The organism is Vibrio sp. bablab_jr001 (assembly GCF_016464285.1).
GTDB lineage: Bacteria > Pseudomonadota > Gammaproteobacteria > Enterobacterales > Vibrionaceae > Vibrio > Vibrio fluvialis.
Genome location: NZ_JACDWZ010000032.1, coordinates 57,158 through 114,828, shown reverse-complemented (window position 1 = coordinate 114,828; position 57,671 = coordinate 57,158). Strand labels below are relative to the sequence as shown.

General features: G+C 50.0%; 54 protein-coding genes (2 of these 54 running past the window's edge). 44 read left to right on the top strand and 10 right to left on the bottom strand.

The genetic code is table 11. From position 1 onward, the window contains the following. The 11 genes from JIG40_RS02530 to JIG40_RS02480 form a co-directional block, all read left to right on the top strand. Window positions 1-271, top strand: partial view of a Na(+)-translocating NADH-quinone reductase subunit C gene (locus tag JIG40_RS02530; RefSeq protein ID WP_020331619.1) — the 3' portion only. Its footprint begins 497 nt before the window's first position; 271 of the gene's 768 nt are visible here — the last part of the coding sequence; the start codon falls outside the window, past its left edge; its stop codon occupies window positions 269-271. Continuing rightward, window positions 271-903 (top strand): NADH:ubiquinone reductase (Na(+)-transporting) subunit D, encoded by a 633-nt coding sequence (locus JIG40_RS02525; RefSeq protein WP_020331620.1) that lies wholly within the window; start codon window positions 271-273, stop codon window positions 901-903. Before JIG40_RS02530 ends, JIG40_RS02525 begins: the two co-directional genes overlap by 1 nt. A gap of 7 nt (window positions 904-910) precedes the next feature. Beyond that, window positions 911-1,507, top strand: coding sequence for an NADH:ubiquinone reductase (Na(+)-transporting) subunit E (gene nqrE / locus JIG40_RS02520; protein WP_020331621.1), 597 nt, complete (start codon window positions 911-913; stop codon window positions 1,505-1,507). A gap of 33 nt (window positions 1,508-1,540) precedes the next feature. Continuing rightward, a complete protein-coding gene (nqrF, locus tag JIG40_RS02515; RefSeq protein WP_020331622.1) occupies window positions 1,541-2,764 on the top strand; it encodes an NADH:ubiquinone reductase (Na(+)-transporting) subunit F in 1,224 nt (407 codons plus the stop codon). Between the two features lie 158 nt (window positions 2,765-2,922). Next, complete coding sequence (locus JIG40_RS02510; protein ID WP_020331623.1) at window positions 2,923-3,927, top strand: FAD:protein FMN transferase; 1,005 nt, start codon at window positions 2,923-2,925, stop codon at window positions 3,925-3,927. A 22-nt stretch (window positions 3,928-3,949) separates the two neighbouring features. Then, on the top strand, window positions 3,950-4,183 hold the full coding sequence (gene nqrM, locus JIG40_RS02505; RefSeq protein ID WP_020331624.1) for a (Na+)-NQR maturation NqrM: 234 nt from the start codon (window positions 3,950-3,952) through the stop codon (window positions 4,181-4,183). A 120-nt stretch (window positions 4,184-4,303) separates the two neighbouring features. Beyond that, window positions 4,304-4,537 (top strand): DUF2789 domain-containing protein, encoded by a 234-nt coding sequence (locus JIG40_RS02500; protein ID WP_032080580.1) that lies wholly within the window; start codon window positions 4,304-4,306, stop codon window positions 4,535-4,537. A gap of 77 nt (window positions 4,538-4,614) precedes the next feature. Further along, on the top strand, window positions 4,615-5,679 hold the full coding sequence (gene dinB, locus JIG40_RS02495) for a DNA polymerase IV (protein ID WP_080650565.1): 1,065 nt from the start codon (window positions 4,615-4,617) through the stop codon (window positions 5,677-5,679). Between the two features lie 256 nt (window positions 5,680-5,935). Then, window positions 5,936-6,682: a YggN family protein gene (locus JIG40_RS02490; protein WP_038129493.1), complete on the top strand. Its 747-nt coding sequence runs from the start codon at window positions 5,936-5,938 to the stop codon at window positions 6,680-6,682. A gap of 58 nt (window positions 6,683-6,740) precedes the next feature. Next, window positions 6,741-8,288, top strand: a complete 1,548-nt coding sequence (locus JIG40_RS02485) for a diguanylate cyclase (RefSeq protein WP_199464707.1) — start codon at window positions 6,741-6,743, stop codon at window positions 8,286-8,288. Window positions 8,289-8,413: 125 nt separating this feature from the next. Further along, window positions 8,414-9,769, top strand: a complete 1,356-nt coding sequence (locus tag JIG40_RS02480) for a sodium-dependent transporter (RefSeq protein WP_047460089.1) — start codon at window positions 8,414-8,416, stop codon at window positions 9,767-9,769. A gap of 62 nt (window positions 9,770-9,831) precedes the next feature. Here the strand turns inward: JIG40_RS02480 and JIG40_RS02475 are convergent, their stop codons facing one another. From JIG40_RS02475 to JIG40_RS02445, 7 genes are all read right to left on the bottom strand, one after another. Beyond that, window positions 9,832-10,932, bottom strand: a complete 1,101-nt coding sequence (locus JIG40_RS02475; protein WP_080650564.1) for a succinylglutamate desuccinylase/aspartoacylase family protein — start codon at window positions 10,930-10,932, stop codon at window positions 9,832-9,834. Continuing rightward, entirely contained in the window at window positions 10,892-11,797 is a 906-nt protein-coding gene (gene rimK, locus JIG40_RS02470) for a 30S ribosomal protein S6--L-glutamate ligase (RefSeq protein WP_020331632.1), read from the bottom strand. Before rimK ends, JIG40_RS02475 begins: the two co-directional genes overlap by 41 nt. Then, window positions 11,797-12,237, bottom strand: a complete 441-nt coding sequence (locus tag JIG40_RS02465; RefSeq protein ID WP_020331633.1) for an ATP-dependent zinc protease — start codon at window positions 12,235-12,237, stop codon at window positions 11,797-11,799. The genes rimK and JIG40_RS02465 overlap by 1 nt, the downstream gene beginning before the upstream one ends. 258 nt (window positions 12,238-12,495) lie before the next feature. Next, window positions 12,496-13,968, bottom strand: a complete 1,473-nt coding sequence (locus JIG40_RS02460) for an aminoacyl-histidine dipeptidase (protein ID WP_199464706.1) — start codon at window positions 13,966-13,968, stop codon at window positions 12,496-12,498. Window positions 13,969-14,663: 695 nt separating this feature from the next. Beyond that, on the bottom strand, window positions 14,664-16,448 hold the full coding sequence (locus tag JIG40_RS02455) for a PLP-dependent aminotransferase family protein (protein ID WP_020331636.1): 1,785 nt from the start codon (window positions 16,446-16,448) through the stop codon (window positions 14,664-14,666). Between the two features lie 102 nt (window positions 16,449-16,550). Continuing rightward, on the bottom strand, window positions 16,551-17,822 hold the full coding sequence (gene gabT / locus JIG40_RS02450; RefSeq protein ID WP_199464705.1) for a 4-aminobutyrate--2-oxoglutarate transaminase: 1,272 nt from the start codon (window positions 17,820-17,822) through the stop codon (window positions 16,551-16,553). A gap of 32 nt (window positions 17,823-17,854) precedes the next feature. Beyond that, window positions 17,855-19,282, bottom strand: coding sequence for an NAD-dependent succinate-semialdehyde dehydrogenase (locus JIG40_RS02445; protein WP_044363763.1), 1,428 nt, complete (start codon window positions 19,280-19,282; stop codon window positions 17,855-17,857). Window positions 19,283-19,501: 219 nt separating this feature from the next. Here JIG40_RS02445 and JIG40_RS02440 point away from each other — a divergent pair, with 219 nt between their 5' ends. The 17 genes from JIG40_RS02440 (at window position 19,502) to pgpA (ending at window position 35,100) form a co-directional block, all read left to right on the top strand. After that, entirely contained in the window at window positions 19,502-20,518 is a 1,017-nt protein-coding gene (locus tag JIG40_RS02440) for a TRAP transporter substrate-binding protein (protein WP_020331640.1), read from the top strand. 54 nt (window positions 20,519-20,572) lie between these two features. Further along, window positions 20,573-21,190: a TRAP transporter small permease gene (locus JIG40_RS02435; protein ID WP_199464704.1), complete on the top strand. Its 618-nt coding sequence runs from the start codon at window positions 20,573-20,575 to the stop codon at window positions 21,188-21,190. Continuing rightward, complete coding sequence (locus tag JIG40_RS02430; RefSeq protein ID WP_020431940.1) at window positions 21,180-22,502, top strand: TRAP transporter large permease subunit; 1,323 nt, start codon at window positions 21,180-21,182, stop codon at window positions 22,500-22,502. Before JIG40_RS02435 ends, JIG40_RS02430 begins: the two co-directional genes overlap by 11 nt. Window positions 22,503-22,773: 271 nt before the next feature. Further along, the gene (locus JIG40_RS02425; protein ID WP_020331643.1) at window positions 22,774-24,066 is read left to right on the top strand and encodes an NCS2 family permease; all 1,293 of its coding nucleotides are present in this window, start codon (window positions 22,774-22,776) and stop codon (window positions 24,064-24,066) included. Between the two features lie 39 nt (window positions 24,067-24,105). Further along, the gene (gpt, locus tag JIG40_RS02420) at window positions 24,106-24,570 is read left to right on the top strand and encodes a xanthine phosphoribosyltransferase (RefSeq protein WP_020331644.1); all 465 of its coding nucleotides are present in this window, start codon (window positions 24,106-24,108) and stop codon (window positions 24,568-24,570) included. Between the two features lie 90 nt (window positions 24,571-24,660). Continuing rightward, entirely contained in the window at window positions 24,661-25,908 is a 1,248-nt protein-coding gene (gene frsA / locus JIG40_RS02415; protein ID WP_020331645.1) for an esterase FrsA, read from the top strand. A 99-nt stretch (window positions 25,909-26,007) separates the two neighbouring features. Next, the gene (gene crl / locus JIG40_RS02410; protein WP_020431937.1) at window positions 26,008-26,397 is read left to right on the top strand and encodes a sigma factor-binding protein Crl; all 390 of its coding nucleotides are present in this window, start codon (window positions 26,008-26,010) and stop codon (window positions 26,395-26,397) included. Window positions 26,398-26,520: 123 nt separating this feature from the next. Next, window positions 26,521-27,654: a glutamate 5-kinase gene (proB, locus tag JIG40_RS02405; protein WP_038157346.1), complete on the top strand. Its 1,134-nt coding sequence runs from the start codon at window positions 26,521-26,523 to the stop codon at window positions 27,652-27,654. An 11-nt stretch (window positions 27,655-27,665) separates the two neighbouring features. Beyond that, window positions 27,666-28,916 carry a glutamate-5-semialdehyde dehydrogenase gene (locus JIG40_RS02400; protein WP_199464703.1) on the top strand — a complete coding sequence of 417 codons (1,251 nt, stop codon included), beginning with the start codon at window positions 27,666-27,668 and terminating at the stop codon, window positions 28,914-28,916. 102 nt (window positions 28,917-29,018) lie between these two features. Further along, a complete protein-coding gene (gene nrdR, locus JIG40_RS02395; RefSeq protein WP_020331649.1) occupies window positions 29,019-29,468 on the top strand; it encodes a transcriptional regulator NrdR in 450 nt (149 codons plus the stop codon). Between the two features lie 13 nt (window positions 29,469-29,481). Further along, the gene (gene ribD, locus JIG40_RS02390) at window positions 29,482-30,591 is read left to right on the top strand and encodes a bifunctional diaminohydroxyphosphoribosylaminopyrimidine deaminase/5-amino-6-(5-phosphoribosylamino)uracil reductase RibD (protein WP_199464702.1); all 1,110 of its coding nucleotides are present in this window, start codon (window positions 29,482-29,484) and stop codon (window positions 30,589-30,591) included. A gap of 3 nt (window positions 30,592-30,594) precedes the next feature. After that, window positions 30,595-31,248: a riboflavin synthase gene (locus JIG40_RS02385; RefSeq protein ID WP_020331651.1), complete on the top strand. Its 654-nt coding sequence runs from the start codon at window positions 30,595-30,597 to the stop codon at window positions 31,246-31,248. A gap of 41 nt (window positions 31,249-31,289) precedes the next feature. After that, window positions 31,290-32,399 (top strand): bifunctional 3,4-dihydroxy-2-butanone-4-phosphate synthase/GTP cyclohydrolase II, encoded by a 1,110-nt coding sequence (gene ribBA / locus JIG40_RS02380; protein WP_020431928.1) that lies wholly within the window; start codon window positions 31,290-31,292, stop codon window positions 32,397-32,399. Between the two features lie 193 nt (window positions 32,400-32,592). Further along, entirely contained in the window at window positions 32,593-33,063 is a 471-nt protein-coding gene (ribE, locus tag JIG40_RS02375) for a 6,7-dimethyl-8-ribityllumazine synthase (RefSeq protein WP_004724909.1), read from the top strand. After that, window positions 33,063-33,533 carry a transcription antitermination factor NusB gene (gene nusB / locus JIG40_RS02370; RefSeq protein WP_004724908.1) on the top strand — a complete coding sequence of 157 codons (471 nt, stop codon included), beginning with the start codon at window positions 33,063-33,065 and terminating at the stop codon, window positions 33,531-33,533. The genes ribE and nusB overlap by 1 nt, the downstream gene beginning before the upstream one ends. 89 nt (window positions 33,534-33,622) lie before the next feature. After that, entirely contained in the window at window positions 33,623-34,597 is a 975-nt protein-coding gene (gene thiL, locus JIG40_RS02365; protein ID WP_199464701.1) for a thiamine-phosphate kinase, read from the top strand. Further along, window positions 34,594-35,100 carry a phosphatidylglycerophosphatase A gene (gene pgpA / locus JIG40_RS02360; protein ID WP_199464700.1) on the top strand — a complete coding sequence of 169 codons (507 nt, stop codon included), beginning with the start codon at window positions 34,594-34,596 and terminating at the stop codon, window positions 35,098-35,100. The genes thiL and pgpA overlap by 4 nt, the downstream gene beginning before the upstream one ends. Window positions 35,101-35,152: 52 nt before the next feature. Here the strand turns inward: pgpA and JIG40_RS02355 are convergent, their stop codons facing one another. From JIG40_RS02355 to map, 3 genes are all read right to left on the bottom strand, one after another. After that, window positions 35,153-35,533, bottom strand: coding sequence for a DUF3461 family protein (locus tag JIG40_RS02355; protein ID WP_020331659.1), 381 nt, complete (start codon window positions 35,531-35,533; stop codon window positions 35,153-35,155). Between the two features lie 131 nt (window positions 35,534-35,664). After that, entirely contained in the window at window positions 35,665-38,289 is a 2,625-nt protein-coding gene (glnD, locus tag JIG40_RS02350) for a bifunctional uridylyltransferase/uridylyl-removing protein GlnD (RefSeq protein ID WP_032082553.1), read from the bottom strand. Window positions 38,290-38,438: 149 nt separating this feature from the next. After that, on the bottom strand, window positions 38,439-39,281 hold the full coding sequence (map, locus tag JIG40_RS02345) for a type I methionyl aminopeptidase (RefSeq protein WP_020331661.1): 843 nt from the start codon (window positions 39,279-39,281) through the stop codon (window positions 38,439-38,441). Window positions 39,282-39,687: 406 nt separating this feature from the next. On the opposite strand from map, the gene rpsB reads away from it, so the two are divergent. The 16 genes from rpsB to dnaE all read left to right on the top strand — a co-directional run. Then, window positions 39,688-40,416: a 30S ribosomal protein S2 gene (rpsB, locus tag JIG40_RS02340; protein WP_020331662.1), complete on the top strand. Its 729-nt coding sequence runs from the start codon at window positions 39,688-39,690 to the stop codon at window positions 40,414-40,416. A 133-nt stretch (window positions 40,417-40,549) separates the two neighbouring features. Then, a complete protein-coding gene (gene tsf, locus JIG40_RS02335; RefSeq protein ID WP_199464699.1) occupies window positions 40,550-41,392 on the top strand; it encodes a translation elongation factor Ts in 843 nt (280 codons plus the stop codon). 146 nt (window positions 41,393-41,538) lie between these two features. Then, the gene (gene pyrH, locus JIG40_RS02330; protein WP_004724892.1) at window positions 41,539-42,270 is read left to right on the top strand and encodes a UMP kinase; all 732 of its coding nucleotides are present in this window, start codon (window positions 41,539-41,541) and stop codon (window positions 42,268-42,270) included. A gap of 36 nt (window positions 42,271-42,306) precedes the next feature. After that, complete coding sequence (gene frr, locus JIG40_RS02325) at window positions 42,307-42,864, top strand: ribosome recycling factor (protein ID WP_020331664.1); 558 nt, start codon at window positions 42,307-42,309, stop codon at window positions 42,862-42,864. A gap of 94 nt (window positions 42,865-42,958) precedes the next feature. Further along, complete coding sequence (uppS, locus tag JIG40_RS02320; protein WP_024373548.1) at window positions 42,959-43,711, top strand: polyprenyl diphosphate synthase; 753 nt, start codon at window positions 42,959-42,961, stop codon at window positions 43,709-43,711. A gap of 16 nt (window positions 43,712-43,727) precedes the next feature. Beyond that, a complete protein-coding gene (locus JIG40_RS02315; protein ID WP_020331666.1) occupies window positions 43,728-44,570 on the top strand; it encodes a phosphatidate cytidylyltransferase in 843 nt (280 codons plus the stop codon). 50 nt (window positions 44,571-44,620) lie between these two features. Further along, window positions 44,621-45,829 (top strand): 1-deoxy-D-xylulose-5-phosphate reductoisomerase, encoded by a 1,209-nt coding sequence (gene ispC / locus JIG40_RS02310; RefSeq protein WP_061056203.1) that lies wholly within the window; start codon window positions 44,621-44,623, stop codon window positions 45,827-45,829. Beyond that, a complete protein-coding gene (gene rseP / locus JIG40_RS02305; protein WP_020331668.1) occupies window positions 45,826-47,184 on the top strand; it encodes a sigma E protease regulator RseP in 1,359 nt (452 codons plus the stop codon). The genes ispC and rseP overlap by 4 nt, the downstream gene beginning before the upstream one ends. A gap of 48 nt (window positions 47,185-47,232) precedes the next feature. After that, window positions 47,233-49,647 (top strand): outer membrane protein assembly factor BamA, encoded by a 2,415-nt coding sequence (gene bamA, locus JIG40_RS02300; RefSeq protein WP_199464698.1) that lies wholly within the window; start codon window positions 47,233-47,235, stop codon window positions 49,645-49,647. Window positions 49,648-49,661: 14 nt separating this feature from the next. After that, complete coding sequence (locus JIG40_RS02295; protein ID WP_020331670.1) at window positions 49,662-50,171, top strand: OmpH family outer membrane protein; 510 nt, start codon at window positions 49,662-49,664, stop codon at window positions 50,169-50,171. A gap of 10 nt (window positions 50,172-50,181) precedes the next feature. After that, a complete protein-coding gene (gene lpxD, locus JIG40_RS02290; RefSeq protein ID WP_199464697.1) occupies window positions 50,182-51,216 on the top strand; it encodes a UDP-3-O-(3-hydroxymyristoyl)glucosamine N-acyltransferase in 1,035 nt (344 codons plus the stop codon). A 116-nt stretch (window positions 51,217-51,332) separates the two neighbouring features. Then, complete coding sequence (gene fabZ / locus JIG40_RS02285; protein WP_004724879.1) at window positions 51,333-51,764, top strand: 3-hydroxyacyl-ACP dehydratase FabZ; 432 nt, start codon at window positions 51,333-51,335, stop codon at window positions 51,762-51,764. 1 nt (window position 51,765) lies between these two features. Beyond that, the gene (gene lpxA, locus JIG40_RS02280; protein ID WP_020331672.1) at window positions 51,766-52,554 is read left to right on the top strand and encodes an acyl-ACP--UDP-N-acetylglucosamine O-acyltransferase; all 789 of its coding nucleotides are present in this window, start codon (window positions 51,766-51,768) and stop codon (window positions 52,552-52,554) included. A 124-nt stretch (window positions 52,555-52,678) separates the two neighbouring features. Beyond that, a complete protein-coding gene (gene lpxB / locus JIG40_RS02275; protein WP_199464696.1) occupies window positions 52,679-53,818 on the top strand; it encodes a lipid-A-disaccharide synthase in 1,140 nt (379 codons plus the stop codon). A 17-nt stretch (window positions 53,819-53,835) separates the two neighbouring features. Beyond that, window positions 53,836-54,456 carry a ribonuclease HII gene (rnhB, locus tag JIG40_RS02270; protein ID WP_032082561.1) on the top strand — a complete coding sequence of 207 codons (621 nt, stop codon included), beginning with the start codon at window positions 53,836-53,838 and terminating at the stop codon, window positions 54,454-54,456. 73 nt (window positions 54,457-54,529) lie between these two features. Next, window positions 54,530-57,671: the 5' portion of a DNA polymerase III subunit alpha gene (dnaE, locus tag JIG40_RS02265; protein WP_020431910.1), read on the top strand. 338 nt of this gene lie beyond the right edge of the window; 3,142 of the gene's 3,480 nt are visible here — the first part of the coding sequence; its start codon is at window positions 54,530-54,532; its stop codon lies off the right edge, out of view.

Here is a 57,671-nt window from a genome sequence, read left to right as displayed (position 1 = left end):
CCAACAAGGTGAAACACCGGGATTGGGTGGTGAAGTTGAGAACCCGGCTTGGCGTGCACAATGGGTTGGTAAGAAACTGTTTGATGAAAACCACAAACCAGCGATTAAAGTCGTGAAAGGTGGCGCTCCAGCAGGTTCTGAACACGGTGTTGACGCTCTATCAGGCGCAACATTGACCAGTAACGGCGTTCAACACACATTCGACTTCTGGTTGGGTGATATGGGCTTTGGTCCATTCCTGACTAAAGTCCGTGACGGAGGTCTGAACTAATGTCTAGCGCAAAAGATCTTAAAAAGAGCGTGCTAGCGCCAGTATTGGACAACAACCCAATCGCGCTACAAGTTCTTGGTGTTTGTTCTGCACTGGCAGTGACAACCAAACTGGAAACGGCGTTTGTTATGACTCTGGCGGTAATGTTCGTTACTGCACTGTCTAACTTCTTCGTTTCACTGATCCGTAACCACATTCCTAACAGCGTGCGTATCATCGTTCAGATGGCGATCATCGCATCGTTGGTAATCGTGGTTGACCAAATCCTGAAAGCGTACCTGTACGACATTTCGAAACAGCTGTCTGTATTCGTTGGTCTGATCATTACGAACTGTATCGTAATGGGCCGTGCAGAAGCGTTCGCGATGAAGTCTGCACCAATCCCATCGTTCATCGACGGTATTGGTAACGGTCTGGGTTACGGCTTCGTACTGATCTCTGTTGGTTTCTTCCGTGAGCTACTTGGCTCAGGCAAACTGTTCGGAATGGAAGTACTGCCTCTGATTAGCAAAGGCGGCTGGTATCAGCCAAACGGCCTGATGCTGCTAGCACCTTCTGCATTCTTCCTGATCGGTTTCATGATTTGGACGATTCGTACGTTCAAACCTGAACAAGTAGAAGCGAAGGAGTAAGGTCGTCATGGAACATTATATTAGTTTGCTGGTTAAATCGATTTTCATCGAGAACATGGCACTGTCTTTCTTCTTGGGTATGTGTACCTTCCTGGCGGTATCTAAGAAAGTTAAGACATCATTCGGTCTGGGTATTGCGGTAACAGTGGTTCTGACTATCTCTGTTCCGGTAAACAATCTGGTTTACAACCTAGTGCTGAAGCCAGATGCACTGGCTCCGGGAGTTGACCTAAGCTTCCTTAACTTTATTACCTTTATCGGTGTAATCGCGGCACTGGTACAGATTCTGGAAATGATCCTCGATCGCTTCTTCCCACCTCTGTACAACGCGCTGGGCATCTTCCTACCGCTGATCACAGTAAACTGTGCAATCTTCGGTGGTGTATCTTTCATGGTACAACGTGACTACAACTTTGCTGAATCTGTCGTGTACGGTTTCGGTTCAGGTTTAGGCTGGATGCTGGCTATCGTCGCTCTTGCAGGTATCCGTGAGAAAATGAAGTATTCTGACGTGCCTCCGGGTCTGCGTGGTCTAGGTATTACCTTCATCACTGCTGGCTTAATGGCGCTGGGCTTTATGTCTTTCTCTGGTGTTCAACTGTAAGTCGGGTAAACCGCAACAATAAAGGAATAGTCAATGGACATTATTCTTGGTGTAGTGATGTTTACTCTGATTGTTCTGGCTCTAGTGCTGGTGATTCTGTTCGCCAAATCTAAGCTGGTACCAACAGGTGACATTACAATCTCTATCAATGGCGATCCTGAAAAATCGATCGTGACACAGCCTGGCGGTAAACTGCTGAGTGCGCTGGCTGGTGCTGGTGTATTCGTATCGTCAGCGTGTGGTGGTGGTGGCTCTTGTGGTCAGTGCCGCGTAAAAATCAAATCTGGCGGTGGCGACATTCTGCCTACCGAGCTTGACCATATTACTAAAGGTGAAGCACGTGAAGGTGAGCGTCTGGCTTGTCAGGTTGCAGTGAAGAACGACCTGGATCTTGAACTTCCAGAAGAAATCTTCGGCGTTAAGAAGTGGGAATGTACCGTTATCTCTAACGATAACAAAGCGACATTCATCAAAGAGCTTAAGCTGCAGATTCCAGATGGTGAGTCAGTACCATTCCGTGCGGGTGGTTACATTCAGATCGAAGCGCCTGCACACACTGTTAAGTATGCAGATTACGATGTACCGGAAAAATTCCGCGGTGACTGGGACAAGTTCAACCTGTTCCGTTACGTATCTAAAGTTGATGAGCCGATTATCCGTGCTTACTCAATGGCGAACTACCCGGAAGAATTTGGCATCATCATGCTGAACGTACGTATCGCGACTCCGCCGCCAAACAACCCAGAAGTTGCACCGGGTCAGATGTCTTCTTACATCTGGTCTCTGAAAGCCGGTGACAAATGTACAATTTCTGGTCCATTTGGTGAGTTCTTCGCGAAAGACACTGATGCAGAAATGGTCTTCATCGGTGGTGGTGCAGGTATGGCACCAATGCGTTCACACATTTTTGACCAGCTGAAACGTCTGAAGTCTAAACGTAAGATGTCGTTCTGGTACGGTGCGCGTTCTAAACGTGAAATGTTCTACGTAGAAGATTTCGACGGCCTGGCGGCTGAGAACGATAACTTCGTGTGGCACTGTGCACTGTCTGATCCTCAACCAGAGGACAACTGGAACGGTTACACTGGCTTCATCCACAACGTATTGTACGAAAACTATCTGAAGGACCATGAAGCGCCTGAAGATTGTGAATACTACATGTGTGGTCCACCGATGATGAACGCAGCCGTGATTGGTATGCTGAAAGATCTTGGTGTTGAAGACGAAAACATCCTGTTGGATGACTTCGGTGGTTAATCCACGATAATTTGCTAAATCCATGGCTGGCTCGTTAGAGTCAGCCATTCTTTTTTCAAGTGAGTCAGAGTAGCTATAGGTAAATAAGGCGAGGAGCCTTCCAGCCGTCAGGATTCGGATTTTCCTATATCTATTTACATTATCTGAGGAGTAAACAAGTGAAAACTTGGCTTGTTGCGTTAGCTTCTTTATTGCTGCTGGCAGGTTGTGAACAACCGCCACAGCAAGTGCATTTAAGTGGCCCGACGATGGGTACCAGCTACAACATCAAATATCTTCAACAAGACGGTTTGCCGTCGTCTGATGATCTGCATAAGGAGATCGACCGTTTACTGGAAGAGGTGAACGATCAGATGTCGACTTACCGCAAAGATTCAGAGCTGAGTCGTTTCAACCAGTATCAAGGTATTGACCCATTTGAAGTGTCGAACCAAACTGCGACCGTAGTGAGAGAGGCGATTCGCCTCAATGGTCTGACAGAAGGTGCGCTCGATGTTACCGTTGGCCCGCTGGTGAATCTGTGGGGCTTTGGCCCGGAAGCGCGCCCAGAAGTGGTGCCGACGGATGCAGAACTCGCTGAGCGTAAAGCCAACACCGGTATTCATCACCTGAGTGTTGAAGGCAACAAACTGAGCAAAGACCTGCCGCATCTGTATGTGGACCTGTCGACGATCGCTAAAGGCTGGGGCGTCGATGTGGTCGCGAACTACATCGAATCTCAGGGCATTCACAACTACATGGTGGAAGTGGGCGGCGAGATTCGCCTGAAAGGTTTGAATCGTGATGGTGTGCCGTGGCGTATTGCGGTTGAGAAACCGACCGTAGACGAGCGCAGCATTCAGGAAATTATTGAACCGGGTGACATGGCGATTGCTACCTCTGGTGATTACCGCAACTACTTTGAGCGTGATGGTGTTCGTTATTCGCACATTATTAACCCTCAGACTGGGCGTCCAATCCATAACCGTGTAGTATCGGTGACTGTACTGGATAAATCGTGCATGACAGCGGATGGCCTGGCGACAGGACTGATGGTGTTGGGTGACGAAAAAGGGATTGAGATTGCGGAGCAGAATCATATTCCGGTGTTCATGATTGTGAAAACCGACGACGGATTCAAAGAAATCGCATCAAGTGCGTTTAAGCCGTATCTCAACCGATAATTAACTGAGTGAGCTTGGAATTATGAATACCTTTCTGATTACCTTTGGGGTGTTTCTGGCGGTGATTGCTGCGATGGCAGTGGGTTATATCTTCCAGAAGAAAGTGGTCAAAGGCAGCTGTGGCGGCTTGGGCGCGGTTGGCATCGAAAAAGTATGTAACTGCCCAGAACCGTGTGACGCGCGCAAAAAACGTGAAGCACGAGAAGCGGCGCGTGCAGAGCGTATTGCTGCGTGGGAAAAAGACCGCATCGCGTAATATTTCAATTCGGATTTGCATAACCCAGCTTCGGCTGGGTTATTTTTTTCCAGCCAGTTCGGGCAGCCCGTAAAGCTCAGGCACTATACTCAAAGCATAGTTGCGGCATCAGGAGGCATTATGGAACTTCATCAACATGGTATGGCTGAACTGTTTGATCAGTTGGGGCTGGGCAGTTCATCGCACGAAATCGAACATTTTATTGCATCGCATCGTCATCACCGTGATACCACACCGCTGCATAAAGCCAGCTTCTGGACAGATGCGCAGGCCAGTTTTTTGCGTCAGGCCATTGAAGAAGATGCAGACTGGGCAGAGCTGGTGGATCAGCTGGATGTCATGCTGCGTAAATAGCAGGCTGTCATCTGCCTTTGCAAACGGTCCTATCGCTTATATACTGTTTTTTTAAACAGTGGTTGAGTGAGTGGGCAATGTCAGAGCGGATCAGAAAGATTATCCATATTGATATGGACTGCTTTTACGCGGCCGTTGAGATGCGTGATAACCCGGAGTATCGAGGTCGGCCCATGGCGGTCGGCGGTCATGAAAAACAGCGTGGCGTGCTCAGTACCTGTAACTACGAAGCGCGAAAATTTGGTATTCGTTCAGCGATGCCGACCGCGCAAGCGATCAAATTATGTCCGGGACTGCTGGTTGTGCCGGGGCGTATGTCAGTCTATAAGTCCGTTTCGCGTGAGATTCACGCCATTTTTCAGCGCTACACCGATATTATCGAACCGTTGTCCCTGGACGAAGCCTTTCTCGATGTTACCGAGGCTACCGCCTGTCATGGCAGCGCGACACTGATAGCGGAAGCCATTCGACGTGACATCTGGAATGAACTGCAACTGACGGCGTCTGCGGGCGTTGCGCCGGTCAAGTTTCTGGCCAAAGTGGCCTCCGACATCAATAAACCCAATGGTCTGTATGTGGTGACGCCGGATGAAGTGCAGAGCGTGGTCGACAAACTACCGCTGGGGAAAATTCCCGGGGTCGGTAAAGTGAGTCTGGAGAAGCTCAATCAGGCAGGCTTTTTTCTGTGTGAGGACATTAAGAACAGTGACTATCGGGAACTGCTGCGCCGCTTTGGCCGATTAGGGGCATCATTGTGGAAGAAGAGTCAGGGCATTGATAATCGCGAAGTGATTACGGAGCGTGAACGCAAATCGGTCGGAGTTGAGCGTACGTTCAGTGAAAATATCTCAACTTACGAAGAGTGTTGGCAGGTCATCGAACAACGTTTGTATCCCGAGTTGGATGAGCGATTAACCCGGGCGTCACCGGAGCGGGCAATCATCAAACAGGGTATCAAAGTCAAGTTTGCTGATTTTCAGCAAACCACCATTGAACATATTCACCCTGAGTTGGAACTGGAAGACTTCAAAACCTTGTTGGCAGAAGTGCTGAAACGTCAGAAAGGACGTGAGATTCGCCTGCTTGGCCTCAACGTGATGCTTAAGCCAGAGGAGCAGATTCGTCAGCTGAGCTTTTTTTAAACGCTTGCGATCTGACGATTCTGCCCCTATTCTGCGCATCAGCCAGCTAAATGGTCGATAGCGAATCAATAACTGACAAGCCGTTAACTTAGCGAGACGCAGTTTTGGGTATGGTTAGCCTCGTCCTGTACTAACAACATGATATCAGTGCAAGATTGCCCTCTAATGGGCGGTAGCGGCACTTATCGAACTCAACGCTTGGCCAATTGCGCCCACTTTGTTTGGAGAGAGCTCAATGTCACAGACCGGAATGATGATGAAAAAACTAGTTTTAGTAACCTCTTTACTGTGCAGTACCTCATTATGGGCGGCACAATGCCAACAGGTGGACGTGAAGAACGAAATTCATCTCAGTGGCTCGAATGTGGAAATTCATGCTGCTAACGGACAAACTGCCGTGATGGATCAGAATAACAACCTCTATCTGTCTGGTGAAAAGCAGTCTCTGACGCCTCAACAGCAGCAAGCTGTAGAGTCGTACCGTGAGAGTCTGGCGAATGCTTTACCGAAAGCGCGTCAGGTAGCCAGTGATGGTTTGGCAATGGCAAACGATATTCTAGATGATGTGGCTGCCAGTATTGATTCGCCTCAGGCATTTGACAGCGTGAAGCAGAACCTGAAAGCGTTTGTGGCGGATATCGAAGCCCGCTATAACAAGAACGGCGACTGGGTGCTGCCTGCAGATACGTTTGAATCGATGAGCCAACAATGGCAGCAGGATTTTGATAAAGCTCGCGCCCTGTTTACCCAGGAGTTCCTGACGGGGGCGTTTGATGCGATTGCCACCAAAATGAAAGAAGACGGCGGTATCAATCTGACCGAATTGGGCAATACCATGGCTGACCTCAAGACTCGCTTGGAAGAGCGCTTCAATGAACACTCGCAAACCATTGAGAAAGAGCGCCGGGAATTATGCGATTCGCTGGACGACGTGGTTGAACAAGAACAGAAACTCCATCAAAAAATTCCTGAACTTAAGAACTATCAAGTTTTTACCATCTAAACTGAAAAGAGCGCTTCGGCGCTCTTTTTCATCGTCCTGAACAATTAGCAAAGGTGCCATGACTCTCTCCAATATCAGTTTACGTTCGTTAACTGCGCTGACTGCACTGGCGGTGGTTGCCTGCTTTGTGGCTTTTTATCTCGCCTTCAAATACTTCTGGTCGTTTGACCGTGAGCTTGAGCACGCACGCCAGTTGCAACTGGCCGAGACTAAGCGCGTGGAAACCATCATTGCGCTGGAGAAGCAGGAAATGGGCGCTTCCATGGCTGACTACGCGGCCTGGAATGATATGGCGGATTACATTGCCCATCCCAATCCTGAATTCATCGACGACAGCATCGGTATTCATGCATTTCAGTCGAAAGCTCTGGATGGTATTTTTATTTTTACCCCGCAGGAAAAGTTGGTGTGGGGTATGAAGTATGATTTTGAGCAGAGTAGAGTGGGTGACTACCAACCCTTCGTCCCTTACTTTCCGATTATATTGAGTGAGCCGAAACGCTCCCGCAGCGATTATGTGGAAGCGTCGGTGCGTTTTGTGGTAGTGGGGCAGGAGCCGTATCTGGCCGCGACCTCGCGCGTGTGTAATAGCGAAGGTTCGGGCTGTGATAAAGGTTATCTGATTTTCGTCAAGAAAGTGCGCAGCCAGTTCGCTAGCGTCATTGAACAGGCCACTGGCATCGATATTGATGTGTTGAGCCGCGCGCCGTTCGCTCCAATGCCCAAACCCGAACCCAATATCAGCTATCTGGAAAAGCTCGATTTCAGCGGTCATTCCAGCGTACTGATCAAACTGGTGCACAAGGTTAAGCTGCCGACTTTTATTCGAACGGATGAAATTGTCGCCTTGATGACGTTTTCAGTGCTGATGTATTTCATCAATCTGCTGGTGGTCGATTCGCTGGTTCGCCCCATCACGGATGCCAACCGAGTGTTGGAACGATTCAAACTTTCGGGTGGTAAAATCCCGGATGAACATTTTTTTGTTTCACGAGAAATGAAAGCGTTCGCTCGAACCATCAACCAGATTTTTTCCGAGCTGGAGCAAAGCCGGGAGGAGCTGCGCTGGCAGTCTGAACACGATCCACTGACCCGTATTTCCAATCGGCGTAAACTGGAAAGTGAGCTCACCAGTTTCATTGTGGAGCAGCAATATCCTTGGATCGTGCTGTATCTGATCGATGTGGATTATTTCAAACTTTACAATGATCACTATGGCCATCTCGAAGGCGACCGCGCGCTAAAACGAGTGGCAAACGCACTTGAGCAGATCTCTTTTGCCAGAGCGAAGGTCGTGGCACGCTTTGGGGGCGAAGAGTTTTGTGTGGTGCTGGCGAGCGACAACGAACTGGATCCGCATCAGTTCGCATTACAGATGATGAGCTATGTCGATCAGTTGGCGATCGAGCATAGCGTCTCGCCACTCAAACCAACCCTGTCGATCAGTATCGGCGGAGTAAGGGCGTGTAAGCCGGGTCGAGAAACCTATCAGTTACTGTTTCACGAGGCGGATCAAGCCTTGTATCAGGCCAAAGAGCTGGGACGAGCTCAGTACGTGATTACCGACTTTTGTTCAATAGATGAACAGAACAACCATGTAAATTAACATTTACGATATAACTTCCCGTCATTCTCGTGTTTATCCGGCAAACCATCCTATTACTCATTGAGTATTTTGTTGGTTTGTATTAGTGTACTAGCCAACTAGTTTGATGATATGTGTGAGTGGTAATGGCACAGAGTAATACCCGTGAAACTTTTGGCTCTCGCCTTGGGTTCATTTTAGCCGCAGCAGGCGCGGCAGTTGGCCTTGGTAACATCTGGGGCTTTCCGACACAGGCGGCCAGCAATGGTGGTGGCGCGTTCCTGTTGGTCTATCTGGTTCTGATTTTCGTCGTCGCTTTCCCGATGCTGGTCGTCGAAATGGCCATTGGCCGTTATGGTCAGGCTAACCCGGTCGATAGTATGCGTTCGCTGACGGGCAATGCGTTTGCCAAACGTATTGGTGGTCTGGTGGGCTGGATTGGTCTGAGTGTACCGAGTGCCGTACTGGCGTTTTATAGCATTGTGGGTGGCTGGATCATCTGTTTCATGCTGGGCGCAGTGACGGATATCATCGGTCTGGAAAGCGCCACAGCGTGGTTAAAAGGCTTTTCGGTAGAACGTAACCTTCTTGGTACTCTCATTTTTTACGTTCTGACTATTCTGATTGTGCAAGGTGGCGTTAAGCAGGGGATCGAAAAATGGTCGACACGGCTGATGCCTGCGCTGTTCGTGCTGTTCGGAGTCTTGTTCATCTATATCATGATGCAGCAAGGAGCGATGGAAGGGCTGCAGCATTATCTGGTACCGGATTTTGAGAAAGTCTGGGATCGCAAACTGATTCTGGCGGCTATGGGCCAGGGATTCTTCTCTCTGACCATTGGTGGCTGTTCGATGCTTATTTATGGTTCATACCTGAGTAAGAAAGAGAACCTGCCAAAGATGGCGATGAACGTAACTTTGGTCGATACCGGTGTGGCGTTTATTGCGGGTCTGGTGGTTATGCCAGCGATGTTTGTCGCGATGCACAAAGGCGTACAAATTTATGCGGAAGATGGTTCACTGCTCAGCTCCGATACCTTGGTATTTACGGTTCTGCCGCTAATGTTTGATAGCCTTGGGCTGTTTGGCCAGCTGTTTTCGATTGTCTTTTTCCTGCTGCTGACGATTGCTGCGCTGACGTCGTCGATTTCGATGTTGGAGTGCCCGGTGGCTCTGGTCGGCGAGCGCTTTAATACCAAACGTACACCAACCAGCTGGGTATTGGGTGGCGTAATTGCGCTGTTCAGCGTGGTGATTGTTTACAACTTCGGAGCACTGTTTGGCTTGGTAGCAACTACGGCAACGCAATATCTGCAACCTACCGCCGCACTGATGTTCTGTCTGTTCGGTGGCTGGGTATGGAACCGCAACGCTAAGTTTAAAGAGCTGGAGCAGGGCTTCCCAGAATTTACGCAAAGCCTGTTTGGTAAAGTCTGGCCTTGGTATGTACGCTTTGTGTGTCCATTGCTGGTGGCCGCAGTGATCTGGGCTTCATTTGGTTAAGCTCTGGTAACTGCAATAAAAAAGCCCCCGTTGATCGGGGGCTTTTTGCTATCTCGGATCCATCAGGCTGGTGACGGTGGCATCAACTGACCTGTGGTCAGTGGTTCCAAATCGGTGTCGATAACTTCCTCAATAAAGTCGCCCACCACTTGTTCCACCATATCATCACGCTGGCTGAAGTAGGCCAGATGGAACACGGCATCGCCTTCGTTTACCAGTGGCAGCGTTTGCTGTCCAATTACGATGCCGCCTTTGTTGGCTTTGATTTCCACTTCGACGTTACCCAGTGGCGAGTTGATGTAAGCCAGGACCTGACCACGTTCAACGCGGTCGCCAAGTGAGACGACGGTGCGCAAGATACCATCGGCTTCGGCACGCAGCCAACTGGTGGATTTTGCAATCACCGATGTTGGTAGCTTTTTCCGGCTGACACGCATCATGCCGATCGCCTGCATCACGCGTTTAATACCGACGATGCCGGCGCTGATGGCAATCGGTTCAAAGCGTAACGCTTCACCCGCCTCGTAAGTCAGGACCGTAATCCCCGATTTTTCCGCCTCACTGCGCAGCGAGCCGTTACGCAGCGGCGAATCCAGAATCACGGGCGTAGCAAATGCCTGAGCAACACGCAGCGTTTCCGGGTTACTCAGGTCGGCGCGAATCTGTGGCAGGTTAGTGCGATGAATAGCACCAGTGTGCAGATCGATGATGTAATCACAGTTGAGGGCTACCTGAGAGAAGAAGGTGTGCGCCATACGCGAGGCGAGCGAACCTTTCTCACTGCCGGGAAAGCAGCGGTTGAGATCGCGGCGGTCCGGCAGATAACGGGATTTATGAATAAAGCCGAACACGTTGACGATCGGGACCGTGATCAGGGTACCTTTAAGCTTTTTCGGATCGATAAGGTTGATGAGTTGGCGAACAATTTCGACGCCGTTGAGCTCGTCACCGTGGATAGCGGCGTTGACCATCAGCACTGGGCCAGGGGCCGAGCCATGAATGATTTCAACGGGAATAGAAAGCGGTGAGTGGGTGTAGAGTTTGGCTGCTTCCAGCTCTATGACTTTTTTACTTCCTGGGGGAATGGACTCCCCCAGAAACTGATACGGTTTATTCTTGCTATTAACCTTTGCCACGGGTTCGGGTCCTTTTACTGGCCGCATTCTTCTCAATAAATTCGACAATCAATCCTGCGATGTCTTTACCGGTCGCTGCTTCGATGCCTTCCAGGCCCGGTGAGGAGTTTACTTCCATCACCAGTGGACCACGATCTGAGCGCAGCAGGTCAACACCCGCGACATTCAGGCCCATTGCTTTGGCGGCTTCGATTGCGGTTTTGCGTTCTTGTGGAGTAATTTTTACCAGCGAGGCGGTACCGCCACGGTGAAGGTTGGAACGGAATTCCCCTTCAGCGCCCTGACGTTTCATCGCGGCAATCACTTTATCACCAATCACAAAACAACGGATGTCTGCGCCACCGGCTTCTTTAATGTATTCCTGAACCATGATGTTGGCTTTCAGGCCCATAAAGGCTTCGATAACACTTTCCGCTGCTTTGCGGGTTTCCGCTAACACTACACCGATGCCTTGGGTGCCTTCAAGCAGTTTAATCACTACCGGAGCACCGCCCACCATGTCGAGTAAGTCTTTGACATCATCAGGTTTGCTGGCAAAACCGGTGATCGGCATACCGATGCCTTTGCGTGATAGCAATTGCATCGAACGCAGCTTGTCACGCGAACGGCTGATGGCGACCGATTCGTTGGCTGGGTACACGCCCATCATCTCGAACTGACGCAGAACCGCCGTGCCGTAGAAGGTCACTGATGCACCGATACGAGGAATCACGGCATCAAAGCCCGCAAGCTCTTCACCTTTGAAGTGAATCTCGGGCTTATCTGAATTGATATTCATATAGCAGCGTAATGCATCGATCACTTTAACTTCGTGCCCGCGTTGCTTACATGCTTCAATCAATCGCTTGGTTGAATACAACGAAGAATTACGCGACAGAATACCAATTTTCATTATCTAGGCTCCTCGAAAGGGATTAAAAACGACTCAGTTGGGTCGACAACAATTCTGTGGTGCATGGCAGTGCGGCCTAACAGCATGCGAAACGCCATGTTTTCCCTGTTGGTGAGCGTGATCTCTGCTGACCAGGTTTCGCCGCCGAGAGAGAGGTCTGATTTGATCACAAATCGCGTCTCTTCGTGGCCACCGGAATCGCGGACCGTACGCTCGTCCACCACTTCTGCTTCACACACAGTGACTTTATCTACATTATGTTGCAAGGGATGGATCCAAAAACGAACCCAAAGAGCCTCTTCTTTGGTAAAGCTCTCTACCTTGAATGCGTGCAAGCAAGACGTTCGGGCTCCGGTATCGATTTTTGCATTAATTTTATCAATACCTAACCCTGGAAGGCTGAGTGTTTCTCGCCATCCGACAATCATTTTTTCTTTCATCGCAATTTCATTAGTTTGAGAATTTCAGATACTGCTCAGGAATTTACCCGAAAGAGTTGGGCTTAAGCAGCATCCCCGATACAACTTCATAATGGAGTTATCGCTTGAATAGAGTTTGGTGAATAACTCTGGGAACTTCAAGGACGCGAACTCTAGCAGCGAACAATAAATTCAATCTAATGAATTAAATTTTTCGTGTCGACAAAAATTATTGATAGTTTAGCAAAACAAAGCCGGGGTTTGGCCCCGGCTTTTTGATTACGCTTTAGCCGGAATATTTTCCAGCAAAGCAATCATTTGCTCCCAGAACAGACCGACCGTGTCGATCTTCACTTTCTCATCCGGAGAGTGCGGGAATTTGATGGTTGGGCCGAACGAAACCATGTCCATTTCTGGGTATGGCTTCTTAAACAGACCACATTCAAGGCCTGCGTGGATCACCATGATATTTGGTTTGTGACCGTAAATGCCTTCATACATATCGCGGAAGATGTGCATGATTTCTGAATCGGCGTCCGGTTTCCAGCCCGGGTAAGCACCAGAAAACGCGATATCCGCGCCAGCCAGTTCTGCAACAGACGTCAGCGTGCTTTCCACTTGGCTGCGGCCAGAGTCGATCAGTGAACGAATCAGACACAACACTTTAATCTGCTGTTCGTCTGTAGTGATCACACCCACGTTCAGTGAGGTTTCTACCACACCTTCGATGTCATCACTCATGCGGATCACGCCGTTCGGGCAAGCATTCAGTGCCGCAATAACGCGTTGCTGATCTGCCAGTGCAAAGACGCCCAGAGCCGCTTCTTTCGCTTCGTTGAACGTCACCAGATTGGTTTCCACGCGGCCAAGTTCGGCTTTCAGCAACTCAGTGTAAGTGGTGAACAGTTCATCGAGTTTGGTTTGATTGTCGGCAGGAATCGCCACTGTGACAAACGCTTCACGCGGGATCGCGTTGCGCAGACTGCCGCCGCGGAATTCAATCAGACGCAGATCCAGCTCTTGCGCATGGCCCGCAAGGAAACGCGCAATCAGCTTGTTGGCGTTGCCACGACCAGTGTGAATGTCACAACCTGAGTGGCCACCTTTGAGCCCTTTCAGGGTCAGTTGACGAGTCACGTAACCCGCTGGCAGTGCTTCGCGCTGAATATCAAAGGTTAATGCACCGTCCACGCCGCCAGCGCAGCCCATGTAGACTTCGCCTTCCTGTTCAGAGTCGGTGTTTAGCAGGATTTCACCTTCCAGCCAGCCGGCTTCCAAGCCGAATGCGCCTGTCATGCCCGCTTCTTCATCAATGGTCAGCAGCACTTCGAGTGGACCGTGCTTGATCTCTGTGGATGCCAGTACCGCCAGACAGGTTGCCATGCCGATGCCGTTGTCTGCGCCCAGAGTGGTGCCTTTGGCGGTGACCCATTCGCCATCAATGTATGGTTGAATCGGATCTTTAGCGAAGTCATGATCTGTGTCTTCATTCTTTTGTGGAACCATATCGATGTGCGCTTGAAGCACGACCGCTTTTTTATGTTCCATACCCGGGGTAGCTGGTTTTTTGATGAAAACGTTGCCGGTTGGATCGCGGCGAACATTCAGCCCTTGTTCTTTGGCCCAGCCAATAATGTATTGCGCCAGTGCTTCTTCGTGTTTTGAAGGGTGTGGAATTGAGCAAATCTTATCGAAAAACTGCCACACAGGGGCAGGTGATAACTTGCTGATTTCAGAATGGAATTCAGACACAGATAACTCCTTTTGTGTAATATTTCCCGATCATTGATAGGTGTTTTACGCTATTTTTAGAGAAATAGACTGTGACCGGGCTATGACATAGTGACGGTCAACAGCATACCATTATGCGCAAGTGGGGAGTAGCGCATTTACGGATCAATAGTTTTCCATTTATCACACTTTGAGGATCATCGTGGTAACCTTGTTTACACTAAATGCAATCAATTGCGCCTTATTGGTAATTTTATTAAAAAACAAGCTGAGTTTTTTGTAATTTAATTACCAAATTAACCTGACATGGATCAATTAATTGGATTTATGTGATTTTTATCACCAAAAGTGTTGTAATAAAATTTCTTGGTGGTATATTTGTAACCAACTTCGAAAGCGAAGACAAAATGCTCAAAGGATGAGTCCGATTTATCGCCTCCAGGGAACCGAGAAATCAATCAAGAATGTATGGTTTTAATGGTGATAGTTATGAATAAAGGTTTATCTTCTGTAATGTTCTGGAAAAACAAATCTGTGTTTACCGGCAGCTTTACATACCCGTCAAGCTTTGGCTACTAAGCGATAGCTTGCAACTTGAACAGTTTTGTTCACCCCTATATTGGAATTTATTTTTAATCAAATTTGGTTAATATGATTCACCGCCACCTGTATTCAGGTGGCGTTTTTTTATCTCTGCGATCAGGAAAAACCACCAATCAGCGAACGATCCGCGCCTCGCCGATAAAGTATCCTTCTTCATCAAAACGTTTGATCTCGCCCTGTTCACTGACGATCGTGATGTAACGAATGTCGGAAAACTGCCAGTTACGCCACTGATAGACAAATTTGTCGTTCTCAACCCACCAGTAACCTTCATCCACGTCGTTAGGACGATCGGAAATGCCGATCAGCTTGCCGTCGGCCTGCAGAGTAATCCGGTAGGGAATGTTAAAGCAGTCTTTGGTCAGGAGTGTCTGATTGGTAAACAATGCGCGGATTTGTTGCCCGTTGAGCGGGACGGATTCGCAATCCTCCAGTCGTTCATTAGGCAGTACCTGCTTGGCGATACGCGCCAGTTGCTTGATGCCTTCACGAATGTTTTCGGTACGAATCGACTGGAAGCTGAGCCGAAAACTGTTGTTCTTGTGATCGCAGCAGTAGTACTTGGCGCCATTGTTGATCAGGATGCCTTGCTCTTCTGCCAGCCGTTCAAAACGCTCGGCATCAAAACCCTGTTTGTATTCGATCCAAAATGCGGTGCCTGCCAGCGAAGCGACGGCGCCGGATTGCGGAAAGTAATAGTTCATCGCTTTTTCCATTGTCAGCCACTTATCGCGGTAGCGCTTGAGAAGCTTTTGCGCCAACACATCGTAATAGCCAAGGCTGAGAAACAGTGCCAGCGTCTGGCAGTTGCTTTTCGGCGGCAGGCTGTGGGTGCGCACCTGAAGCGATTTGATTTGTGCGATGAGCGGTTCGGCGGCAACGATAAAACCGATACGCAGTCCCGGTGCGATGCTCGAGGTAAAACTGGAGATATAAATGATGCGCTCGCTGTGATATTCGCAGCGCAGTGGCGGGCAACTGTCTTCAATAAAGCTGACGTCGTGTTCAAAGTCATCTTCGATGACCAGAAAATCGTGCTGCTCGGCCATGGCCATCAGCGCTTTACGCCGCTCCGATGACATGCGCACCGTGGTGGGAAATTGGTTGCTCGGCGTGGTGTACACCACATGACACGCCGCCAGCCGCTCGTCCACGACCAATCCCTGGCGGTCGACTTCGATTGGCAGCACGTTGGCACGCCGTGCCTGAAACTGATGCAGTGCTTCCGGATAACCGGGGTTTTCCATCGCGACCGTACTCTGTTTGGAGACCAGCAATTTGGCCAGATAATAGAGGCTATTCTGGCAGCCAAGTGTGATAGCGATATTGTCTTTGGAGACAAAAATACCGCGCTTGGTCAGCACGCGGGTGCGAATTTGTTCAATCAGCTCTTCGTAGTCGTGATCATTGGAAGTCCAGCTGCGATGGTTGCTTTTATTCAGTGACTGAATGCTGCATTTACGCCATTCCGACACCGGAAACAGGTCTTCGTCGACAATGCCGTTGACGAACAAATAAGGGTAGTCGCTGAGATCTTTGACGACGACATCCGAGCGGGTGTGTTCGGTATTCAGGTAGTTAAACCAGTCCAGAGCGCCGCTGCTGGCGGGGGAGGGCGAAGTCGAACTGGTCGCCGGAGCGCTCAGTTCCAGTTGTGGATTGACGTAGTAGCCTTTACGTTCAATCGGCACCAACACTCCTTCCTCGGCGAGCTGTTCGTAGACTCGCAAAATGGTATTGCGCGAGACCTTGAGTTTTTCCGCCAGACGACGGGATGACATGATGCTGGTTTGCTTGGGCACAAATCCGGCAAAGATGGCTTTCGCGATGTCGCTTTTAATTTGATCCTGTAGCGTACGCGAATCCTGGGGGTCGATATGAATAAATTGATACAGCATAGCTTTCCTGCACATCAAACAGTCGAATCCGATGAGTACCAACGAAGGGGGAGCGAAAAGAGATGTGCATGACTGCACATCTCCTTGGGAAATCGTTGACGCTCAGATTAACGACTGCAGTTCCGTTTTTATAATATCCAGGCCTTTCGTGATCAGCTCTGACTCAATGGTCAGCGGTGGAAGGAAACGAATTACGTTTGCCTTAACACCACATGAGAGCAAGATCACACCTTGGTGATGACACTTTAATACCAATTGTTTGGTCAGGTCTGCAAGTGGCTGGCCAGTGGTTGGATCATTGAGTTCCATCGCAATCATGGCGCCGACCTGACGAATATCCCCGATTTGCGGGATCGCTTTCTGCATTTCGATCAAGCTTTCTTTAAATTGCAGACCGACGTGTTGCGCTTTCTCACACAGGTTTTCGTCTTTGATGATCTTAATCACTTCCAGTGCCGCGCGGCAGGCTAAGGGAGAACCGGCGTATGTGCCACCGATGCCGCCCGGCGTCGCTGAATCCATGATCTCCGCTTTGCCGACCACACCGGATAGCGGGAAGCCACCGGCAATCCCTTTCGCCATAGTGATCAAGTCTGGCTTGGCGTCGAAGTATTCACACGCAAACAGTTTGCCTGTACGGGCAAAACCAGTCTGAATTTCATCACAGATCATCACGATGCCGTGTTGGTCACACAGTTCGCGAATCGCGCTGACCCAGGCGTTCGGTGCTTGGTAGAAACCGCCTTCACCCTGAATCGGTTCAAAAATGATCGCGGCAACACGTGATGGCTCGATGTCGCAGGCAAACAGGTCCTGAATCGCATTGAGGCTCAGCTCTTGGCTGATGCCGTGGTACGCATTTGGGTAAGGCACGTGATAGATTTCGTTCGGGAACGGACCAAAGCCGATTTTGTACGGTGCGGTTTTGCCGGTCAGGCCCATACACAGGTTAGTACGACCATGGAAACCGCCTTTAAAGGCAATCACGCCGCTACGGCCGGTGTAAGCGCGCGCAAATTTGATCGCATTTTCCACCGCTTCCGCGCCAGTCGTTACAAATGCGGCTTTCTTGTCGAAATTACCCGGAGCAATGTCGACCACGTTCTCAGCCAGTTCGACAAAACTGGTGTAAGGGGTCACCATCGAACAAGTGTGACTGAATTGCTCGAGCTGCTCTTTTACCGCTGCGACGATGCGTGGGTGTGAGTGGCCGGTGTTGTTGACCGCGATACCTGCGGCAAAATCGATGTACTGCTTACCTTCAATGTCGGTGATCAGCGCGTTTTCTGCTTTCGCTGCGTAGATAGGTGCCAGGTTAGCCATGCCTTTCGCGACGACTTTTTCCTTGCGACTTTGCCATTCCGTATTTGTCATGTTTGCGTGTCCTTGTGGTTACGTTCGGCGGCTTAAAAGCCACCGAAGCAGAGGTATTTGATGTTGAGGTATTCGTCGATGCCTTGTTTGGCGCCTTCGCGGCCAAAACCGGACTGCTTCACGCCGCCAAATGGCGCGACTTCGTTGGAAATCAGCCCTTCGTTGATACCGACCATGCCGTATTCCAGTTTTTCAGCGATGTGGAAAGCGCGGTGAATATTGTTGGTGTAGAAGTAGCTGGCGAGGCCATAAATGGTGTCATTGGCACAGCTCACCAGTTCCTCATCATGAGAGAAACGTACGATTGGCGCGACCGGGCCAAACAGCTCGGTCTGGACAATGTCCATCTCCTGCGTCACGTTGGTCAGTACGGTCGGCTCAACAAACAGTCCGCCAGCCGATTTTCCACCCAGCGCAATGCTGGCGCCTTGTTCGACCGCGGTGTTGATGTAACCGAGCACACTGTTTTTGGCTTTGATGTCAATCAGCGGACCGATGTTGACGCCGGCTTCAAGGCCGTTGCCCATTTTCAGCTCGGCGACGGCGGCAACAAATTTAGTCACGAACTCGTCATACACTGCATCCTGCACATAGAAGCGGTTGGCGCACACGCAGGTTTGACCGGCGTTGCGGAATTTCGAAGCAATGGCCCCTTGCACCGCGGCATCAATGTCGGCGTCATCAAACACGATAAACGGTGCGTTGCCGCCCAGCTCCATCGACGTGCGTTTGATGGTGCCAGCGCATTGGGTAATCAAGTGACGGCCCACTTGAGTCGACCCGGTGAACGACAGCTTTTTGATGTCCTCATGGGTGCAGAAAATATCGCCAACCGCGACCGATGAATGGTTGTTGAGCACAATCAGCAGATCTTGAGGCAGCCCCGCCTGATAGGCCAGCTCGGCGGTCGCATAAGCCGACAGCGGTGTTTGGTTGGCAGGCTTGACGATGAAGCTGCAACCAGCGGCCAGCGCAGGCGCGGCCTTGCGGGTGATCATCGCAATCGGGAAGTTCCATGGCGTGATGGCGGCGGCGACACCAATCGGTTGTTTCACGGTCAGCAGACGTTTATTACCAGCCGGTGACGGAATGGTATCGCCATAGGTACGTTTGCCTTCTTCGGCAAACCACTGAATGAATGAGGCGCCGTACATCACTTCCCCTTTGGCTTCAGCCAGAGGTTTACCCTGTTCGAGTGTCATGATGCGTGCCAGATCGTCGGCGTTATCCAGCATCAAGTCGTACCAACGCTTGAGAATCACTGAGCGCTCAGCTGCACTTTTTTCCTGCCAAACAAGCTGTGCCTGTTTCGAACGGGCAATCAGTTCATGAATGGTTTGCGTATCCAGCGACGGAATGTAGGCCAGAATCTCATCGGTGGCGGGGTTGAGTACCGCAATCGCGTCATCACTGGCGGCGCAGGTCGCATTCAGCAGAGTTTTGTTAACAATGTGCTCCATATTTGTGTCTCTTTTGTAGGCTGTTGATTGCATGTTAGACACAAAAAGTGGGTCGCACTGAGTACCAGTTGGTCACAAACGTTGGTACCAGAACGGCGAGCCTGGCTGGTACCATAACAACTTCGCGACTGGCACTATCGCATTCCTTTTCCGTTCTTCATATTGAGTTGGGAAACAAATCAATAACAAAAGTGTAACGATGCAGGAAGAGGAATTTCTATGTTAAGTGTAAAGGGAACCAAGCTGGCGAAAGCCGTTCTGGCCGCGGCTGTCGGGGTAAGTGCACTGATGTGTTCGACCGCGACCATGGCCGCGCAGTACAACTGGCGTTTCGCGAACTTATACGGCCGTGGCACCGCGTTTGGTGAGGTGTATGAAGACCTGGCAAAAAACATTGAGACCATGTCTAACGGCCGCATTGCGGTGCAGGTGCTGTACTCCGGTGAAGGCGTCGGGACCAGCGGTATTCTGAATGCGGTGAAATCGGGTCTGATCACTATGGGTGCACCGTTTCAGCCAATGCATGCTGGTGAATTCCCGGCGGGCGTGGTAGAAGTCGGCCTGCCGGGCGGTACGTCGGATGTGGCTGAACTGACCACACTGTTCCACGACAAAGGCTGGGGCAAAATTCTTAAAGAAGCGTACGGTTCGCAAGGCCTCGAATGGCTGGATCCCTACATTCAGCCACCGGTGTACATCATCACCAAACAGCCCATCAATTCGATTGCCGATTTCAAAGGTCTGAAGATTCGTGCGCCAGGCGCGTACGGCAAGTTCCTGCGCAATCTGGGTGCATCTCCGGTTTCTCTGGCGTGGAGCGAAATTTACACTTCGCTGGCGACGGGTGTTATCGATGGATCTATCGGGTCGAACATGATTGACCACCGCGATGGTAATCACGTTGAAGTGGCGAAATACATGTACCCGGTACCACTGGCGGGCGCACAGGTTCTGCCAATCATTGTTAATAAGAAAGAGTGGAGCAAACTGCCAGCTGACTTGCAGGCAATCGTGAAAGCGGCAACGGCGGCGCACGCTCAGGAACAGATGTCGAAATCAAAACTGTGGGAATCGCAAGCGGTGGCAGACATGGAGGCCAAAGGCCTCCAATGGAGCCCGCAGCCTTCAGAAGCGGATCTGAAAGCGTGGAAAGAAGCGGGTATGTCACTGGCGAAAGAGTACGCAGCGGAAGACAAGTACTCGAAGCAGCTGGTGGATATTCTCGAGCAACAATAATGGACGACGCAGGTGAACCCGTTTGGGTTCGCCTGTTTTTATAGGGAGATTTCTATGCTTGAAGCCATTTTACTGAGGTATTGCCAGTTCACGAAATACGTCGTCAGTCTGATTGGACGCTCAGTGTCGTATTTGCTTCCCGTGCTTGCCGTGATCGTATTCTACGAAGTGTTTGCCCGTTACGTGCTGAACCGCCCGACCATCTGGGGCTATGACACATCGCTGTTTTTGTTTGGCTACATTGCGGCATTAGGCGGCGCGTATGCTCAGCAACGCGAAGCGCACATCAACGTCGATATTATTCACGCCAAAGTGTCGGAAAAAACACGCCGCATTTTTGATGTACTGACCAGCATTCTGGCGATGGGCTTCTTGGCCGTGATGGCAAAAACCTGTGGCGGCATGTTCATCGAAAGTGTCGAATTTAACTACAAAACCCAGAGTGAATGGGCCCCGGCCATGCATCACTTCTGGCTGATGATTACTGTCTCTGCGGTGATTTTTATTGCCCAGTATTCTACGGAGCTGATTGCCAATCTGTTCTTTTTGATCAAAGGCCGCGAATTGAATGGTGAGGTTCACCAGCACGTCAATCTGACTGAGCAGCCATTTAAGGTCGATAACGACCAGCTGGATTCCGTTTTTGACAAGGAGAGCCCAAATGGGAATTGAGATGTTAACCCTGCTTCTGTTGGGTTGTATCCTGACCGCGTTCGTTCTTGGTGCCCAGGTTGGTCTGGCGCTGGGTGGAATCGCGATGGGTGTCGGTTATCTGGTGTGGGGGGAGTCGCTGTTTAATATTATTCCGACTACTGTCGAGAGCACCTTCTTTAACTTTATTTTGCTGGCGATCCCGCTCTATATCTACATGGGACAGATTTTGACGCGTTCCGGGATCGGCGATGCCATGTTTAATGCCAGTCAACTGGCGATCGGTCGTGTGCGCGGATCGCTGGCGATCAGCGTGATCGGCGTATGTTCGATGATCGGCGCCATGGTAGGGATCATTGGTGCGGGCATCATGACCTCGAGCTCGATTGCGCTCAAACCTATGCTTGAACGTGGCTACGATAAGAAGCTGGCGCTTGGGGTTATTATGGCGGGCGGCTCACTGGGCATTCTGATTCCGCCGAGCATTCCGATGATCATGTTCGCGTCGTCCACTCAGAACTCGGTCGGCAAGATGTTTCTCGGCGCCATGGTACCCGCGCTGATTACCATCGTGCTGCTAATAAGTTATGTGGTGATCAGCTGTAAGCTGCGTCCGGAACGTGCGCCGATGGATATCGATAATGACATCGAAGTGCCTAAAGGCTATGAGCTGTTTAAAACCATTCGTGATGGTGCTTCATCATTTGCTCTGATTGTGGTGGTTCTCGGCAGCATCATTGCCGGGATTGCGACGCCGACCGAATCCGGCGCGCTGGGCGTGATGGGCGCGATTCTGCTCTCGATTCTGTTTAAGCGTTTTAAGCCGGAACTGCTGATGCGTTCGGGCATGCAAACCGCCATGCTGGTGAGTGTCGCGATGTGGATTATTCTCGGGGCGTCGGTGTTCAGTAATTTCCATCTGTTGATGGGTATTCAGGGCATGGTCTCGGGCTTTACTCAGAATCTCGATCTGCCGCCGATTGTGATCATCATGATGTTCCAGGTCATTATGCTGCTGCTCGGTTTTATCATTGATGAATTCATTATTGTGCTGATGTGCGCGCCGATATTTACTCCGGTGGCGGTGTCGCTCGGCTATGACCCCATCTGGTTCGGCGTATTGATGATTCTCAACATTGTGATTGCGGTGCAGACGCCGCCCTACGGGTTTGCGCTGTTCTACCTCAAAGGCATCGCGCCGAAAGGGGTCACGATGATGGATCTGTATAAATCCGTCACCCCATTCATCATGGTGCAATTTGTGGTCTTGGTGATCTGTATGCTGTTCCCTGATCTGGTCACCTGGTTGCCTAATAAGGTGATGAATTCCTAATCCAGTCGATGGTACGCTTCTGATATTCACAACCTCTCTCTGATGTGCAGCCAAGCAAAAGGGAGAGGTTGTTCTCATTTCTGAACTCTCATTCAAGTCGGTTAATTTCTAGTCGAAACGCCTGCCATTTATGTGTAACCGTGCATAGTTCTTTCTTAGTTTCTGCAAAATCGATGCAAATTCCGTCTGGAATTTGTGATTTGATAACTTTATAATCTGCGCCCAATCGATTACGCAACCGTTTACTTTTTACCTTTATTAGGATTCGAACATGCTGGAAAGGCTATTCAAACTCAGTGAAAATGGCACCAACGTGCGCACTGAGATCATTGCAGGGGTCACCACCTTCCTGACAATGGCATACATTATTTTCGTTAACCCAGCGATTCTTTCAGATGCCGGAATGGATCGTGGTGCAGTCTTTGTTGCTACCTGTCTGGCAGCGGCGGTTGGCTGTTTCATCATGGGTCTGATCGCGAACTACCCAATTGCACAAGCTCCGGGTATGGGCCTGAACGCATTCTTCACTTATGTGGTTGTGCTGGGCATGGGTTACACCTGGCAGGTGGCACTGGCGGCGGTATTCTGCTCAGGTGTGCTGTTCATCCTGCTGAGCCTGTTTAAGATTCGTGAGTGGATCATTAACTCGATTCCAATGTCACTCAGAACGGGTATCTCTGCGGGTATCGGTCTGTTCCTGGCGTTCATCGCGCTGAAAAATGCCGGTATCGTGGTAGACAACCCAGCGACTCTGGTTTCTCTGGGTGCGATTACTTCTCTGCCTGCGGTACTGGGAGCTCTGGGCTTCTTCCTGACCATCGCGTTGGTACACCGCGGCGTGAAAGGCGCGGTAATGATTGCCATTCTGTCGATCACCGCTCTGGGCCTGATTTTCGGTGACGTGCAGTGGGGCGGCGTGATGTCGGCTCCGCCAAGCATCGCGCCGACGTTCATGCAACTGGATTTCTCTTCTGTGTTTGAAGTGGGCATGATTTCAGTCGTGTTTGCCTTCCTGTTCGTTGACCTGTTTGATACGGCGGGTACGTTGGTTGGTGTGGCAACGAAAGCGGGCCTTATTGGTGAAGACGGCAAGATTCCACGTCTGAACCGCGCGCTGCTGGCTGACTCAACCGCGACTTCTGTGGGTGCTCTGCTGGGTACGTCAAACACCACTTCTTACGTAGAAAGTGTGTCTGGTGTCGCGGCGGGTGGCCGTACCGGCCTGACCGCAGTTGTGGTTGGTATTTTGTTCCTACTTGCATTATTCTTCTCGCCATTAGCGGGTATGATCCCAGCCTACGCAACATCAGGTGCGCTGTTCTATGTCGCAATTCTGATGCTTTCAGGCCTGGTCAGCATTGACTGGCGTGATCTGACAGAAGCGGCCCCGACGGTGGTAACCTGTCTTCTGATGCCTCTGACTTTCTCAATTGCAGAAGGTATTTCAATGGGCTTCATCGCGTACGCGCTGATTAAGCTTCTGAGTGGTAAAGGTCGCAACGTATCACTCAGCGTCTGGGTGATGGCGATCATCTTTGCAGTCAAATACATTCTTGCCGCGTAACACTGGCAAAAAACATTTCCAAACTTTAGGTCTATAACAATGAGTAGAAAATTCGTTATCACTTGGGACAATATGCAGAAGTACTGCCGTGAACTGGCTGAACTTCAAATGCCTGCAGAACAATGGAAAGGTATCCTGGGTGTAAGCCGTGGTGGCCTGGTACCAGCAGCGATTCTGGCTCGCGAACTGGGTATTCGTTACGTGGATACTGTATGTATCTCGAGCTACGACCACGATCATCAGCGTGACATGAGCGTTCTGAAAGCGCCTGAACACGATGGCGAAGGTTTCCTGATTGTTGATGACCTGGTAGACAGTGGTGATACTGCACGTAAAATTCGTGAAATGTACCCGAAAGCCAAGTTTGTGACCGTATGCGCGAAGCCTGCGGGTCGTGATCTGGTGGATCAGTACGTTGTTGATATCCCGCAAGATACTTGGATTGAACAGCCTTGGGACATGGTGTTGTCTTACGTTGAACCCGTCAACCGTAAACAAAAATAAACCGTGATTCTCAACTTTATTTGATAATGGCCCTGTATAGGGCCATTTTTTTTATTACTATTAGGCCATTCCTCTTAACAGAGACGCGTTATGTCTGAAGAAATCAGTAAAAACCTTTCTGAGACTTTGTTCCAAAAGCACAAACAAGCCAAAGAAACGTCCTCTCTCACCCAATACATGCCAAGCAGTCAGGATTTCCTCGAACAGAAGAAAGAGCAGGATGGCTACGCCTGGTATCGTAACTTGCGCCGTCTGCAATGGGCCTGGCAGGGGATTGACCCGGTTGAACAAGAAGAAGTTCTGGCCCGTATTGCTTCTTCGAAACACTCCCGTACTGAGGAGCGTTGGCTGGATACGGTAATGGGGTATCGCAGTGGTAACTGGGCGTACGAATGGACGAAGTTGGGCATGCGCCATCAGGCGCGCGCGTCGCAAAAGCAGGGGGAAGAGGCCGCTGATGAAATGTTCGCCGCATCGCTCTGTTTCAGTATTGCCGGTTATCCGCATCTGAAAAATGACAACCTGTCGATTCAGGCTCAGGTCTTGGCCAATAACGCGTACACCGAAGCGTCGAATCTGACCAAATACGTGGTCAAACGTCTCGAGTTTCCGTATCAGAACAAAAAAATTGTCGGTCACCTGCACCTTTCCAATACCGAGAAGCCGCAACCTGTGGTGATCGTCAGTGCCGGGCTCGATAGCCTGCAGACCGATATGTGGCGCTTGTTCCGCGATTTTCTGGTTAAGCGTGATATCGCCATGCTGACCATAGATATGCCTTCTGTTGGTCACAGCTCGCACTGGGCGCTCACGGAAGATTCCTCATGTCTGCATCAGGCCGTACTGAATCAGCTGAATACACTACCATGGGTAGACCATTTCCGTGTCGGGCTGGTCGGCTTTCGTTTTGGCGGCAATGCGATGGTTCGCCTCTCGTTTCTTGAGCCGGAACGCATTCGCGCCTGTGTGTCGTTGGGAGCGCCAATTCATGACGTATTGGTTTCACCGAACAAGATGAAGCTGATGACCAAAATGTATCTGGATGTCCTGGCATCGCGCCTTGGCAAATCTGCCGTGGATATCGACAGCCTGTCCGGGCAGATGATGGCCTGGTCGCTGAAAGTACAGGGCTTCCTGTCCAGTCGTCGCACCAAAGTGCCGATTCTCGCTATGGGGCTGGAAGGCGATCCGGTGTCGCCGTACAGCGATAACCAACTGGTGGCGATCTTTAGTCAGGGCGGAAAAGCGAAGCAAATTAAGAGTAAGACAATTACACAAGGATATGAGCAATCCCTCGATTTAGCGATAAACTGGCTGGAAGACGAACTCTGTAGGTGACATTTGCCCTAATTTAGTTAAGAGTGATGAATGTATGTTTTTTAAACATATGATTATTAAAAATAATAGTCATTCTTAACATTGAAACGGAGAGTCAATATGTCAGAGGTGACGAAAAGTCCTACCCATTATCGTTTGTTGTCAGCAATGAAAGCTATTGGTCCTTATTTGCGCGAAGGACAGTGCAAAGAAGGGTTCTATCTGTTTGATTGCCTTGCATTTTGTGTAAACGATAAAAAATCGCCAGAGAAACGTGAATTCTGGGGATGGTGGATGGAACTGAGTCCGACGTCAGAGGGGTTTGAGGCTAAGTATCATATCGGACGATACAACCTAGCCGGGGAATGGGATACCGATAAGCTGCCCGAGCATGCGCTACCGGAAGTCAATCGAACCCAGGAAGAATTTCATAAAAAGTTAGAGAAAACGTTAAAAGAACGTTTCGCTCTGTCGTTATCTTTCCACGATCAGTCAATCGAATTCGTCTAGTTTTACCCGTCTGATTGACCAGTGAATCAAAAAGGTGCTTTTTAGCACCTTTTTCTGCTTGTGCATTACGCAGTTGATTGCTAAAACATCCTCTCTTAAATGTTTTCCATCACAGAAGAAATCATGAAAACGAATCAACAAAGCGGAAAAGTTTCACAAACTGTCATCGTGAAACTAGGAACCAGTGTTCTTACCGGTGGTACGTTGGCGCTCGACCGTGCGCATATGGTCGAATTGGCGCGTCAATGTGCTGAGCTGAAAAAACAAGGTCACTCAGTCGTGATCGTGTCGTCTGGTGCTATTGCAGCAGGCCGTGAACATCTTGGTTACCCCGCACTGCCCAACGCGATCTCCAGCAAACAACTGCTGGCAGCCGTGGGGCAAAGTCAGTTGATTCAGGCTTGGGAATCGCTCTTTTCCATCTACGGCATCAAAATTGGTCAGATTCTGCTGACCCGTGCTGATCTGGAAGACCGTGAGCGTTTTCTTAATGCGCGTGACACCATCAATGCCTTGGTAGCCAATGACATCATTCCTATCGTCAATGAAAACGATGCGGTGGCGACCAACGAAATCAAAGTCGGTGACAACGATAACTTGTCAGCGCTGGTGGGTATTTTATGTGGTGCAGACAAATTATTGCTGCTGACTGACCAGAAAGGTTTGTTTACCGCCGATCCTCGCAAAGACCCCAATGCTGAGCTGATTAAAGAAGTCAAAACCATTGATGACACCTTGCGTAAAATTGCTGGCGGCAGTGGCACGACACTGGGCACTGGCGGTATGGCGACCAAGTTACAGGCAGCTGATATTGCACGCCGCGCTGGCATCGAAGTGATTATTGCAGCGGGCCGAGCGCCGAACGTGATCTTTGATTCGCTGAGCGAAACGCCACAAGGCACGCGCTTCCTGCCATTGGAAGAAGCGCTCGAAAACCGTAAACGCTGGATTCTGGCGGGGCCTGCAGCTTCAGGTGACATCTTTATTGATGAGGGTGCGGTACGCGCGGTGATGACCAAAGGCAGCAGTTTGCTGGCCAAAGGCGTGGTACGTGTGCAGGGGGAATTTTCCCGTGGCGAAGTGGTGCGTGTGACCAACGGCCATGGCCATTTAGTGGCTCGCGGCATTGCTGCTTATTCTAGTCACGATCTGGCTAAAATTGCTGGCAAACACAGCAAAGTGATTATCGATATTCTGGGCTACGATTATGGCTCCGAAGTGATTCACCGCGACGACATGGTCGTGATCCAGGAGTAGGGAGAGAGAAAGTGGATTTAACCTTAATGGGAAAAGCGGCTAAAGACGCCGCTTTTCAACTCGCCACCGCCTCGACGGCGCAGAAAAACCAAGCTCTGGCGATCATTGCTGATGAGCTGGAAGCGAACGCAGCACAGATTCTGGCGGCAAACGCCAAAGACATTCAGCTGGGCCGCGAAGCGGGCCTGACCGATGCGTTGCTGGACCGACTGTTGCTGAATGAATCGCGTCTGAACGCGATTGCCAACGATGTGCGTAACGTGATCAGCCTCAACGACCCGGTGGGCAGCGAAATCGACAGCAAAGTGCTGGAAAACGGTATGTCGCTGTCGCGTCGTCGCGTGCCACTTGGTGTGGTCGGAGTGATTTACGAAGCGCGTCCAAACGTCACTATCGATATTGCCGCGCTGTGCCTGAAAACCGGTAACGCGTCGATTCTGCGTGGCGGCAAAGAAACCTTCTTCTCCAACATGGAACTGGTCAAAGTGATTCAGTCCGCATTGGAAAAAGCACAATTACCTGCGGCCTCCGTGCAGTACATCGAAAAGCCGGATCGTGAACTGGTGACGCAATTGCTGAAACTGGACGATTACGTGGATATGATTATTCCGCGTGGTGGTGCGGGTCTACACAAAATGTGTAAAGAAAACAGCTCGATTCCGGTCATCATCGGCGGGTTTGGTATCAGCCATATTTTCGTTGATGAGAGTGCCGACCTGGATAAATCGGTGGACGTGATTGAGAACGCCAAAGTACAACGTCCGTCGGCGTGTAATGCATTGGATACGCTGCTGGTGCATGAAGCGATTGCTCAGCCACTGCTGGAAAAACTGGTGGCAAAACTCAACGGCAAAGTGACCTTTGTTGCTGAGCCAAAAGCAAAAGCGCTGATGAGCGCGGCGACTGAACTTCGTGATGCTCAGGCGGGTGATTTTGATACCGAATGGCTCAGCTACACATTGGGCGTCAAAGTGGTGCGTGACGTTAACGAAGCGATTGACCACATGCGCGAGCACAACGCCAGTCACTCCGATGCCATCATGACCAACAGCTTGGTGAACGCTGAACGTTTCATCAACTCGGCAGGCTCTGCGGCGGTGTATGTCAATGCATCGACGCGCTTTACTGACGGCGCGCAGTTTGGCTTGGGCGCCGAAGTGGCGGTATCAACCCAGAAACTGCATGCTCGCGGCCCGATGGGACTGGAAGAGCTGACCAGCTACAAGTGGGTAGGTAAAGCGAACTACTTGTCACGTAGTTAACAAAATAAGCGTAAGTTGTCGAGAAAAGGGGCGAATCCGCCCCTTTTCCTTTTCTTCGCCAAACTAATTCCGGTACACTGAACGCCTTGCTATGGAGGTGATATGCATTGTCCTTTTTGTTCTGAGAACGATACAAAAGTGATCGACTCACGTTTGGTTGCCGATGGCCATCAAGTGCGCCGTCGCCGTCAATGTCTGGCTTGCAATGAACGCTTTACCACCTTTGAAACCGCGGAGCTGGTGATGCCAAGGGTGATTAAATCCAACGGAAACCGTGAACCGTTCGATGAAGATAAAATGATTGGTGGTCTGCAACGCGCACTGGAAAAACGCCCGGTGAGTGCCGATGCGATTGAACTGGCCATCAGCACCATCAAATCGAAGCTTCGAGCGACGGGGGAACGTGAAGTTCCGAGCAAGCTTATCGGTAATCTGGTGATGGAACAGCTCAAAGAGCTGGATAAAGTTGCTTATATTCGTTTCGCCTCCGTTTACCGCAGCTTTGAAGACGTGCGGGAATTTGGCGAAGAGATTGCCAAACTCGAAGATTGATCATTATCTGACTATGCCTACATTTACCTCTTTTGATTATCAAATGATGTCCCGCGCGATCAAACTGGCTCAGCGCGGGCGTTTCACAACGGCGCCCAATCCGAATGTCGGCTGCGTGATTACCCAGGGCGAGTCCATCGTTGGCGAAGGTTTCCACTTTCGCGCGGGTGAGCCACACGCTGAAGTACATGCGCTGCGTATGGCGGGCGAGAAGTCGGTTGGTGCAACGGCGTATGTTACGCTCGAACCGTGTTCCCATTATGGTCGCACGCCTCCTTGTGCAGAAGGCCTGATTAAAGCGGGCGTGGCGCGAGTGGTTTGCGCGATGCAAGACCCCAATCCGCAAGTCTCCGGGCGTGGCATTCAGATGTTGCGTGATGCCGGAATTGATGTGCAGGTTGGTCTGCTTGAAGCCGATGCGCAGGCGCTCAATCCTGCGTTTATCAAACGCATGAAAACCGGTATGCCATTTGTACAACTGAAAATGGCCGCCAGTCTGGACGGTCAAACGGCACTGGCCAATGGCCGCAGCCAGTGGATTACGTCAAAGCCGGCTCGCCAGGATGTGCAGGCTTACCGTGCGAAAGCAGGAGCGGTGCTGTCGACCAGTCAGACCGTACTGGCTGATAACGCGTCGCTGAGCGTGCGTTGGGCGGAGTTGCCAACTGGCGTACAGGCTGAGTATCTGCAGGAAAATCTGCGCCAGCCGATACGTGTCATCCTTGATCGCCAACACCAATTGCATGGCGACCTCAAGCTGTATGCTCATGATGGGGCCGTGATTCGTGTCGCGGGTGAGCAAGCTGATGTCTGTGTTGCACTTGATGAGCATGAGCAACTGAACCTGGCTGAGACACTGGCTGATCTGGCTAAGCACCATAACATCAACCATATTTGGGTAGAGGCTGGCGCGACGCTGGCCAAGTCTCTGCTTGAGAAACAACTGGTGGATGAACTGATTTTGTATCTGGCACCGAAAATCATGGGCAGCGACGGACGCGGCTTGTTTGGTGCTTTAGGGCTGAGCGATATGCAGCAGGTTCTGAATCTCAATATTCAGGATTGCCGAATGGTTGGCCCGGATATTCGCGTCGTGGCGACGCCTGAACTGAAAGATGAATAAACTATGTTTACTGGAATTGTCGAAGCTGTCGGTACGCTGACGGCGATTACGCCAAAAGGCGAGGACATCACCATCTCGGTCGATGCGGGCAAACTGGATATGGGCGATGTAAAACTTGGTGACAGTATTGCAACCAACGGCGTGTGTTTGACCGTCGTTGAGTTTAACTCGCACAGCTATAGCGCTGATTTATCTCTGGAAACACTGAAAAAATCCGGCTTTGCCGACTACAAAGTGGGCGATAAAGTCAATCTGGAAAAAGCCATGTTGCCCACCACGCGTTTTGGTGGCCACATTGTGTCTGGTCATGTGGATGGCGTCGGTGAAATCGTTGAGCGTAACCCGGTTGGTCGTGCGATCGAACTCTGGGTTGCCATGCCAGCGGAACTGAGCAAGTACGTGGCTGAAAAGGGATCCATTACTGTCGATGGCATCAGCCTGACGGTTAATGATCTGCGCAAAAATGCCTTTAAGCTGACCATCGTGCCACACACCACACAAGAAACAACAATCGATCATTTCCAGGTTGGCCGCAAAGTAAATCTGGAAGTTGATGTACTGGCTCGCTATCTGGAGCGTCTGCTGAATGGCGGACGTGATGAACAGCCAGAGTCACGCATTACAATGGAATTCTTACAACAAAATGGTTTCGCGTAACACTGACACCAGTGTGCGTGCCTGAAAATAGGACGAGAATCATGCCAATTAGTACGCCTCAAGAAATTATCGATGATATTCGCCAAGGTAAAATGGTCATCCTGATGGATGATGAAGACCGTGAAAACGAAGGCGACCTGATCATGGCCGCTGAGCATATTACCCCAGCCGCTATTAACTTTATGGCGACCCATGGGCGTGGCCTGATTTGTCTGACAATGACCAAGGAACGCTGCCGTAATTTAGGTTTGCCACCAATGGTTCAGGATAACAACGCGCAATACACCACCAACTTCACCGTGTCGATTGAAGCGGCTGAAGGTGTAACCACGGGCATTTCGGCTGCAGACCGCGCGCGCACTGTGCAGGCGGCGGTGGCGAAAGATGCCAAAGCATCGGACCTTGTGCAGCCGGGACACATTTTTCCGCTGGCGGCACAGGATGGTGGCGTACTGACTCGCGCGGGCCATACGGAAGCAGGCTGCGACTTAGCTCGTCTGGCAGGTCTTGAGCCAGCGTCTGTGATTGTTGAGATCCTTAATGATGACGGCACCATGGCGCGTCGCCCGGATCTGGAAGTGTTTGCTGAAAAACATGACATCAAACTGGGTACCATTGCGGATCTGATTGAGTACCGCAACAACACAGAAACCACAATTGAACGTGTTGCGCAGTGCAAACTACCCACTGAGTATGGTGAGTTTGAACTGGTGACCTACCGCGATGTGATCGATAACCAAATTCACTTTGCGCTGAAAAAAGGCGATCCGAAAACTCAGACTCCTTTAGTGCGCGTGCATCTGCAAGACACCTTTACTGACCTGTTGCGCAGTGATCGCAGCGCTGAGCGTAGCTGGACTTTGGACAAAGCGATGAAACGCATTGGCAAGGAAGGCGGCGTGTTGGTCATTCTGGGGAACGAAGAGTCATCTGAGCTGCTGCTGCATCGCGTGAAAATGTTTGAACAGCAAGACAAAGGCGAAGCGCCAGCGATGGCCAAAAAGCAGGGCACATCACGCCGTGTTGGCGTTGGTTCGCAGATTCTGGCGGACTTAGGTGTCAGTGATATGCGTCTGCTATCGTCTGCCAACAAGAAATACCATGCGCTAGGCGGTTTTGGCCTCAATGTGGTCGAATACGTCTGCGAATAATCCTCTACAGCTTGCCGCTCGGCCTGAGCGGCAAGTCGCTGTGCTTTATTAATAATTCAGATTCAATGCTGTTCTCAGGTTGAGCCGCTTGCTGGTATGCAAATAGCGTGTCAAATTTCCATTAGATATCGCTCACAAATTTGTGCTAGAATCCGGCGATTCTCACTTGATGAACAGAGTTAAAGGAAAGCTTATGAAAGTGATCGAAGGTGGTTTCCCTGCACCAAATGCAAAAGTTGCGATTGTGATTTCTCGTTTCAACAGTTTTATTAACGAAAGTCTGCTGTCTGGTGCCATCGACACTCTGAAACGTCACGGCCAAGTAAGCGACGAAAACATCACTGTCGTTCGTTGCCCAGGTGCAGTAGAGCTTCCTCTGACTGCGCAACGTGTTGCTAAAACCGGTAAATTCGACGCTATCGTGTCACTAGGTTCAGTAATTCGTGGTGGTACGCCTCACTTTGACTATGTTTGTAGTGAAATGAATAAAGGTCTGGCACAAGTGTCTATGGAATTCAGCATTCCGGTAGCATTTGGTGTTCTGACTGTTGATACAATCGATCAAGCTATTGAACGCGCAGGAACCAAGGCTGGTAATAAAGGTGCAGAAGCTGCACTGAGCGCACTTGAGATGATTAACGTTCTTTCTGAAATTGATTCCTAATGGGGGCCAGTGTGAAACCAGCCGCACGTCGTAATGCACGTCAATTTGCGCTACAAGCTATTTATTCGTGGCAAATTACTAAAGATAATGTTGCGACTATTGAAGAGCAATTCTTATCAGGTGGTAAGTATGATGAAGAAGAGCATCATGCGTCTGAACCAGCACTTGCTGCTCCAGAGACTGACGTTGCATACTTCCGTGATCTTTTAGCGGGTGTAGTGCTTAACCACACAGAGCTAGACAGTAAATTACGTCCGTTCGTGTCTCGTCCAATGCAAGACCTGGATATGATGGAGCTTGCTCTGCTTCGCCTTGCAATGTACGAAATGACGCGTCGTGAAGATGTACCTTACAAAGTTGTGATTAACGAAGCGATTGAACTGGCTAAAGTTTTCGCTGCAGAAGACAGCCACAAATTTGTGAACGGGGTACTGGATAAAGCCGCACCTCATGTACGCAAAAAATCGTAATTCGCTTTACAATAAAGAGGTCAGCATACGCTGACCTTTTTTATTTCGCTGCTACACTCTTCTCTGTTCTGAAAGACTTGGAATTTCCGATGTTTGGTGAATTTAACCTAATCGACAAATACTTTTCTTCACGCCAACCACAACGTAAAGACGTGCATCTCGCTCTCGGCGATGATTGTGCGGTTGTCAAAGCGCCAGATAATGTGCGCATTGCTATCAGCACCGATACCATGGTGGCTGGCATTCATTTTCTGGCCGATGCCAACCCAGCATGGGTGGCACACAAAGCGCTGGTATCCAATTTAAGCGATCTGGCGGCCATGGGGGCAACCCCGGCTTGGGTCTCCATGGCACTGACGTTGCCTGAAATTGATGAAGCCTGGTTGGAGCCGTTCTGCACGGCATTTTTTGACTTGGCTAATTACTACAACATTCAGCTCATTGGCGGCGATACCACCAAAGGCCCGCTCAGCATTACTCTGACAGTGCAGGGGTTCGTGCCTCAGGATAAAGTGTTGTTGCGCAGCACAGCCAAAGTCGGCGATTGGGTGTATGTCACGGGAGAGCTTGGTGACAGCAAAGCGGGGCTGGATGTGATTCTGGACGAGGCTAAACGCCATGAGCCGTTTGCGCCGGAGTTGGAAAAGCGCCATTACCTGTCGACACCACGTATTTTGGTGGGGCAGGCACTGCTCAATCTGGCGTCGTCAGCCATCGATATATCGGATGGTCTGATTTCCGACCTGGGTCATATTCTGCGTCAATCCAATGTTGGCGTCAGTCTGGATGTCAGTACTCTGCCGATGTCTCAGGAACTGCGTCAGTTTGTCGGCCACATTCAAACCGCACAGAAATGCGCTCTCACCAGCGGTGAAGAGTATGAGCTGTGTTTCACCGTACCTGAACAGAACAAAGGTTCGCTGGACAGTGCATTAGCGCACTGCGGTACCAAAGTGACGTGTATTGGCCAGATTCGCCCGCAAGGCACATTTGAATTGCATAACAACGGCGAAAAGCTGGACTGGAATCTGCGCGGATACGATCACTTTAAGGAATCAGAATGACCAATCCGAAATCTCGTTTGTCGATGACAAATCCATGGCATCTGCTCGCCACCGGATTTGGCAGCGGTTTGTCTCCTGTAGTGCCGGGCACTATGGGAACTCTGGCGTCTGTGCCCTGTTACCTGTTGCTGGCGCAACTGCCGCTCACGCTGTATATCGTTGTCGTTATTGCAGCCAGCCTGATTGGGATTAAGATCTGCCAGGTAACATCGGATGACATGCAGGTGCATGATCACGGCTCAATTGTGTGGGATGAATTTGCCGGATTCTGGATCACCATGCTGATTGTGCCAGTGTTACAGCTGCCAGTGTTTGAGTGGAAATGGCTGCTTGCGGGGTTTGTGTTGTTTCGCTTTTTCGACATGGTTAAACCCTGGCCGATTGGCTGGCTCGATAAACGCGTGCACGGCGGACTGGGGATCATGCTTGACGATCTGGTTGCAGGCGTGATGTCTGCGCTGGCGCTGGCTCTGGTCGGCTACTGGGCGGGATGGCTAAACTAAACATAAAAGAAAAGGTTCCCAAGTGGGAACCTTTTTTATCGAATGAATGGTATTACAGTTTTTCCAGATCGGATTCAATTTCCGCAATTTTGCTGGCAACCACCTTTTCCAGGTGACGCAAGTCGCTCAGGATCTTCTGTTTCACGTCCACTTGTGTAATCTGAACATGCTTGGTGATTTGGTTGAGCTCATCAATGATTAAGGTCAGATTACGGTTAATCTCCGTGACCTCTTTGTATTGATGGCTACCGCTGTCAACCAGTACATTCTTAACTTGCCTTGGGTATTTGAATTTTACACTCTTGGCAAACAGTTCACCTTTCTGCTTTTTGAAATAGATTTTTAAGACATCCTTGTGCGCTTCCTGACGCAATGAATAGCGTTCAATCTGCGTTGGATCTGTAATCCCTAAACCCGTGAGGTGTGGAAACATAAGCGACCTCTATATTATTTTTGTTACATCAATGACCTGAATTCAATGTAGCAGTCTAATCCTGTGGTAGATAGCTTAGTTTCTACCCATACGCTTAAGTTGTGGACAAGATCGCTATTCCTTTGTGCCACTTAGCTTGGCGCCAATTCGGAAACGTTTTCAATCAGCCTTTCGCGCAGGGCCAACTCCTCTTCCTCACTCAATCGGGCGCCGTGTGCGCCAGTCAGAATGAACAAGTCTTCTGCGCGCTCACCGATGGTGGTGATCTTCGCCGCGTGCAAATCGAGATGCAGCTCTGCAAAGGTTGCACCGACGGTGGCGAGAAGTCCCGGCGTATCGAGCGCCACGAATTCCATCAGCGTACGTTTCTTACTTTTGGTTGGCAGAAAGTCGACCTGAGTTTTCACCTTAAAGTGCTGCAAGTTGCGCGGCAGACGACGGGTCTTAATCTTGGTCGGGCGGCCGTCTTCCAGCACGTGTACCAGATGTTTACTCAAGGCTTTGTGGCGCGATTCTTCAATCGCCTGACCATTCTGATCCAGTACCATAAAAGTATCGAGTACGTAACCGTCTTTGCTGGTCATGATCTGAGCGTCATGGACGTTGAGATTACGGCGGTCGAGTTCCGCCACCACGGTGGCAAACAGCGCGGGCTGGTCTTTGGTGTAGACAAAGATTTCTGTGCCGCCCCGGGTCGCCTTCTTGCTAACCATGACCAGTGGTTGAGTCGGATCATCGTGTCGTAACAGGTGAGTGCAGTGCCAGGCGATTTGTTTGTGTGTATGGCGCAGGAAGTAGTCGGCTTTAAAGCGTTGCCACAGCAAATCAATTTCGCGGCTACTAAAGCCTTCCTTGCGCAGTAGGGCAGACGACATTTGCTGGTTGTGACGAATGCGATCGCGTACATCGACCGGGTTTTCCAACCCGCGGCGCAGCGCGCGTTGTGTCGAATAAAACAGCTCCGCCAGCAGAGTACGTTTCCAACTGTTCCACAATTCCGGGTTGGTTGCGCAGATATCTGCAACCGTCAAACACACCAGATATTCCAGATACTCTTCATCACGCACTTTTTTCGCGAACTCAATGATGACGTCCGGATCGTAAATATCCCGGCGCTGCGCGGTGACCGACATCAACAAGTGGTTCTGAACCAGCCAGGCCACCAGTTTCGCTTCCGGTTTTGATAATCCGTGTTCGATACAAAAATCGTACGCTTCGGTTGCTCCGATTTCAGAGTGATCGCCACCACGACCTTTACCGATGTCGTGGAAGATGGCTGCCAGAATCAAAAGCTCTTTTTTCTGAATCTTAGGGTAGACTTCGCAGCAAATCGGATGCTTTTCATGATTTTTCATATCTGAGAAAACATGAATGTGTTTTAGCAGGCGAATACTGTGTTCATCCACGGTGTAGACGTGGAACAAGTCAAACTGCATTTGCCCCACAATCTGACTCCACTGCGGCAGATAGGCTGCCAGAACGCCGAGTTTGTGCATCTGGCTGAACGCTTTGTGCAGGGCATTCGGATGACGTACCAGCTCCATGAACTTCTCGCGAGCCGCCGGAATGGTATGCAGGAACTTGTTCAGGCGGCGCCGTGCCGTACGCAACTGACGCATCGTCGAAGGTGATACACCTTCAATCGTGGAGTCGTTGGCCATGTGCAGGAACATGTCGAGAATGGTTTCCGGACGTGCCTGAAACAGTGCCGGTTTGCGCGCTTCAATCAGATTGCCACGACGCTGGAAATCGTCATCAAGGATTTCAGGCTCGCTCTCTTCACCATTGTTCAAAATGGCCTGATCAAACAGTTTGAGCAGCATCTTATTGAGTTCTGCCACGCGGCGCAGCGTGCGGTAGAACTCTTTCATCATCATTTCGACCGGACGGTTACCTTCGCCGGTAAAGCCCAAATGTTCGGCAACCTGCGCCTGATGAGCAAAGGTCAGGCGGTTGTCGTACCGCTTGAGCTCCAGATGGAGTGCAAAGCGAACGCGCCATAAAAAGTCCTGGCACTCCACCAGTTCACGAAACTCAGCGTCGGTCAGAAAGCCATAGCGACTCATTTCATACAACGTAGTAGCGCCAAAATGGCGGCGAGCAACCCAGCTGAGAGTATGAATATCGCGCAGACCTCCTGGCGTGGACTTGATGTCCGGTTCCAGATTGTAAGTGGTGTCGTGATAACGGGCGTGACGTTCACGTTGTTCTTGAATCTTGGCGCGGTAAAAGGTTTCACTTGGCCAAAAGGTTTCTGAATGGATCACCAGTTTGAGACGGTGGAATGTCTCTTCGCTGCCACACAGCAGGCGAGCCTCCTGCAAGTTGGTCGCCACCGTCAAATCTTCACGACCGATATCCGCACACTCAGCCACAGTACGTACGGCATGACCGACTTCCAGACGCAAGTCCCATAGAAAGGTGATGAACTCGCTGATTTTGGACGCGATGTTGTCGCTGAGTTTGTCTTTTGACACCACCAGAATGTCAATGTCTGACAGTGGATGCAGTTCTCCACGGCCATAGCCTCCGACCGCGACCAGACTCAGGTCTTGTATCTCGGCGAAACCAAAAGATTGCCACAGACGGCGCAGTAACAGATCCATGTACTCTGCGCGGCCAAGCACCAAGTCGGTGACCGGGTTGTGATTGAGGAACTCGTCTTTCTGATATTGAGCGAAGTGCTCCAGCTGTTGCTTGAGCTCGCTGATGGTCAGTTGTTCATCGCTGAAACTCAGCGGAGATAAATAGGGCATACAATGCGGTCCGTGCAAGTCTTTCAAAAGATACTGAGACTGAATCTAACAGATAATCCCAAGTGTGCTCAAGATGCGCCGCCGTAATGGCTGGCCTTGGGAGCGCAGATAAAAAAATCCCTGCCGAAGCAGGGATGATGTGAATGTGGTTATGCGTTGTGGAATACGCGAGGAATGCTTTCCTCTTTGCGCAGCGTGAGGATCTCACAGCCGTCTTTCGTCACCAGAATGGTGTGCTCCCACTGTGCTGAGTTTTTACCGTCAGCGGTGTAAACTGTCCAACCATCTTCATCATCCAGACGACAGCCAAATTTACCTGCGTTGATCATCGGTTCGATGGTGAAAATCATGCCTTCACGCAGTACAGTGCGGTCACTGTTTTTGTAGTGTACAACTTGTGGCTCTTCGTGGAATTCGGCACCAATGCCGTGACCACAGTAATCACGCACGATAGAGAATTTAGTGCTCGGGTTGTTCTTGTTGTTGGTCTTGATGTGCTTCTCAATCGTCGTGCCGATTTCACCCAGTTGCACGCCTGGCTTCACTTTTTTCAGAGACAGGTACAGACACTCTTGAGCCACCAGACACAGACGCTTGTCTGCCGGCGCAACGTCGCCCACTTGGAACATTTTTGACGTGTCACCGTGGTAACCATCTTTAATAACGGTAATGTCGATGTTCAGGATGTCACCATCTTTCAGTACGCCAGGGCGCACTAGCTGACCAAAGTTGCTGTCGCCAGTCGCTGGAATGCCATGGCACACGATGTGGTTGATTGAAGTACAGATAGATTTAGGGAAACCGTGGTAGTTGAGAGGTGCTGGAATTGCGCCTTGAACTTCAGTGATGTACTTATGACAAATCTGATCCAGTTCTTCGGTCGTTACGCCCGCTTTTACATGAGGTTCAATCATTTCCAGAACCTCAGCTGCCAAACGGCCCGCTACGCGCATTTTTTCAATTTCTTCAGCATTCTTAATTTTTACAGACATCGGCTTTCTCTACTAACTCTAGGCACAGGTTGTGCTAATGGCGTTATTGTAACAGTGGAAGAGGGAAGCGCAAGAAGTGAGGCGAGTAAGAATGAGAATTAGAGTCGCTTCACTCGCGGAGATGCAGGCAAAACAGAGAGCCAAACTGCACGCCAAATGAGCGGGCTTTACGGCTCGCTGTTCGGAGAAAAAGGTAATTTTTTCTAGCCACACAAGGGCCAAATATGATATAAAGCGCGCCGGAATCTCGGTCTGTTTTCTTCATTTTGGCGAAGCAGCGTCGAGTCCGCTAACATTAAACTTTAAATCACACACATTCCGACACGTGTTCCGGGGTGCTTCCAGCTAAGCTGAGAAGTCGGAGACATGGGGGATGTGGAGGCCTAACCCCATAGAGGATTATATAATGGCAACTGTATCAATGCGCGATATGCTGAAAGCTGGTGTTCACTTCGGTCACCAGACTCGTTACTGGAACCCAAAAATGAAGCCATTCATCTTTGGTGCTCGTAACAAAGTTCATATCATCAACCTAGAAAAAACTGTACCAATGTTCAACGAAGCTCTTGCTGAGCTAGTTAAAGTTGGCGAGAAGAAAGGTAAAGTTCTTTTCGTAGGTACTAAGCGCGCTGCATCTGAAGCTGTTAAAGAAGCTGCTCTTGCAAGCAACCAGTACTACGTTAACAACCGCTGGTTGGGCGGTATGCTGACTAACTGGAAAACTGTTCGTCAATCAATCAAGCGTCTGAAAGATCTTGAGATCCAGTCTACTGACGGTACTTTCGACAAGCTGACTAAGAAAGAAGCTCTAATGCGTACTCGCGAAATGGAGAAGCTAGAGAAGTCTCTTGGTGGTATCAAAGATATGGGCGGCCTACCAGACGCTCTATTCGTAATCGACGCTGATCACGAACACATCGCAATTAAAGAAGCAAACAACCTGGGCATTCCAGTGTTCGCGGTTGTTGATACTAACTCTAACCCAGACGGCGTTGACTTCGTTATCCCAGGTAACGATGACGCAATCCGTGCAGTTCAGCTATACCTGAACGCAGCAGCAGAGTCAGTAAGCGAAGGCCGTAACAAAGACGTAGCGGCAGTTGCTGACAAAGACGGTTTCGTAGAAGCTGAATAATAGCGGCTCTGAGTTACACTTAGCTCTATGTGCCACAAAGCTGAAGCATAAGCTAAGTTATAGTTAGCATTGGGGGCCGAAAATGTAGGCCCCTAATTTTTACCATATCCAGAATCAAACTGAGGAATAGAGAATGGCTGTTACTGCTGCTCTAGTAAAAGAACTGCGCGAACGTACTGGCGCAGGTATGATGGAATGTAAGAAAGCGCTTGTTGAAACTAACGGTGACATCGAGCTTGCGATCGAAAACATGCGTAAATCAGGCGCTGCTAAAGCTGCTAAAAAAGCAGGTAACGTTGCTGCTGAAGGTACTATCGCAATCAAAGAAGCAAACGGCGTAGCGGTTCTTCTTGAAGTGAACTGCCAAACAGACTTCGTAGCAAAAGACTCTAACTTCACTGCATTCGTTAACCAAGTAGCTGAAGACGCTCTGGCAACGAAAGCAACCGTTGAAGAACTACAAGCTAAATTCGAAGAAACTCGCGTTGCTCTAGTAGCGAAAATCGGCGAAAACGTAAACATCCGTCGCGTTCAGTACGTTGAAGGTGTTGCACTGGCTTCTTACCGTCACGGCGAGAAAATCGGTGTAGTTGTTGCTGGTGAAGGCGACTCTGAAACTCTGAAACACATCGCAATGCACGTTGCAGCATCACGTCCTGAGTACGTAAACCCAGAAGACGTACCAGCTGACGTAGTAGCAAAAGAGCGTGAAGTTCAAGTTGAAATCGCGATGAACGAAGGCAAGCCTAAAGAAATCGCAGAGAAAATGGTTGAAGGCCGCATGAAGAAATTCACCGGTGAAGTTTCTCTGACTGGTCAGCCTTTCGTGATGGAACCTAAGAAATCTGTTGGCGAAGTCCTGAAAGAAAAAGGTGCGTCAGTTTCTACATTCGTTCGCCTGGAAGTGGGTGAAGGTATCGAGAAAGCTGAAGGCCTAAGCTTCGCTGAAGAAGTAGCACTAGCTCAAAAAGGTTAATCCTTAGCGAGAATGCTCAGAAAAAGACCGTGGCCATGGCTGCGGTCTTTTCACGACTAAGGCGAGATTAACCGTGATGAATGCGCTTAAATGGTTAAGTGTATCCATGACTGTTAATCAACAACTCTCTTTGGAAGGTAAAGTCCATGACAACGAACCCTAAACCAGCATATCAACGTATTCTGTTAAAACTTAGCGGTGAAGCGCTTCAAGGCGAAGAAGGTTTTGGTATCGATCCAGCCGTTCTTGACCGTATGGCTCAAGAAGTGAAAGAACTGGTAGAACTTGGTGTTCAGGTTGGCGTTGTTATCGGTGGCGGTAACTTATTCCGTGGTGCCGGTCTGGCAGCAGCAGGTATGAACCGCGTCGTTGGTGATCACATGGGTATGTTGGCAACAGTAATGAATGGTCTGGCAATGCGTGATGCGCTGCACCGTGCTTACGTGAACGCACGTGTGATGTCGGCGATTCCTCTGAAAGGCGTGTGTGACGATTACAACTGGGCAGATGCTATCAGCCAATTGCGCCAGGGCCGCGTGGTGATTTTCTCTGCTGGTACAGGCAACCCATTCTTTACCACTGATTCAGCAGCCTGTCTGCGTGGTATCGAAATTGAAGCAGACGTAGTTCTCAAAGCGACGAAAGTAGACGGCGTTTATAGTGCAGACCCGGTAGCCAACCCAGACGCACAACTGTATGATAAGCTCGCATACAACGATGTACTTGATAAAGAATTGAAAGTGATGGATTTGGCAGCGTTCACGCTGGCTCGTGACCACAAAATGCCAATCCGTGTCTTCAACATGAACAAACCAGGCGCACTACGTCGCGTGGTGATGGGTGAAGCGGAAGGCACGTTGATCAGCTCCGCAGTATAATCACTCTCGAGATGAAATAAGAATTAAGGTGAAATTGTGATTAATGAGATCAAAAAAGACGCTCAAGAGCGTATGGACAAAAGTGTTGAAGCACTGAAGAACAACCTGCAAAAGGTTCGTACTGGTCGTGCGCACCCAAGCCTGCTATCTGGCATCTCTGTTGAGTACTACGGTGCTCCAACACCTCTTAACCAAATCGCTAACGTAGTCGCAGAAGACGCGCGTACTCTGGCGATCACCGTGTTTGATAAAGAACTGACACCTAAAGTTGAAAAAGCGATCCTGATGTCGGATCTGGGTTTGAACCCAATGTCAGCAGGCACAGTTATTCGCGTTCCACTGCCACCATTGACTGAAGAACGTCGTAAAGACCTGGTTAAAATCGTACGTGGTGAAGCTGAAGGCGGCCGTGTAGCGGTACGTAACATTCGTCGTGATGCGAACAGTGATCTAAAAGCGCTGCTGAAAGACAAAGAAATCTCTGAAGATGACGAGCACAAAGCACAAGACGAGATTCAGAAGCTGACTGACGCTGCAGTTAAACGCATTGATGAAGTGCTTGCTGCTAAAGAAAAAGAGCTGATGGAAGTTTAATTCTCCCGTCATGCCAGTGAAAAAAACGCTGTGCTCGCAGCACAGCGTTTTTTTATGCTACCCTTCATCATCTTTTTATCGTCACTACGTTTCTATGCAAAATTCGCAACTCACTTCAGATGTTCTTCCTCAGCATATTGCAATCATCATGGATGGCAATGGCCGCTGGGCGAAAGCACAAGGCAAACCCCGTGTCTTTGGTCATAAAAATGGTGTAGCCGCTGTCCGAAAAACCATCTCCACTGCTGCGAAACTAGGGATCAAAGCCGTTACTCTGTTTGCATTCAGTAGCGAAAACTGGCGCCGCCCTGAAGAAGAAGTTGGTGTGTTAATGGAGCTGTTTATCACAGTTCTGTCTACCGAAGTCAAAAAATTGCACAAGAACAACCTACGTCTTCGTATTATTGGTGATAAGAGCCGTTTCAGTGAGCGTCTACAAACGAAGATCGCTCAGGCAGAAGCTCTGACGGCGAATAACACCGGGTTAGTGGTCAACATTGCCGCGAACTATGGCGGTAAATGGGACATTACTCAGGCCGCTCGTGATATCGCGGTCAAAGTGGCGCGTGGTGAAATCAACCCGTCAGAGATTGACGAAGCGTTGATCACCGAACATCTCACCATGTCTGATATTCCGGAAGTGGATCTGTTGATTCGTACCAGCGGTGAATGCCGGATCAGTAACTTTATGCTGTGGCAACTGGCCTACGCAGAAATGTATTTTACGCCAGTGTTCTGGCCAGAATTTGGTGAAGACAGTTTAATTGAAGCAGTGACTTGGTTTGTAAATCGTGAGCGCCGATTTGGTTGTACCGGTGAGCAAGTTAAGGCATTGATGGAATCATAAAATAGGATTTCTAAGTTTGAAGCAAAGAATAATTACAGCGCTCATACTTGCACCTTTGGTCATTTTAGGCATTTTCTTCCTGCCACTTCCTTGGTTTATTCTGGCCTTGGCAGTTGTGACTCTATTGGGATTTTGGGAATGGACCCAATTTGTTCAGCACACATCGCGTTACATTGCACTGCTGCCGGCTATTTTAGTTGGCGGTGCGAGTTTTTTTCTGATTTCTCCGGCAGTTCAGTCGCTTGCAACACTTAATGGCACTCACTTTGCTATTCTGGCTATCGGTACCATCTGGTGGCTGTACTCCAGTTTTCTCGCCATTACTTTTCCCCGTTCCCGACGTTGGTGGGAGGAATCAAATCCTGCGCGCCATTTGTTCGGTTTACTGACGTTACTGCCATTTTTCTGGAGCGTGGTGTTTTTACGTGCAGAAGGGATGGAAACGGATTTCTACCACGGCGCCAAACTGGTTCTGTTTGTGTGTTTGATTGTCTGGGCCGCGGACAGTGGTGCGTATTTCTCGGGAAAAAGTCTGGGTAAACACAAAATGGCGCCAGCAGTGAGTCCGAACAAAACTATTGAAGGTTTAGTTGGCGGTGTGATTGCGGCGATGATCGTTGGCTGGTTATTCGCTGACTGGTTTGCGATAGAGTTTTCTTCACTGAGCATCATGCTGCTGACGATTCTGTTGACGGTGGTGATCTCTGTGCTGGGAGATTTGGTTGAGAGCATGTTTAAGCGTGTTTCTGGAATCAAAGACAGCAGCAATATTATTCCCGGGCATGGCGGCATTCTCGATCGCATTGACAGCCTGACTGCGGCCTTCCCTGTGTTCGCGCTTCTCTACTTCATGTTCTAATGTGTGGGTAGCCATTTGGCTGCCCATACTCAATCACGACGGTTTTTGCTATGCGTAAATTAACGATTCTGGGAGCGACAGGTTCAATCGGAGCCAGCACGCTTAAAGTAGTTGCAGAGAATCCTGAACAATTTACTGTGGTCGCGCTCGCGGCAGGTGGCAATGTCGCCAAAATGCGCGACTTGTGTCTGCGCTGGCGACCGAAGTACGCCGTCATGGCAACCGCTGACGCTGCGCAGCAGCTGGCGGCCGAGCTTCGTGCTCTGCAATTGTCGACTGAGGTCATGTTTGGCCAGGACGCAATGTGCCAGGTTGCTGCGTGTGACGAAGTCGATACTGTCATGGCCGCGATCGTCGGTGCGGCCGGGTTGCTGCCCACTATGGCGGCAGTAAAAGCGGGTAAGCGTGTACTGCTGGCGAACAAAGAAGCATTGGTGATGTCTGGGCAGTTGTTTATCGATGCCGTGGAACAGCATGGCGCAGAACTGATGCCGGTCGACAGTGAGCACAATGCGATTTTTCAGTGTCTACCGGTCGAAATTCAAACCCGCCTTGGTCGCTGTGATTTACAGCAAAGTGGTGTGTCCCACATTCTGCTGACCGGCTCTGGTGGTCCGTTCCGCTACAGTGATATTCAAACACTGAAAGATGTAACACCTGAGCAGGCGATTGCACATCCGAATTGGTCGATGGGGCCGAAAATTTCGGTCGATTCTGCGACGATGATGAATAAAGGCCTTGAGTTTATCGAAGCCAAATGGCTGTTCAATGCGGCGCCCGAGCAATTGAAAGTGCTGATTCACCCTCAGTCTGTGATTCATTCAATGGTGCAATACCGCGATGGTTCAGTAATAGCCCAGTTGGGTGAACAGGACATGGCAACACCGATAGCCTTGACCATGGCCTATCCTCAGCGCGTGAATGCCGGAGTGAAGCCGCTTGATTTTACCCGCTTGAGTGAACTGACGTTCCTCGATGTGGATTATGCGCGCTATCCGTGTCTCAAACTGGCTATTGATGCCTGTTATGAAGGACAGCATGCAACGACGTCTCTGAATGCCGCCAACGAAGTGGCGGTGGATGCTTTCCTGCGTGGTCAGATCCGTTTCACCGATATCGCAACTATCAATGAACGTGTGTTGTCTAAAGTGTGTGGAACCAACAGTCCGTTACATTCCTATACCTTGGAAAGCCTGATTGAGCTCGATACAATGGCTCGTAGTCTGGCATCTCAAGAGTTGAAAGAGCGATTATTATGAGTGGCATTTTGTGGAACCTGGTGTCCTTTATTGTTGCACTGGGCATTTTGGTTGCCGTGCACGAATATGGTCATTTCTGGGTGGCGAGAAAGTGTGGCGTCAAAGTTGAGAAGTTTTCGATTGGTTTTGGTAAGTCGATTTGGAAACGCCTTGGCAAAGATGGTACTGAATACAGTATTTCCATCATTCCTCTGGGTGGCTACGTCAAGATGCTCGATGGCCGAGTGGATGACGTTAGCCCGCAAGACCAGCAGTTTGCTTTCGATAAAAAGCCGCTCTGGAAGCGAGCTGCTATTGTCAGCGCAGGCCCTGCCTTTAACTTCTTCTTTGCGGTCTTTGCCTACTGGCTAGTGTTTATGATTGGTGTACCTGCCGTTAAACCAGTAGTGGGTAATGTTGCGCCGTATTCTATTGCCGCCAATGCAGGTCTTGAACCGGGCATGGAAATCAAAGCGGTCTCTGGCACTGAAACACCGGATTGGGAATCGGTCAATATGGGGCTGATTTCTCATATTGGCGATCAACGTATGACCGTGACGGTTTCATCGCCAAATGGTGTCGGCGTCGACGAAATCAAAACTTTTGACCTCAGTGGGTGGAACTTTGATCCTGAAACAGAGTCTGCTATGGGAGCGCTTGGCTTTAAGCCATTTACACCGCAAATCTCTGCGGAGCTGACGAGTGTAGAGGCTGAAGGCGCTGGTGCTCGTGCTGGGCTGATGGTCGGCGATGTGTTGACTCACATTAATGGCCAGCCGATCACAGATTGGCAACAGGTGATTGACGCGATTCAGACGCATCCTGACCAGGCATTAGTGATTGATATTGAACGCCAGCAAGAATCGCTGTCGTTGTCTTTAACCCCTAATGCTAAAAAGCTGTCTCAAGGAAAAGTGATCGGTTTTGCGGGAATCGCACCTAAAGTCGCAGATTGGCCGCAAAGTTATCGATTTGAGCTGCAATTTGGTGTATTTGAATCGTTCGGAAAAGCATTTGAAAAAACTGGCCAGGTGATTGATCTGACCGTCAGCATGCTGAAGAAATTGATAGTCGGCGATGTAGGGTTGAATAACCTCAGCGGCCCAATTTCTATCGCGAAAGGCGCAGGAGCAACGGCGGATTATGGTCTGGTCTATTTCCTCGGCTTTTTGGCGCTGATCAGCGTCAACTTGGGCATCATTAACTTGGTGCCGTTACCGATGCTGGACGGTGGTCACCTGCTATTTTTCGCGATTGAAGCCATTATTCGTCGTCCGGTTCCGGAAAAAGTGCAGGAAATGGGTTATCGCATCGGCGGTATGATCATCTTCTCTCTGATGGCCGTGGCAATATTTAACGATTTTACTCGCCTGTGATTGATAAGCATTAGGCAAAGGTTGTAGTAAGGAATAACTAAAACAAATATGGCAATGAAAAAAATCCTGTTCGCGACGCTGCTCGCAACAAGCGTGTCGGCGAATAGTGCCGAAAATTTTGTTGTGCAGGACATTCAGATTCAAGGGTTACAGCGTGTTGCTCTGGGGGCCGCATTGTTAAAAATGCCGGTCCGTGTTGGCGATACCGTTGATTCTCAGGACGTTGCTGAAATCATCAAGGCTCTGTATGCCTCGGGTAACTTTGAAGATGTTAAAGTTCTGCGCGACGATGAGACTTTAGTCGTTCAGGTGAAAGAGCGTCCAACCATTGCGAGCGTCTCTTTCTCCGGCAACAAGGCGATCAAAGAAGAACAGTTGCAGCAAAACCTTGATGCCTCTGGAATTCGTGTTGGTGAAGCATTGGATCGCACCAAGCTCAGCAACATTGAAAAAGGTCTGGAAGACTTCTACTACAGCGTTGGTAAGTACAACGCCACCGTAAAAGCCGTGGTGACGCCACTGCCGCGTAACCGCGCGGACCTGAAGTTTGTTTTCACTGAGGGTGTCTCGGCTAAAATCCAGCAAATCAACTTTATTGGCAACGAAGTGTTTTCCGATCAGGAGCTGTTGTCACGCTTCAACCTGAAAGTGGATGTCGCGTGGTGGAACTTCCTGTCGGACGACAAATATCAGAAGCAGGTGTTGGCAGGCGATATCGAAGCACTGCGCACTTTCTATCTCGATCGCGGTTACCTGAAGTTTCAGGTTGATTCAACGCAAGTTGCTATTTCGCCGGACAAAAAAGGCGTCTACATCACCATGAACCTCAATGAGGGTAAACCTTATACGGTGAAAGATGTTCAGTTCCGCGGTGAATTGATTGGTAAAGAAGACGAATTTAAGTCGCTGATTCCGTTTGAAATGGGTGAAACCTACCGTGGTTCATCGGTGACTCAACTGGAAGAAAGTGTCAAGCGTGTGCTGGGCGAAGCGGGTTATGCGTACCCACAAGTGCGCACGATTCCTGAATTTGACGATGAAACACAGCAGGTTTCGCTGGTCGTGCATGTTGAAACGGGTAAGCGTATGTATGTACGCGATATTCGTTTTGTTGGTAACAATGCGACCCGTGACGAAGTTCTGCGCCGTGAGATGCGCCAGATGGAAGGTTCTTGGCTGAACTCGAAATCTATCGATACTGGTAAGGCGCGTCTGAACCGTCTGGGTTATTTCGAAACCGTTGACGTTCAGACTGTCCGTGTACCGGGTACCGATGATCAGGTCGATCTGGTTTACACGGTGAAAGAAGCGAACTCAGGCAGCGTAAACTTTGGTGTCGGTTACGGTACGGAATCGGGCGTAAGCTTTACGGTCGGTCTGACTCAGGATAACTTCCTTGGTAGCGGTAACCGTGTGGGCATCAACGCGACCACGAACGATTACCAGAAGAACATTACGCTGGAATATCGTGACCCGTATTGGAACCTCGATGGTGTCAGCCTGGGCGGAAAAGTTTTCTATAACCAGTTTGAAGCATCGGAAGCGGGCATCGTCGACTATACCAACGAAAGCTACGGCACCAGCCTGACCTGGGGTTTCCCATTCGATGAACTGAACCGTTTTGAATTTGGTGTGGGTTACACGCATAACAAGATCGGTAACCTGACTCCATATCTGCAAGTGGAACAGTTCCTGAAAGCTCAAGAGAGCAATATCGATTCAGACGGTAGTCTGCTGACTAACGATTTCGATATGAACATTGCCTGGACGCGTAATAACCTCAACAAAGGTTACTTCCCAACGGCTGGTAACTACCAGCGTGCGTCGGGCAAAATCACAGTTCCGGGTTCGGATGCGAAGTACTTCAAACTGCAATACGATGTGCGCCAGTATGTTCCGCTAACTAAAAAGCATGAGTTTACGCTGTTACTGCGTGGCCGCCTGGGTTACGGTAACGGTTATGGCCAGACAGACGGGAAAGATAACCTCTATCCGTTTTATGAAAACTTCTATGCGGGTGGTTTTACAACATTACGCGGATTTGGCTCTAACACAGCGGGTCCAAAAGCGGTGTACCGTGATTACTCAGGTTCCAACAATGGTACCGATACCGCAACCGATGATTCGGTTGGTGGTAACGCGATTGCATTGGCCAGTGTCGAGCTGATTGTGCCGACGCCGTTCGCTTCGGATGAAGCGCGTAGCCAGGTTCGTACCAGTATCTTCTACGATATGGCCAGTGTGTGGGATACCGAATTTGACTACCGCAATGGCCCGTCAGATTATGGTGATAAATACTACTACGACTACTCAGATCCAACCAACTACCGTTCTTCGTACGGTGTAGCGTTGCAATGGATGTCGCCAATGGGGCCTCTGGTCTTCTCTCTGGCGAAACCTATTAAGAAATACGAAGGTGACGACGAAGAATTCTTCACTTTCACTATCGGACGAACCTTCTAATAGAGGAAACTATTTTGAAACACATCATCAAAGCAGCAGGTGTTAGCCTTATTGTTCTTAGCTCATCATTTTTTGCTCAAGCTGCTGAAGCGGCTCAAAAAGTGGGATTCATTAACACTGCGCAAGTTTTTCAGGCCCTGCCACAGCGCGAAGTTGTCCTGAAGAAAATGCAAGATGAATTCAAAGACAAAGCGGCGGAGCTGCAAAGCATCAAAGCGGATGCAAAAACGAAAATTGAAAAATTGAAGCGTGATTCTGAGCTGATGAGTCAGGATGACGTGGAAAAACTGCGTATCGAAATTGGTCAACTGGACAGCGCTTACAAGATCAAAGCTCAGGCACTGGAACAAGCATCGGCTCGCCGTGAATCGGAAGAGAAACAGAAGCTGTTTAAAGTGATCCAAGATGCGGTGAAGAAAGTGGCTGAGAAAGAAGGCTACGATATGATTGTTGATATCAGCGCAATGCAGTACGGCAAGCCTGAGTACGACATTTCAGAAAAAGTAATCAAAACAATCAAATAATTAAAGCATTATGACAACACTAACTTTAGCCGAATTGGCAACGATTACTGGGGGCGAGCTACACGGTGACAGCACTGCTGTTGTCAGTGGTGTAGCGCCGATGGATCGCGCACAGGAAGGGGACATCACCTTCCTGTCGAACCCAAAATACAGTAAACACCTCGCTGAGTGTAAAGCGACCGTCATCATGGTGAAGGCCTCTGAGCGAGAATTATGTCCGGCAAACGTACTGGTTGTTGCTGACCCGTACGTGGCGTTTGCGAAAGTGACACAAGCACTGGACACCACACCAGCACCTGCGGCGGGCGGTATTGCACCGAGCGCAGTGGTGGCTGACGACGCTAAGTTAGGGAACAACGTGTCAATCGGCGCCAATGCCGTGATCGAATCTGGTGTTGAACTGGGCGATAACGTGATCATTGGTGCTGGCTGCTTTATCGGTAAAAATGCCAAGCTGGGCGATCACACCAAGCTGTGGGCGAACGTGACCATTTACCACAATGTGCTGGTGGGTGAACGTTGCCTGATTCAATCGGGTACTGTAATTGGTTCTGATGGTTTCGGTTACGCCAACGAACGCGGTGAGTGGATTAAAATTCCGCAGCTGGGTTCTGTGCGTATCGGTAACCGTGTTGAAATCGGTGCATGTACCACTATCGACCGTGGCGCGCTGGATGATACCGTGATTGAAGATAACGTCATTCTCGACAACCAGATGCAAATCGCGCACAACGTGCACATCGGATATGGTACGGCCATGGCCGGTGGTACTATTGTCGCCGGCAGCACCAAGATCGGTAAATATTGCATCATTGGTGGTGCTTCTGTTTTGAATGGTCATATCGAAATTGCCGATGGTGTTACCATCACTGGTATGGGTATGGTCATGCGCAGCATTGACGAGAAGGGGATGTACTCTTCCGGTATTCCGCTGCAAACCAACAAAGAATGGCGTAAGACAGCCGCGCGTGTTCATCGCATCGACGAAATGAATAAGCGTTTGAAAGCGGTAGAGAAGCTGCTTGAGCAAAAATCGGACTCTTAATTCCGTGTTTTTGTCAAAAAGGCTCGCAATGTGCGAGTCTTTTTCGTCTATAATGCCGTAAACAATTTTATGTATTTATAAATAGGAATATGACTTTGACTACTGAAAAGAAAATGATGAATATCACTGAAATTCAGGAGCTTCTTCCTCACCGTTATCCATTTTTGCTGATTGACCGCGTGACTGATTTTGAAGAAGGTAAATACCTGATTGGTCTTAAAAATGTTTCAGTGAACGAACCTCAGTTTACCGGTCATTTCCCTCAGCTCCCTGTTTTCCCTGGCGTACTGATTCTGGAAGCCATGGCTCAGGCTACTGGCCTGCTGGCATTCAAAACTTTTGGTGCACCAAAAGAAAATGAACTGTACTACTTTGCGAGCATCGACAACGCGAAATTCCGCAAACCGGTTGGCCCTGGCGACCAACTGATCATTGAAGTGGAATTTTTGAAAGAGCGTCGCGGTATTGCGCTGTTCAACGGCGTAGCCAAAGTTGATGGTGACGTAGTGTGTTCTGCAGAACTGAAATGCGCACGTAGAGAGTTTTAATATGATCCACGAAACGGCACAAATCCACCCAATGGCGGTGGTCGAAGAAGGCGCAGTGATTGGCGCCAACGTAACGGTTGGGCCGTTTACCTACATTACATCTGGTGTCACTATTGGTGAAGGCACAGAGGTAATGTCACATGTTGTGATTAAAGGCAACACTGTGATTGGTAAAGATAACCGTATTTTCCCGCACGCTGTGATTGGTGAAGAGAACCAGGACAAGAAGTACGGCGGCGAAGATACGCGTGTGATCGTTGGCGATCGCAACGTGATTCGTGAAGCGGTACAGATCCATCGTGGTACTGTGCAGGATAAAGCGCAAACCGTCGTCGGTGATGACAACCTGCTGTGTGTTAACGCGCACATTGCACACGATGTGATTGTCGGTAACAACACCCACATCGGAAATAACGCCATTCTTGGCGGTCATGTGACCGTGGAAGACAATGCGGGCGTGATGGCGCTGTCGGCGATTCATCCATTCTGTACCGTAGGGGCATTTGCCTACATCGGTGGCTGTTCCGCTGTTGTTCAAGACGTACCGGCATACGTATTGGCGCAAGGTAACCACGCTACGCCATTCGGTCTAAACCTGGTTGGCTTAAAGCGTAACGGTTTTGAAAAAGACGAAATCCGTGCACTGCAAAAAGCCTACAAAGAGATTTACCGTTCAGGTAAAACTCAGGCGGAAGCGTTGCCAGTGCTGAAAGAGATGGCAGAGCAATGGCCATCGATTCAGCGCTTCATCACCATGCTGGAGACTTCAGAGCGTGGCATCATTCGCTAAGCTTTGCTGAATACGCACCTATAAAAGATCGCCCGGCAGCGGGCGGTCTTTTGTGTTTTATGGACAGCCTCTTTTTCAGGTGGTTTTCCATAACACACATCAAGGCTTAAAGAGGACGTTTGGCGTGGATAGACCATTACGCATTGGCATCGTCGCGGGCGAATTATCCGGCGACACGTTGGGAGAAGGCTTCATCAAAGCGGTCAAGGCTCGTTATCCGAATGCTGAGTTTGTCGGCATCGGCGGCCCGAAAATGATCGCGCAAGGCTGCCAGTCGCTATTTGATATGGAAGAGCTGGCTGTGATGGGGCTGGTGGAAGTGCTGGGCCGTCTGCCGCGTCTGCTGAAAGTGAAAGCGGAGTTGGTAAAGTACTTCACTACCAATCCGCCAGATGTGTTTGTCGGTATCGATGCGCCGGATTTCAACCTGCGCCTGGAATTCGACTTGAAACAAGCGGGTATCAAAACCGTCCACTACGTCAGCCCATCGGTGTGGGCATGGCGCCAAAAACGTATCTTCAAAATCGAAGCTGCTACCAATCTGGTGCTGGCATTTCTGCCGTTTGAAAAAGCGTTTTACGACAAATTTAATGTGCCTTGCGAGTTTATCGGTCACACGCTGGCTGACGCAATTCCGTTTGAATCTGACCGACTTGCGGCGCAAGCGCTGTTAGGTCTCGATAACAATAAACGCTGGTTGGCAGTGCTGCCGGGCAGTCGCGGTGGTGAAATGAAAATGCTGGCGCAACCGTTTATCGAAACATGTCAGCGTTTGCAGCAACGTTACCCGGATCTGGGTTTTGTAGTGGCACTGGTCAACCAAAAACGCCGTGAACAGTTTGAAGCCGCATGGCAGCAACACGCTCCAGAACTCAATTTTGTGCTGGTGGACGACACTGCGCGCAATGTGATTACTGCGTCGGATGCGGTGATGCTGGCTTCGGGCACGGTCGCGCTGGAGTGCATGTTACTCAAACGCCCGATGGTGGTTGGCTATCGCGTCAATGCGATTACCGCCTTTCTGGCTAAGCGTCTGCTGAAAACGCCGTATGTGTCGCTGCCGAACATTCTGGCTGACCAAGCGCTGGTGAAAGAGCTGTTGCAGGACGATTGCACGGTCGACAATCTGTATCACGAAGTGTGTCGCCTGCTGGATAGCGACAACCGCGAGATGCTGGAGAAGTTTGACGAAATGCATCACTGGATTCGCAAGGGCGCCGATGAACAAGCCGCCAACGCGGTGCTTAATTTAATTCAACACTGATTCTGATAGTAAAGATCATGGCTAAGAAACCTGAAAAAGAACTGCCTCCGTTTGAAATTCCTGGCGGCTATCACCTGATTGCCGGAGTGGATGAAGTGGGCCGTGGCCCGTTGGTTGGCGACGTGGTCACCGCGGCGGTGATCTTGGATCCGAATAACCCGATTGAAGGCTTGAACGATTCAAAAAAATTGTCGGAGAAAAAACGTCTGGCGCTGCTGCCGGAAATTCAGGAAAAAGCACTGGCGTGGTCGGTCGGGCGTTGCAGCCCAAAAGAGATTGATGAGTTAAACATCTTTCAGGCGACCATGTTGGCTATGCAGCGTGCGGTGCAAGGGCTGGCGATCAAGCCAGACTTAGTGCTGGTGGACGGCAATAAGATTCCGCAATTGCCGATGGACGCTCAAGCGGTGGTCAAAGGTGACTTGCGCGTGGCGCAGATCAGCGCCGCCTCGATCATTGCCAAAGTTGTACGCGACCAAGAAATGGAAGAGCTGGATAAAGCCTATCCGCAGTTTGGTTTTGCCAAACACAAAGGTTATCCCACCAAAGCGCATTTTGATGCGATTGAACAACATGGTGTCATTGAGCAACATCGTCGGAGTTTTGGCCCGGTAAAACGGGTACTTGGGCTGGAATAAGCTCTGTAACTCCGCTCAGATTCACGTAGAATAACCGCCAGTAACAAATCTCAGTACTCCAGGACAGAATTGAATGTCAGATCCAAAGTTCATCCACTTACGCATTCACAGTGATTTCTCCATGGTTGATGGCCTGTCAAAAGTGCCGCCACTGGTGAAGAAAGTGGCCGCAATGGGCATGCCGGCAATGGCTCTGACCGACTTTACCAACCTGTGTGGCTTGGTGAAATTTTATGGCACGGCGCATGGTTGTGGTATCAAGCCGATCGTTGGTGCTGACTTTTCTGTACGCTCCGATGAATTCGGTGATGAACTGACACGTATCACCGTACTGGCCAAAGATAACGTCGGGTACAAAAACCTGACGTTACTGATTTCCGATGCCTACCTGCGCGGACACGTGCAACATCAGCCCGTGATCGATAAAGAGTGGCTGCTCAAATACGCCGAAGGACTGATTATTCTTTCCGGCGGTAAAAATGGTGAAATTGGCCGTGCGCTGCTCAAAGGCAACCAAGCCCTGGTAGAAAAGTGCGTCGAGTTTTATCAGACCCATTTTGCTGACAACTTCTATCTGGAATTGGTGCGAACCGGACGTGCAGATGAAGAGAGTTATCTTCACTTTGCGTTGGAGCTTGCGGAACAGGCAGAACTGCCTGTGGTGGCAACTAACGATGTGGTCTTTATCGACCCTGACCAGTTTGATGCGCACGAAATCCGAGTTGCCATTCACGATGGTTTTACCTTAGAAGATCCCCGCCGTCCGAAAAACTACAGCCCGCAACAGTACCTTCGCAGTGAAGAGGAAATGTGCGAGCTGTTTGCCGACATTCCGGAAGCGCTGGAAAACAGCGTTGAAATCGCTAAACGTTGTAACGTCACGGTCCGTTTGGGTGAGTACTTCCTGCCTGCGTTCCCGACCGAAGGCATGGCTGAAACCGAATACCTGGTGAAAAAATCGCGCGAAGGTCTGGAAGATCGTCTGGAGTTCCTGTTCCCAGATCCGGCTGTTCGCGCGGAACGCCGTCCGGCATACGATGAACGTCTGGAGATCGAACTTCAGGTAATCAACCAGATGGGCTTCCCCGGTTACTTCCTGATCGTAATGGAGTTCATCCAGTGGTCGAAAGATAACGATATTCCGGTGGGGCCAGGGCGAGGCTCTGGCGCGGGTTCGCTGGTGGCGTACGCGCTGAAAATCACCGACCTTGATCCGCTGGAATATGATCTGCTATTCGAACGTTTCCTTAACCCGGAACGGGTATCGATGCCCGATTTCGACGTCGACTTCTGCATGGATAAACGCGATCAGGTGATTGATCACGTTGCTGAAATGTATGGCCGCGATGCGGTATCGCAGATCATCACCTTCGGTACCATGGCGGCGAAAGCCGTTATCCGTGATGTGGGCCGAGTGCTCGGCCACCCGTTTGGTTTTGTGGATCGCATTTCGAAAATGATTCCGCCGGATCCGGGCATGACGCTGGAAAAAGCGTTCAAAGCGGAGCCGGCCCTGCAAGAGCTTTACGACGCAGACGAAGAAGTTAAAGAACTGATCGATATGTGTCGCATTCTGGAAGGGTGTACTCGAAACGCGGGTAAACACGCGGGTGGTGTGGTGATCTCACCAACGGCCATCACCGACTTTGCGCCGATCTATTGTGACTCGGAAGGTCACCATCCGGTTACTCAATTCGACAAGAACGACGTCGAATATGCTGGCTTAGTGAAGTTTGACTTCCTTGGTCTGCGTACACTCACCATTATTGACTGGGCGCTGGGTTTGATTAACCCACGCCGTGAAAAAGCGGGTGAACCGCCAGTGCGAATCGAATCGATTCCGCTCGCGGATCCGGCCTCTTTCCGCGTGCTGCAAAATTCGGAAACCACCGCGGTATTCCAGCTTGAATCGCGCGGTATGAAAGAGCTGATCAAACGCCTGCAGCCAGACTGTTTTGAAGACATCATCGCACTGGTGGCCCTATTCCGTCCGGGGCCTCTACAATCAGGCATGGTGGACAACTTTATCGACCGTAAACACGGTCGTGAAGCGATTTCTTACCCGGATGAAAAGTGGCAGCACGAGTCACTGAAAGAGATTCTGGAGCCAACCTACGGCATCATCCTGTATCAGGAACAGGTCATGCAGATTGCTCAGGTACTGGCAGGCTATACGCTTGGTGGTGCGGATATGCTGCGTCGTGCGATGGGTAAGAAAAAGCCAGAAGAGATGGCCAAGCAGCGCGAGGTGTTTCAGTCCGGTGCCGAAAACAACGGTGTTGACGGCGAACTGGCAATGAAAATCTTCGATCTGGTAGAGAAATTTGCTGGATACGGCTTTAACAAATCGCACTCAGCAGCCTATGCTTTAGTATCGTACCAAACGCTGTGGCTGAAAACGCACTATCCGGCTGAGTTCATGGCGGCGGTAATGACCGCCGATATGGATAACACCGAGAAAGTGGTGGGCCTGGTTGATGAATGCATGCGCATGGGGCTGAAGGTATTGCCGCCGGATATCAATTCGGGGCTGTACCGCTTTAATGTCGACGATTCCGGCGCAATTGTGTACGGTATCGGTGCGATTAAAGGGGTAGGTGAAGGCCCGATTGAAGTGATCCTCGAAGCGCGCAACAAGGGCGGTTACTTTAAAGATTTGTTTGATTTCTGTGCACGCATTGACATTAAGAAGGTCAACAAACGTGTGATAGAAAAATTGATTCTGGCTGGTGCACTGGACCGTTTGGGGCCACATCGTGCTGCAATGATGGCTTCGCTGGATGATGCGGTGAAAGCGGCAAGCCAGCACCATCAGGCGGAAGCGTTTGGTCAGGCGGACATGTTTGGTGTGCTCACTGACGCACCGGAAGAAGTTGAACAGAAATACATTCAGGTTCCTGAATGGCCGGAGAAAGTCTGGCTGGAAGGGGAGCGGGAGACGCTCGGACTTTATTTGACCGGGCATCCCATTAATGCCTACCTGAAGGAACTGAATAAGTACACCAGCTGTCGATTGAATGAAGCGACGCCGACACGCCGCGATCAGTCATTGACGGTGGCTGGTCTGGTGATTGCAGCGCGGGTGATGACCACCAAGCGCGGCAACCGTATCGGGTTGATGACGCTTGACGATCGCAGTGGCCGAATGGAAGTCATGCTGTTTTCCGATGCGCTGGATCGGTATGCAGAATTGTTAGAAAAAGATAAAATTCTGG

Excerpts from the sequence above, each read along its gene's own strand:
- proB (WP_038157346.1), top strand. The coding sequence starts at position 26,521 with ATGAAAACGAATCAACAAAGCGGAAAAGTTTCACAAACTGTCATCGTG.
- gabT (WP_199464705.1), bottom strand. The coding sequence starts at position 17,822 with ATGACAAATACGGAATGGCAAAGTCGCAAGGAAAAAGTCGTCGCGAAA.
- nusB (WP_004724908.1), top strand. The coding sequence starts at position 33,063 with ATGGGGGCCAGTGTGAAACCAGCCGCACGTCGTAATGCACGTCAATTT.
- lpxD (WP_199464697.1), top strand. The coding sequence starts at position 50,182 with ATGACAACACTAACTTTAGCCGAATTGGCAACGATTACTGGGGGCGAG.
- rseP (WP_020331668.1), top strand. The coding sequence starts at position 45,826 with ATGAGTGGCATTTTGTGGAACCTGGTGTCCTTTATTGTTGCACTGGGC.
- JIG40_RS02525 (WP_020331620.1), top strand. The coding sequence starts at position 271 with ATGTCTAGCGCAAAAGATCTTAAAAAGAGCGTGCTAGCGCCAGTATTG.
- thiL (WP_199464701.1), top strand. The coding sequence starts at position 33,623 with ATGTTTGGTGAATTTAACCTAATCGACAAATACTTTTCTTCACGCCAA.
- JIG40_RS02490 (WP_038129493.1), top strand. The coding sequence starts at position 5,936 with ATGAAAAAACTAGTTTTAGTAACCTCTTTACTGTGCAGTACCTCATTA.
- nrdR (WP_020331649.1), top strand. The coding sequence starts at position 29,019 with ATGCATTGTCCTTTTTGTTCTGAGAACGATACAAAAGTGATCGACTCA.
- crl (WP_020431937.1), top strand. The coding sequence starts at position 26,008 with ATGTCAGAGGTGACGAAAAGTCCTACCCATTATCGTTTGTTGTCAGCA.
- uppS (WP_024373548.1), top strand. The coding sequence starts at position 42,959 with ATGCAAAATTCGCAACTCACTTCAGATGTTCTTCCTCAGCATATTGCA.
- JIG40_RS02480 (WP_047460089.1), top strand. The coding sequence starts at position 8,414 with ATGGCACAGAGTAATACCCGTGAAACTTTTGGCTCTCGCCTTGGGTTC.
- ispC (WP_061056203.1), top strand. The coding sequence starts at position 44,621 with ATGCGTAAATTAACGATTCTGGGAGCGACAGGTTCAATCGGAGCCAGC.
- JIG40_RS02425 (WP_020331643.1), top strand. The coding sequence starts at position 22,774 with ATGCTGGAAAGGCTATTCAAACTCAGTGAAAATGGCACCAACGTGCGC.
- frsA (WP_020331645.1), top strand. The coding sequence starts at position 24,661 with ATGTCTGAAGAAATCAGTAAAAACCTTTCTGAGACTTTGTTCCAAAAG.
- JIG40_RS02435 (WP_199464704.1), top strand. The coding sequence starts at position 20,573 with ATGCTTGAAGCCATTTTACTGAGGTATTGCCAGTTCACGAAATACGTC.
- rpsB (WP_020331662.1), top strand. The coding sequence starts at position 39,688 with ATGGCAACTGTATCAATGCGCGATATGCTGAAAGCTGGTGTTCACTTC.
- ribE (WP_004724909.1), top strand. The coding sequence starts at position 32,593 with ATGAAAGTGATCGAAGGTGGTTTCCCTGCACCAAATGCAAAAGTTGCG.
- nqrE (WP_020331621.1), top strand. The coding sequence starts at position 911 with ATGGAACATTATATTAGTTTGCTGGTTAAATCGATTTTCATCGAGAAC.
- nqrF (WP_020331622.1), top strand. The coding sequence starts at position 1,541 with ATGGACATTATTCTTGGTGTAGTGATGTTTACTCTGATTGTTCTGGCT.
- gpt (WP_020331644.1), top strand. The coding sequence starts at position 24,106 with ATGAGTAGAAAATTCGTTATCACTTGGGACAATATGCAGAAGTACTGC.
- rimK (WP_020331632.1), bottom strand. The coding sequence starts at position 11,797 with ATGAAAATTGGTATTCTGTCGCGTAATTCTTCGTTGTATTCAACCAAG.
- JIG40_RS02355 (WP_020331659.1), bottom strand. The coding sequence starts at position 35,533 with ATGTTTCCACACCTCACGGGTTTAGGGATTACAGATCCAACGCAGATT.
- JIG40_RS02430 (WP_020431940.1), top strand. The coding sequence starts at position 21,180 with ATGGGAATTGAGATGTTAACCCTGCTTCTGTTGGGTTGTATCCTGACC.
- ribBA (WP_020431928.1), top strand. The coding sequence starts at position 31,290 with ATGCCAATTAGTACGCCTCAAGAAATTATCGATGATATTCGCCAAGGT.
- JIG40_RS02485 (WP_199464707.1), top strand. The coding sequence starts at position 6,741 with ATGACTCTCTCCAATATCAGTTTACGTTCGTTAACTGCGCTGACTGCA.
- pgpA (WP_199464700.1), top strand. The coding sequence starts at position 34,594 with ATGACCAATCCGAAATCTCGTTTGTCGATGACAAATCCATGGCATCTG.
- lpxA (WP_020331672.1), top strand. The coding sequence starts at position 51,766 with ATGATCCACGAAACGGCACAAATCCACCCAATGGCGGTGGTCGAAGAA.
- glnD (WP_032082553.1), bottom strand. The coding sequence starts at position 38,289 with ATGCCCTATTTATCTCCGCTGAGTTTCAGCGATGAACAACTGACCATC.
- ribD (WP_199464702.1), top strand. The coding sequence starts at position 29,482 with ATGCCTACATTTACCTCTTTTGATTATCAAATGATGTCCCGCGCGATC.
- tsf (WP_199464699.1), top strand. The coding sequence starts at position 40,550 with ATGGCTGTTACTGCTGCTCTAGTAAAAGAACTGCGCGAACGTACTGGC.
- bamA (WP_199464698.1), top strand. The coding sequence starts at position 47,233 with ATGGCAATGAAAAAAATCCTGTTCGCGACGCTGCTCGCAACAAGCGTG.
- pyrH (WP_004724892.1), top strand. The coding sequence starts at position 41,539 with ATGACAACGAACCCTAAACCAGCATATCAACGTATTCTGTTAAAACTT.
- JIG40_RS02440 (WP_020331640.1), top strand. The coding sequence starts at position 19,502 with ATGTTAAGTGTAAAGGGAACCAAGCTGGCGAAAGCCGTTCTGGCCGCG.
- nqrM (WP_020331624.1), top strand. The coding sequence starts at position 3,950 with ATGAATACCTTTCTGATTACCTTTGGGGTGTTTCTGGCGGTGATTGCT.
- map (WP_020331661.1), bottom strand. The coding sequence starts at position 39,281 with ATGTCTGTAAAAATTAAGAATGCTGAAGAAATTGAAAAAATGCGCGTA.
- JIG40_RS02465 (WP_020331633.1), bottom strand. The coding sequence starts at position 12,237 with ATGAAAGAAAAAATGATTGTCGGATGGCGAGAAACACTCAGCCTTCCA.
- JIG40_RS02500 (WP_032080580.1), top strand. The coding sequence starts at position 4,304 with ATGGAACTTCATCAACATGGTATGGCTGAACTGTTTGATCAGTTGGGG.
- JIG40_RS02455 (WP_020331636.1), bottom strand. The coding sequence starts at position 16,448 with ATGCTGTATCAATTTATTCATATCGACCCCCAGGATTCGCGTACGCTA.
- JIG40_RS02445 (WP_044363763.1), bottom strand. The coding sequence starts at position 19,282 with ATGGAGCACATTGTTAACAAAACTCTGCTGAATGCGACCTGCGCCGCC.
- fabZ (WP_004724879.1), top strand. The coding sequence starts at position 51,333 with ATGAATATCACTGAAATTCAGGAGCTTCTTCCTCACCGTTATCCATTT.
- JIG40_RS02475 (WP_080650564.1), bottom strand. The coding sequence starts at position 10,932 with ATGCGGCCAGTAAAAGGACCCGAACCCGTGGCAAAGGTTAATAGCAAG.
- rnhB (WP_032082561.1), top strand. The coding sequence starts at position 53,836 with ATGGCTAAGAAACCTGAAAAAGAACTGCCTCCGTTTGAAATTCCTGGC.
- JIG40_RS02385 (WP_020331651.1), top strand. The coding sequence starts at position 30,595 with ATGTTTACTGGAATTGTCGAAGCTGTCGGTACGCTGACGGCGATTACG.
- dinB (WP_080650565.1), top strand. The coding sequence starts at position 4,615 with ATGTCAGAGCGGATCAGAAAGATTATCCATATTGATATGGACTGCTTT.